At 57.5% G+C, this 57671-nt stretch carries 53 protein-coding genes and 6 pseudogenes (2 of these 59 cut by a window edge); 26 read left to right on the plus strand and 33 right to left on the minus strand.

What is annotated here, in order from left to right; genetic code table 11:
• From AC56QP_RS09800 to AC56QP_RS09810, 3 genes are all read left to right on the plus strand, one after another.
• On the plus strand, positions 1-265 hold the end of the coding sequence (locus AC56QP_RS09800) for a carbohydrate ABC transporter permease (RefSeq protein WP_489859889.1). Its footprint begins 509 nt before the window's first position; 265 of the gene's 774 nt are visible here — the last part of the coding sequence; the start codon falls outside the window, past its left edge; the stop codon is at positions 263-265.
• Positions 266-274: 9 nt separating this feature from the next.
• On the plus strand, positions 275-1426 hold the full coding sequence (locus tag AC56QP_RS09805; protein ID WP_489859888.1) for an ABC transporter ATP-binding protein: 1152 nt from the start codon (positions 275-277) through the stop codon (positions 1424-1426).
• 1105 nt (positions 1427-2531) lie between these two features.
• Entirely contained in the window at positions 2532-3194 is a 663-nt protein-coding gene (locus tag AC56QP_RS09810; protein ID WP_489859887.1) for an HAD family hydrolase, read from the plus strand.
• A 214-nt stretch (positions 3195-3408) separates the two neighbouring features.
• Here the strand turns inward: AC56QP_RS09810 and AC56QP_RS09815 are convergent, their stop codons facing one another.
• The 4 genes from AC56QP_RS09815 to AC56QP_RS09830 are packed head-to-tail and all read right to left on the minus strand — an operon-like array spanning position 3409 to position 6286.
• On the minus strand, positions 3409-3849 hold the full coding sequence (locus AC56QP_RS09815; protein WP_489859886.1) for an RbsD/FucU family protein: 441 nt from the start codon (positions 3847-3849) through the stop codon (positions 3409-3411).
• A 9-nt stretch (positions 3850-3858) separates the two neighbouring features.
• Positions 3859-4443 (minus strand): DUF1349 domain-containing protein, encoded by a 585-nt coding sequence (locus tag AC56QP_RS09820; protein ID WP_489859885.1) that lies wholly within the window; start codon positions 4441-4443, stop codon positions 3859-3861.
• Between the two features lie 17 nt (positions 4444-4460).
• Positions 4461-5270 carry an amidohydrolase family protein gene (locus AC56QP_RS09825; RefSeq protein ID WP_489859884.1) on the minus strand — a complete coding sequence of 270 codons (810 nt, stop codon included), beginning with the start codon at positions 5268-5270 and terminating at the stop codon, positions 4461-4463.
• Positions 5271-5299: 29 nt separating this feature from the next.
• Complete coding sequence (locus AC56QP_RS09830) at positions 5300-6286, minus strand: aldo/keto reductase (RefSeq protein ID WP_489859883.1); 987 nt, start codon at positions 6284-6286, stop codon at positions 5300-5302.
• A gap of 265 nt (positions 6287-6551) precedes the next feature.
• Between AC56QP_RS09830 and AC56QP_RS09835 the strand changes: the two genes are divergently transcribed.
• The 6 genes and pseudogenes from AC56QP_RS09835 to AC56QP_RS09860 form a co-directional block, all read left to right on the plus strand.
• Positions 6552-7586, plus strand: a complete 1035-nt coding sequence (locus AC56QP_RS09835; RefSeq protein WP_489859882.1) for an ABC transporter substrate-binding protein — start codon at positions 6552-6554, stop codon at positions 7584-7586.
• 38 nt (positions 7587-7624) lie between these two features.
• Positions 7625-8698, plus strand: a complete 1074-nt coding sequence (locus AC56QP_RS09840) for an ABC transporter ATP-binding protein (protein ID WP_497100585.1) — start codon at positions 7625-7627, stop codon at positions 8696-8698.
• Positions 8699-9598 carry an ABC transporter permease gene (locus tag AC56QP_RS09845; protein WP_497100584.1) on the plus strand — a complete coding sequence of 300 codons (900 nt, stop codon included), beginning with the start codon at positions 8699-8701 and terminating at the stop codon, positions 9596-9598.
• Complete coding sequence (locus AC56QP_RS09850; protein WP_489859879.1) at positions 9595-10389, plus strand: ABC transporter permease; 795 nt, start codon at positions 9595-9597, stop codon at positions 10387-10389. Before AC56QP_RS09845 ends, AC56QP_RS09850 begins: the two co-directional genes overlap by 4 nt.
• Before the next feature lie 45 nt (positions 10390-10434).
• Positions 10435-10542, plus strand: a pseudogene (locus AC56QP_RS09855) (RodZ family helix-turn-helix domain-containing protein); the annotation flags it as partial.
• Between the two features lie 64 nt (positions 10543-10606).
• A pseudogene (locus AC56QP_RS09860) lies at positions 10607-10965 on the plus strand (3-oxoacyl-[acyl-carrier-protein] synthase III C-terminal domain-containing protein); the annotation flags it as partial.
• A 290-nt stretch (positions 10966-11255) separates the two neighbouring features.
• Here the strand turns inward: AC56QP_RS09860 and AC56QP_RS09865 are convergent.
• Both AC56QP_RS09865 and AC56QP_RS09870 read right to left on the minus strand, forming a co-directional pair.
• The gene (locus tag AC56QP_RS09865; RefSeq protein ID WP_489859878.1) at positions 11256-11654 is read right to left on the minus strand and encodes a hypothetical protein; all 399 of its coding nucleotides are present in this window, start codon (positions 11652-11654) and stop codon (positions 11256-11258) included.
• 744 nt (positions 11655-12398) lie between these two features.
• Entirely contained in the window at positions 12399-12605 is a 207-nt protein-coding gene (locus AC56QP_RS09870) for a hypothetical protein (RefSeq protein WP_489859877.1), read from the minus strand.
• Between the two features lie 1067 nt (positions 12606-13672).
• Here AC56QP_RS09870 and AC56QP_RS09875 point away from each other — a divergent pair.
• From AC56QP_RS09875 to AC56QP_RS09895, 5 genes are all read left to right on the plus strand, one after another.
• Positions 13673-15760 carry a hydantoinase/oxoprolinase family protein gene (locus AC56QP_RS09875; protein WP_497100583.1) on the plus strand — a complete coding sequence of 696 codons (2088 nt, stop codon included), beginning with the start codon at positions 13673-13675 and terminating at the stop codon, positions 15758-15760.
• Positions 15761-15770: 10 nt separating this feature from the next.
• Positions 15771-17594 (plus strand): hydantoinase B/oxoprolinase family protein, encoded by a 1824-nt coding sequence (locus AC56QP_RS09880; RefSeq protein WP_497100582.1) that lies wholly within the window; start codon positions 15771-15773, stop codon positions 17592-17594.
• A 58-nt stretch (positions 17595-17652) separates the two neighbouring features.
• Positions 17653-18318: an SDR family NAD(P)-dependent oxidoreductase gene (locus tag AC56QP_RS09885; protein WP_497100581.1), complete on the plus strand. Its 666-nt coding sequence runs from the start codon at positions 17653-17655 to the stop codon at positions 18316-18318.
• A gap of 500 nt (positions 18319-18818) precedes the next feature.
• Positions 18819-19460, plus strand: coding sequence for a helix-turn-helix domain-containing protein (locus AC56QP_RS09890; protein ID WP_489859873.1), 642 nt, complete (start codon positions 18819-18821; stop codon positions 19458-19460).
• A gap of 749 nt (positions 19461-20209) precedes the next feature.
• Positions 20210-21046, plus strand: coding sequence for a shikimate dehydrogenase family protein (locus AC56QP_RS09895; RefSeq protein WP_489859872.1), 837 nt, complete (start codon positions 20210-20212; stop codon positions 21044-21046).
• 317 nt (positions 21047-21363) lie between these two features.
• Here AC56QP_RS09895 and AC56QP_RS09900 read toward each other — a convergent pair whose 3' ends face one another.
• Both AC56QP_RS09900 and AC56QP_RS09905 read right to left on the minus strand, forming a co-directional pair.
• Positions 21364-22323 carry a GntR family transcriptional regulator gene (locus AC56QP_RS09900; protein ID WP_489859871.1) on the minus strand — a complete coding sequence of 320 codons (960 nt, stop codon included), beginning with the start codon at positions 22321-22323 and terminating at the stop codon, positions 21364-21366.
• 29 nt (positions 22324-22352) lie between these two features.
• Positions 22353-23882 carry a UxaA family hydrolase gene (locus tag AC56QP_RS09905; protein ID WP_497100580.1) on the minus strand — a complete coding sequence of 510 codons (1530 nt, stop codon included), beginning with the start codon at positions 23880-23882 and terminating at the stop codon, positions 22353-22355.
• Positions 23883-23973: 91 nt separating this feature from the next.
• On the opposite strand from AC56QP_RS09905, the gene AC56QP_RS09910 reads away from it, so the two are divergent.
• From AC56QP_RS09910 to AC56QP_RS09920, 3 genes are all read left to right on the plus strand, one after another.
• Complete coding sequence (locus AC56QP_RS09910; protein ID WP_497100579.1) at positions 23974-24897, plus strand: dihydrodipicolinate synthase family protein; 924 nt, start codon at positions 23974-23976, stop codon at positions 24895-24897.
• A gap of 125 nt (positions 24898-25022) precedes the next feature.
• Positions 25023-26288: a DegT/DnrJ/EryC1/StrS family aminotransferase gene (locus AC56QP_RS09915; RefSeq protein WP_489859870.1), complete on the plus strand. Its 1266-nt coding sequence runs from the start codon at positions 25023-25025 to the stop codon at positions 26286-26288.
• A gap of 72 nt (positions 26289-26360) precedes the next feature.
• A complete protein-coding gene (locus AC56QP_RS09920) occupies positions 26361-26582 on the plus strand; it encodes a hypothetical protein (RefSeq protein ID WP_489859869.1) in 222 nt (73 codons plus the stop codon).
• Positions 26583-26817: 235 nt separating this feature from the next.
• On the opposite strand, the gene AC56QP_RS09925 is transcribed toward AC56QP_RS09920, so the two are convergent.
• Positions 26818-27243 (minus strand): transketolase-like TK C-terminal-containing protein, encoded by a 426-nt coding sequence (locus AC56QP_RS09925; protein ID WP_489859868.1) that lies wholly within the window; start codon positions 27241-27243, stop codon positions 26818-26820.
• A gap of 190 nt (positions 27244-27433) precedes the next feature.
• Between AC56QP_RS09925 and AC56QP_RS09930 the strand changes: the two genes are divergently transcribed.
• Positions 27434-28581 (plus strand): IS3-like element ISMlo4 family transposase gene (locus AC56QP_RS09930; RefSeq protein WP_157866075.1). Its coding sequence is split into 2 segments (ribosomal slippage): positions 27434-27683 and positions 27683-28581, totalling 1149 coding nucleotides; the frame shifts between segments, so codons are not numbered across the junction.
• On the opposite strand, the gene tkt is transcribed toward AC56QP_RS09930, so the two are convergent.
• The 7 genes from tkt to AC56QP_RS09965 all read right to left on the minus strand — a co-directional run bounded on the left by tkt (position 28573) and on the right by AC56QP_RS09965 (position 35430).
• Positions 28573-30102, minus strand: a complete 1530-nt coding sequence (gene tkt, locus AC56QP_RS09935; protein WP_489859867.1) for a transketolase — start codon at positions 30100-30102, stop codon at positions 28573-28575. The genes AC56QP_RS09930 and tkt overlap by 9 nt on opposite strands.
• Before the next feature lie 33 nt (positions 30103-30135).
• Positions 30136-30504: a nucleoside/nucleotide kinase family protein gene (locus tag AC56QP_RS09940; RefSeq protein WP_489859866.1), complete on the minus strand. Its 369-nt coding sequence runs from the start codon at positions 30502-30504 to the stop codon at positions 30136-30138.
• Between the two features lie 318 nt (positions 30505-30822).
• Positions 30823-31479, minus strand: a complete 657-nt coding sequence (gene fsa, locus AC56QP_RS09945; RefSeq protein WP_489859865.1) for a fructose-6-phosphate aldolase — start codon at positions 31477-31479, stop codon at positions 30823-30825.
• Between the two features lie 157 nt (positions 31480-31636).
• Positions 31637-33139, minus strand: coding sequence for an APC family permease (locus AC56QP_RS09950; protein WP_489859864.1), 1503 nt, complete (start codon positions 33137-33139; stop codon positions 31637-31639).
• 738 nt (positions 33140-33877) lie between these two features.
• Positions 33878-34324 (minus strand): LysR substrate-binding domain-containing protein, encoded by a 447-nt coding sequence (locus AC56QP_RS09955; RefSeq protein ID WP_489859863.1) that lies wholly within the window; start codon positions 34322-34324, stop codon positions 33878-33880.
• 205 nt (positions 34325-34529) lie between these two features.
• Positions 34530-34793, minus strand: coding sequence for a LysR family transcriptional regulator (locus tag AC56QP_RS09960; RefSeq protein WP_489859862.1), 264 nt, complete (start codon positions 34791-34793; stop codon positions 34530-34532).
• Between the two features lie 193 nt (positions 34794-34986).
• A complete protein-coding gene (locus AC56QP_RS09965; protein WP_497109034.1) occupies positions 34987-35430 on the minus strand; it encodes a transposase in 444 nt (147 codons plus the stop codon).
• 293 nt (positions 35431-35723) lie between these two features.
• Here AC56QP_RS09965 and AC56QP_RS09970 point away from each other — a divergent pair, with 293 nt between their 5' ends.
• Together AC56QP_RS09970 and AC56QP_RS09975 are read left to right on the plus strand one after the other, a co-directional pair.
• Positions 35724-36821 carry an ABC transporter ATP-binding protein gene (locus AC56QP_RS09970; protein WP_489859860.1) on the plus strand — a complete coding sequence of 366 codons (1098 nt, stop codon included), beginning with the start codon at positions 35724-35726 and terminating at the stop codon, positions 36819-36821.
• A gap of 123 nt (positions 36822-36944) precedes the next feature.
• Positions 36945-37142, plus strand: a complete 198-nt coding sequence (locus tag AC56QP_RS09975; protein ID WP_489859859.1) for a hypothetical protein — start codon at positions 36945-36947, stop codon at positions 37140-37142.
• Positions 37143-37144: 2 nt separating this feature from the next.
• Here the strand turns inward: AC56QP_RS09975 and AC56QP_RS09980 are convergent.
• Positions 37145-37306 (minus strand): annotated as a pseudogene (locus AC56QP_RS09980) (IS21 family transposase); the annotation flags it as partial.
• A 151-nt stretch (positions 37307-37457) separates the two neighbouring features.
• Here AC56QP_RS09980 and AC56QP_RS09985 point away from each other — a divergent pair.
• From AC56QP_RS09985 to AC56QP_RS10000, 4 genes are all read left to right on the plus strand, one after another.
• Positions 37458-37904, plus strand: a complete 447-nt coding sequence (locus AC56QP_RS09985) for a site-specific integrase (RefSeq protein WP_497109035.1) — start codon at positions 37458-37460, stop codon at positions 37902-37904.
• Positions 37901-38074 (plus strand): hypothetical protein, encoded by a 174-nt coding sequence (locus tag AC56QP_RS09990; RefSeq protein ID WP_489859857.1) that lies wholly within the window; start codon positions 37901-37903, stop codon positions 38072-38074. The genes AC56QP_RS09985 and AC56QP_RS09990 overlap by 4 nt, the downstream gene beginning before the upstream one ends.
• Positions 38075-38094: 20 nt before the next feature.
• Entirely contained in the window at positions 38095-38499 is a 405-nt protein-coding gene (locus AC56QP_RS09995) for a site-specific integrase (protein ID WP_489859856.1), read from the plus strand.
• 101 nt (positions 38500-38600) lie between these two features.
• Positions 38601-38909 (plus strand): tyrosine-type recombinase/integrase, encoded by a 309-nt coding sequence (locus AC56QP_RS10000; protein ID WP_497104070.1) that lies wholly within the window; start codon positions 38601-38603, stop codon positions 38907-38909.
• 111 nt (positions 38910-39020) lie between these two features.
• Here the strand turns inward: AC56QP_RS10000 and AC56QP_RS10005 are convergent.
• From AC56QP_RS10005 to AC56QP_RS10025, 5 genes and pseudogenes are all read right to left on the minus strand, one after another.
• A pseudogene (locus tag AC56QP_RS10005) lies at positions 39021-39239 on the minus strand (IS21 family transposase); the annotation flags it as partial.
• Positions 39231-39341 (minus strand): annotated as a pseudogene (locus tag AC56QP_RS10010) (ATP-binding protein); the annotation flags it as partial. The pseudogenes AC56QP_RS10005 and AC56QP_RS10010, both read right to left, overlap by 9 nt.
• Before the next feature lie 69 nt (positions 39342-39410).
• Complete coding sequence (locus tag AC56QP_RS10015) at positions 39411-40250, minus strand: carbohydrate ABC transporter permease (RefSeq protein WP_497109036.1); 840 nt, start codon at positions 40248-40250, stop codon at positions 39411-39413.
• On the minus strand, positions 40247-41095 hold the full coding sequence (locus tag AC56QP_RS10020) for a carbohydrate ABC transporter permease (protein ID WP_489859854.1): 849 nt from the start codon (positions 41093-41095) through the stop codon (positions 40247-40249). The genes AC56QP_RS10015 and AC56QP_RS10020 overlap by 4 nt, the downstream gene beginning before the upstream one ends.
• A 126-nt stretch (positions 41096-41221) precedes the next feature.
• Positions 41222-42631, minus strand: a complete 1410-nt coding sequence (locus tag AC56QP_RS10025; protein WP_489859853.1) for an extracellular solute-binding protein — start codon at positions 42629-42631, stop codon at positions 41222-41224.
• A 1056-nt stretch (positions 42632-43687) separates the two neighbouring features.
• On the opposite strand from AC56QP_RS10025, the pseudogene tnpA reads away from it, so the two are divergent.
• Together tnpA and AC56QP_RS10035 are read left to right on the plus strand one after the other, a co-directional pair.
• A pseudogene (gene tnpA / locus AC56QP_RS10030) lies at positions 43688-44163 on the plus strand (IS66-like element accessory protein TnpA).
• Between the two features lie 311 nt (positions 44164-44474).
• On the plus strand, positions 44475-45326 hold the full coding sequence (locus tag AC56QP_RS10035; protein ID WP_489859852.1) for a LysR family transcriptional regulator: 852 nt from the start codon (positions 44475-44477) through the stop codon (positions 45324-45326).
• 76 nt (positions 45327-45402) lie between these two features.
• On the opposite strand, the gene AC56QP_RS10040 is transcribed toward AC56QP_RS10035, so the two are convergent.
• The 11 genes from AC56QP_RS10040 to AC56QP_RS10090 all read right to left on the minus strand — a co-directional run.
• Positions 45403-46893, minus strand: coding sequence for a xylulokinase (locus AC56QP_RS10040; RefSeq protein WP_489859851.1), 1491 nt, complete (start codon positions 46891-46893; stop codon positions 45403-45405).
• A gap of 138 nt (positions 46894-47031) precedes the next feature.
• Positions 47032-47529 carry a secondary thiamine-phosphate synthase enzyme YjbQ gene (locus tag AC56QP_RS10045; protein ID WP_497100576.1) on the minus strand — a complete coding sequence of 166 codons (498 nt, stop codon included), beginning with the start codon at positions 47527-47529 and terminating at the stop codon, positions 47032-47034.
• Positions 47530-47545: 16 nt separating this feature from the next.
• Positions 47546-48256, minus strand: coding sequence for a triose-phosphate isomerase (locus tag AC56QP_RS10050; protein ID WP_489859849.1), 711 nt, complete (start codon positions 48254-48256; stop codon positions 47546-47548).
• Positions 48257-48259: 3 nt separating this feature from the next.
• The gene (locus AC56QP_RS10055) at positions 48260-49033 is read right to left on the minus strand and encodes a TIM barrel protein (RefSeq protein WP_489859848.1); all 774 of its coding nucleotides are present in this window, start codon (positions 49031-49033) and stop codon (positions 48260-48262) included.
• Positions 49034-49115: 82 nt separating this feature from the next.
• Entirely contained in the window at positions 49116-49946 is an 831-nt protein-coding gene (locus AC56QP_RS10060; protein WP_489859847.1) for an SDR family oxidoreductase, read from the minus strand.
• 1402 nt (positions 49947-51348) lie between these two features.
• On the minus strand, positions 51349-52101 hold the full coding sequence (locus AC56QP_RS10065; RefSeq protein WP_489859846.1) for an ATP-binding cassette domain-containing protein: 753 nt from the start codon (positions 52099-52101) through the stop codon (positions 51349-51351).
• Positions 52102-52103: 2 nt separating this feature from the next.
• Positions 52104-53291: a sugar ABC transporter permease gene (locus tag AC56QP_RS10070; protein WP_489859845.1), complete on the minus strand. Its 1188-nt coding sequence runs from the start codon at positions 53289-53291 to the stop codon at positions 52104-52106.
• Between the two features lie 54 nt (positions 53292-53345).
• Positions 53346-54425 carry a sugar ABC transporter substrate-binding protein gene (locus AC56QP_RS10075; RefSeq protein WP_489859844.1) on the minus strand — a complete coding sequence of 360 codons (1080 nt, stop codon included), beginning with the start codon at positions 54423-54425 and terminating at the stop codon, positions 53346-53348.
• 47 nt (positions 54426-54472) lie between these two features.
• Positions 54473-54859 (minus strand): RidA family protein, encoded by a 387-nt coding sequence (locus AC56QP_RS10080; protein WP_489859843.1) that lies wholly within the window; start codon positions 54857-54859, stop codon positions 54473-54475.
• Between the two features lies 1 nt (position 54860).
• Positions 54861-56309, minus strand: coding sequence for an NAD(P)/FAD-dependent oxidoreductase (locus AC56QP_RS10085; protein WP_489859842.1), 1449 nt, complete (start codon positions 56307-56309; stop codon positions 54861-54863).
• Positions 56254-57671 carry the 3' portion of a hydantoinase B/oxoprolinase family protein gene (locus tag AC56QP_RS10090; RefSeq protein ID WP_497103992.1) on the minus strand. It continues 349 nt past the right edge of the window, so 1418 of the gene's 1767 nt are visible here — the last part of the coding sequence; the start codon falls outside the window, past its right edge; the stop codon is at positions 56254-56256. The genes AC56QP_RS10085 and AC56QP_RS10090 overlap by 56 nt, the downstream gene beginning before the upstream one ends.

The raw sequence follows: 57671 nt of genomic DNA on the forward strand, positions 1-57671 counted from the left end.
TGTGCCCATCGCCGCGCCTGGGCTTGCGGCCACCGCGATCCTGAATTCGATAAAGATGTGGAACGAGTTGACCATCGCGCTCGCTTTGACTTTCGACCGCGCCCAAACCGTCACCTTGGCCGTCGCGGGTTTTCGTGGCTATGCCTCGATCGACTGGGGCGCAATGTCGGCGGCATCCATCATCGTAATACTGCCCATGGCGCTTTTTGCCATCCTCGCGCAACGCCGCATCGTGCAGGGGTTGAGTCTCGGTGCCGTCAAATAGGCCACACGAATGACCGGCGCCGCTCGGGGCGGCTTGCTCGAATATTACAAGGATTGGAAAATGGCCAACGTCTCGCTTCGCAATATCGACATCGCCTACGGACCTGTGACCATCGTCAAGGCCCTGCAAATGGAGATTGCCGACGGCGAATTCACGGTTCTGGTCGGCCCTTCCGGCTGCGGAAAATCCACGATCCTGCGCCTGATCGCGGGGCTCGAGCCACATTCGGGCGGGGACATATTCATCGATGAAAACAATGTGTCGGCAGCCAATCCCGCCGATCGCAATGTCGCCATGGTGTTCCAGAACTACGCGCTCTACCCCAATATGACGGTCTTCGAGAATATCTCCTTTGGCATGAAGATCCGAAAAATCGATGCCACTGAAATCGATCGCGCCGTACGCGAGGTGGCCAAGATGGTGGGGTTGACGGATCACCTGCACAAGCGCCCCGGCAGGCTTTCCGGTGGCCAGCGCCAACGCGTCGCGCTGGCCCGCGCCATCGTTCGCCATCCCAAGGTTTTTCTGTTCGACGAGCCGCTGTCGAACCTCGACGCGGAATTCCGCGCTTCGATCCGGCTGGAATTGCGTCAGTTGCATCAGAAGCTGGGAGCGACGATGATCTATGTTACGCACGATCAGGTCGAGGCCATGACCATGGGCGACAAGATCGCGGTGCTTGCCCCGATCGCGGTTAAGGGCACCCACAATCTGATGCAATACGACACACCGGAAGTGATTTACAGCAAGCCGACGAACCTGTTCGTTGCGCGCTTCATCGGCTCTCCCAAAATGAATACCTTCGAAGCAGAGAGTTCAGGACAGGCAACCATACGCATCGGAGGCCAGGATATTGCCGTCAAGATAAAGCGACCCCTGCCATCCAAGGTGATTGTCGGCATACGGCCGGAGCACGTGGTTGTCGGTGCGCATGCCGAAGGCCCGACGATCACAGGACGGGTGGCGGTCACCGAAAACCTCGGACACGAGCGTCTGGTGTTCACTGAAACGAAAATTGGCCCCATCATACAGCGCGCTTCGGATCAGACGGTCTGCCCAACAGCCGGCGACGAGCTTGAACTGACATTGCTGCGCCACAGGCTTCACTTTTTCGACGCGGTCACCGAAGAGCGGATCGAGATGGTGTCAGACGCACTATAGACGCGTTATCCGCTGGCGTCGGAAAGGCTGAAGGGCCCTTACAGTATTGGCTCCGGCTCGCACTAAATCGTCGAGGTGGTTTGTTGGCGCATCATGTTCGAGCACGAGACAACCGATCTCGCTGATCTCGGATACGCGGTGCGGCGCTCGCAACTCGAGCTTATCAGTCGTAGCTCGGGCGACAATATAACCGCTAGCCGCTAGCAAAATCCGCTTGAAGGGCGCGTCAGGCGCCCACGCGATGGGCTCCGAAAGTCTCGTTTTCAATGACGATCTTGGCGCCGCCAGCATCGACTGTCGAACGTTCAGCGCTTCGACCGCTTGACGAAGGGCTTCGATGTTGGGCTTCGACGATCGCCCATCGTGGATTTCGAAGCGCCAGCGGCGTTTCAATGAGACCGTGTTGACGCGCTTCAGCCGGAGCGGGGCCGACTCGAGTTCGCGCGCACGAAGAACCCCAGCTCGGCGGCTTCAAGAGCCGTTGGCGACGACATAGACATCGGAATCTACAAGGCCGATCTGCGGGCCTCGGCCTGCCTGATGCGGCCGGGAGCGCCATGCATGAACCTGCTTGTTCACCCCTTTGACTCGACGGTTTCACGTCACACGCTGATTGTTCTCGTCGGGAGGGGGTTCGAGTCCATGTCGTGGGCAGATTTCAAAAAATACAATAAAATCAATTACTTATACAGGTATTTTGGTGGGCCCGGAGGGACATCGTCTATTCAACAAAAACAATCGGTTAGCAGGCGGTTAGCCCAGCCATATCCTTCGTATGTCTCGTATTCGGTGGCGAACCTGGTGGCGAGGACTCCGAATGAGACACCGGGCTTGTCCGACCTTCGGCTGCAGCACCAAATACCGATCAGTTGATCGATATATGGACAAATAAGGGTCGTAAACGAGGACGGGTCAATCATGGAACTCCCGTTCGACCGAATTCCTCGGCTGATTGCGTTTGCGCGGTTCGAAGAAGCGAAGAGACGATTCATAAGTGGCATGAATTAATCCATCTACTGTTCGTCCTTGTTGGCGACAGCCGTCATTGGGTAATCACTAACTGCAAAAACAGTAACAGCAAGAACTAGCCGAGAGGAACCAGAGGGTGACTATACGTGCCATTGCATGGGATATTGATGGTACCCTGATCGACAGCGAGCCTTTGCATCATGAGGCGCTGGTCACCGTCTGCAAGCGTTGGCAGGTCGACCTTTCGGAAATTCCAAATGACCGGTTCTGTGGCGTGCACATGCCAGAAGTATGGCTTTCCCTTTCGCATCGGATGCCGCCAAGGCTCACGGAGCAAACTTGGCATGATGCGATTGTTGACTATTACGCCGATAGGTGTCGCAGCCTTGAGCCAATGCCTGGCGCGATCGAAACGATCGACTGCTTCGCCGCGTGTGGCTTTGCACAGGTCTGCGTTTCAAACTCAGGTCGCAAGATCGTTGATGCCAATATGTTCACTCTTGGCATAAAGGAGCGCATGGCGTTCTCAATAAGTCTAGATGACGTGCGATACGGCAAGCCAGACCCCGAGCCCTATGCCACGGCATGTGCCAAGCTCAATCTCCGACCAACCCAGGTGCTCGCTGTGGAAGATAGTCTTGCAGGATTGCGATCCGCCCGCGCTGCCGGGTTGAAGACCGCTTTTTGTTCTCTCAATGACGCTGCTCACGTTGAGGCCGATTTTGCCGTTACGGACTTGCGGCAGCTGCGGCACATAGTCCTTCGTTGCATCGCCGAAAGAATCTCTCTCGAACACTAAATTGTGGCCAAGTTTCACCGCCTGCGGAAGCCGCGGCCAGAAACCAAGTGCTGGAAGAGATACTCTCTAGCTCAGGCCCGAGCAGCTCTCGCGGAACGGGCCGTAGCTCTAAAATCGACGGTCGCCGCAGAGGATTTCGCCACGTCAACTCGGCTGGCTCCGCGTTTGGCGTGTACGCGCGATCTTGGAGATGGAACCATCCCGGTCGGTTGTCTCAATTGCCCCCGAGGTTGACGGTACCCTTCCGAATAATGACGTTGCCGTAAAAAAGAGTTTCACCTGTCGCGATCACCGCAAATGCCTGCTTGGCCCGTTCGTAAAATGCGAAACGCTCAATACGTTTGAGCGTGAGCTTCTCGCCCGGCAGGTCATCGAGCGCCTTTTGCACCAGCCCGTGTGCTGGGACGATTTTGTCGGACTCGCCGATTACCTCCATGCCGAGCACAGGGTCTGGCTCGTCCCGATCCACCGGCATCACCGAAAGCACCGCCGTCAACATCCGCTTCAAGTCGCTCGCCTCCATGCGGATCAACCGCTGACCCACGGTTTGGGCCGGAAAGCTGCCATCAGCGATGGCGATCTCGTCTCCATGGCCCATGGCGCGCAGCGCGTAGAGTATGTCGGCGTTGAGAATGGGATCGATACCGATAAGCATGAGAGGTCCTCAAGTTAGGTCATGTAGGTCGGTCGTAATAGCCGGCCCAATCGACAATTCGGAAAAGTGAACCGTAAGCCCCGCGCGTTCTGGCGTGCAGGCGGTCGGGCCGACTTGGTAGGATGGCGCCACCGGAAACGGCGCAAGCCGCAGCAACGGCCAAAAGGAGCCGTCGCGGGAAGCCTGAATGCGGGCCGCGCCTTTGTCGATGGTGATGCGGATCCGGAAATCGTTCAACTCCTTGAAAGGCTGGGAGACCGACCAATCGGACTTGCCGTCGGTAATGACAGTCGACAAGAAGAGCTCGCCGTCAGTGAATTCGACACCAGTCTTGATCCATTTCGTCTCGTCGATCCGCACCATGAGACCGGCCTGGTCGTAGAGCGTGCGGAACTCACCACGAATGCGCATGCTGGCGGTGAAGCCACCGTCGCTGGCAAAGCCGAGAAAATGACCATTGTCGCGGGCAAAGCTGTAGTACGTCTCGCGCCAAAAGTCCGTCTTGGCATCAGTTGTCATCGTCAGGCCATTCTGATCAGCCTTCCAGTTCCTGGGCTCATTATGCCACACACCATTGTCGAAATCGGTATTCATGGAGGACCTTGCTCTGTCTAGAGTATGAGTTTGTATGCCGCCACCGCGTTGCGATGATAGAAGCGGGCGGCGATATCTGGGTGTCTATCCGACAGCCGCATGGCAATTGCCCTCACGTCACGATACGTGGCGGCAAGCGTGCAGACCGGCCAGTCAGAGCCGAAGATGAGGCGATCGGCGCCAAAGAGATCGAGCGCGATTTGCATGTAATGGTCGAAATCCTCCAGCTTCCAGGTCAGCCAGTCGGCTTCGGTGACCATGCCCGAAATCTTGCACCACACATTAGGCAGGGCCGCGATCTCTTCAAAGAGACGCTGCCACGCAACCATCGAACCGCTCGCAATCGGAGGCTTGGCAATATGGTCGAGCACGAAACGACCCTGAGGATGGGCCTTTGCCAAGTCGATTGCCGATGGCAACTCACGCGTACGCGACAGCAAGTCGTATGTCAGCCCGGCTCGGACCACCGCCTCCACCCCCCGCCTTACCGCGAGGCTGTTCAACCAGCCGGCATCTGGCTCGTCATGAGCAATGTGACGGATGCCGACAAGACGACTGCCGCCGGGGATGGCTTGCAGATGCTCGATCTGGCCGGCGACATCGTCGGCCAGAAGATCGACCCAGCCGACCACGCCGGCAATAAAATCCTGCGTATCGGCAATGGCCAACAGGTCACCGGTCTCCTCGGCGTCGTGCCGGCACTGGACGACGATCGTCTTGTCGACGCCGGCTTCATCCATCAGCGGCTTCAGATCGTCAGGACCGAAGTCCGACCGCAGGGGCCGCATGGCATCGCCTGCCATCCAGGGATAGTCGCCGGTCGACAATTTCCAGAAATGCTGATGGGCATCGATGATCATGCGGTCGGCGCCTCGGCACGGATGAGGCCCCTGCCCCGCAGGTCCTCCCATAGCGACGCGGGAATAGGCCGCCGAAAGAGCTCATCGTTTTCAAGCATTTCCGCGCGGCTACGGACGCCAGTCAGGACGCTTGCGACGGCCGGATGCGCCAAGGGGAACTGGATCGCCGCGGCCTTGAGCGGTACGCCGTGCTCGAGGCAGACTTTTTCCAGCTCCAGTGCCCGGTCGATCAACGACCTGTCGGCATCCTCGTAGTTGTATTTGGCCCCTGCGCTGGGATTGGCGAGCAAGCCGCTGTTGTAGACGCCACCGATGATCACGGAGATGTTCTTCTTAACGCAGGTGGGGAGGAATTCTGCGATCGCACCTTGCTCCAGAAGCGTGTAACGACCAGCCAGCAGGAAACAATCGAAATTGCCGTTGCGGGCGAATTCCGTCAGCATCTCGGCCTGGTTCATACCCGCACCAACCGCACCGATTCTGCCCTCGGCCCGGAGCTTGTCGAGCGCCTTGTACGCACCGTCGAGCGCTTGCCGATAGTGGCTGTCCGGATCGTGAATGTGCAGCACGTCGATGCGGTCGAGCCCGAGGCGCCTCAGGCTGTCCTCGACAGAGGTCATGACTCCGTCATAGCTAAAATCGAACACTGGCCGCAGCGGCGGGGTCGCCTTGTAGTACTGGTCCTCATCCTCTGGCTCGTCGGGCAGCCGCAGCAGACGGCCCACCTTGGTGCAGAGCACGTAATTGTCACGCGGCTTGGTTTTAAGGAAAGCGCCGAGCCGTTGCTCAGCCATGCCGTTCCCGTATTGAGGGGCAGTGTCGAAGAAGCGGACTCCAAGCTCCCACGCCGCATCCATCGTCTCGTGCGCGGCCTGCTCACTTGTGGCGTTGTAGAGGCCGCCGATCGCCGTTGTTCCGAGCCCGAGCGCAGTGGCCGACAGCTCGGTGCGGCCGACTCGCCGCTTCTCGTATCCTGCTATCATGAGATCGTCCCGTCCTCGCGCCGCTTTAAGTTCGAGCCACTTTCTTAGTCTGTGAATAATTTTCTTCAAAGAAAAATCTCTTGCGTTCCACAAAAAATTTGTATTCCGTGAAACCCGAAACAATACGGAGAGATGGGGACTTGGCAAGGCATCGCCCTTCGGCGAAGGGCGCCGAGACGCATTGGATTTACGTCAGCGCTTTGCGGCAACGCGAGCGGCTTCAAGAGTTAGAGAACGAGACATCGGTACAAAGAAGGGGATCGCAATGAAAAGACGCGAATTTCTCGGTATGGCGGTGGCCACACTCGCAACGCCCGCCATCATTCGTCCAACCCAGGCCGCAGACAAGAATCTGCGCCTTTTGACCTGGGAAGGCTACGCCGACGATCAATGGGTTAAGGCCTTTGAAGCGAAGACAGGCGCGACGGTCAGCGTCAGCTATACCGGCAGCGTTGATGAGATCTTTGCGAAGATGACGGCGTCCGACGGAGCCGATTTCGACGTGGTCGCGATTGAGACCTCGTCGTACAAGCGCCTTACGCAAGAACGACTGATCCAGCCGCTCGATTTTTCCAAGTTGCCCGCGGCGCAGAACCTAGTGCCGGCCTTCAAGGCGGTGCCGGCAATCATTTTCGACGGCAAGACCTATGCAGCCCCATTTGCGTGGGGCTCAATTCCTCTGATCTACAACGCCGATACGTTCAAGACCGCGCCCGACAGCTGGGACGTCCTGTGGGATCCGAGCTATCGCGGCAAGATCATCGTCATGGACGATGCCAACAACGCGATCGTGACGACGGCATTGGTTCTCAAAGTCAAGGATCCGTTCAACCTAACCGATGCGGACTTTGATGCTATCAAAGCAAAGCTGCTCGCCCAGAAGGCGAACGTTACCAGCTACTACGCCGGCTTCGACGATGGCGTGAGCATCTTTGCACAGGGTGGCATCGACCTGATGATGTCCATGGGTGAGCCGCAGCTGCCGATGTTGGAGAAGCAAGGTGTGAACGCCGCCCTGACGATCCCAAAGGAGGGAGCGATCGGCTGGATCGATTGCTGGACCATCAGCAAAGGCGCGCGGGATGTCGACCTCGCTCACGCCTGGATCGATGCCATGCTGCAGAAAGAGGTCGGAACCTATATCAGCGAGAAAACCGGGTACGGCAACACGACAAACGCGGACGCCAATACGAAGATTGGCCTTACCTATTCGGACAAGCTGGTCTTTCTGCAGGCGCCGGAGGATTTCTCACGACGGATCGCGGTCTGGAACGAGATCAAGGCAACACCGGTTCCGTGATGTCAGTCCAGGCCAGTGCCCGCGGCGACGAAGACGAAATGGGACATTCCGACGTCCTCCGCTTGGTCGACGTGACCAAATCCTTTCGCAGCTTCAATGCACTTAAACCAGTCAATCTGAATATCCGGGATGGTGAGTTTCTCACCATCCTGGGTCCTTCCGGATCCGGTAAGACAACCATCCTGCGCATAGTTGGCGGCTTCACACCGCCAACGAGCGGGCGCATTCTTCTGCGCGGCACGGACATCGCCAAAGTCCCGATCTTCAAACGACCCTTCAACACCGTCTTCCAGGACTACGCACTGTTTCCCCATATGACGGTGGCGAAGAACGTCGGCTATGGCCTACGTATCCGACGCATGCCGCGAGCAGAGATCGACCGTCGGGTCAAGGCGGTGCTGGATACAGTCAATCTCACCGACAAAGCGGGCCGCTATCCCTCCGAACTGTCGGGTGGGCAGCGGCAACGCGTGGCACTGGCCCGCGCCATCGTTTGTGAACCGCAGGTGATCCTGCTGGACGAACCCCTGGCGGCACTCGACGCGGAGCTCAGGCGCTCAATGCAGGAATTCCTGAAGAATTTACAGCGGCGCATCAAAACGACCTTCGTCTTCATCACCCATGACCAGGAGGAGGCGATCTCCATGTCGGATCGCATCGCGGTCATGGACCATGGCAAGCTCATCCAGGTCGGCACGCCTCAGGAAATCTATTACAAGCCGAAGACCGAATTCGTGGCCAAATTTTTCGGCGAAAACAATCTGCTCCCCGCGTGCCCAAAGACGGACAGCGGCGTGTCGGTAGTTGAGACCCCGCTTGGTGTCCATGCCGCCTCGACGAGTGATCGTGACATCCTCGCCGCTATCCGACCGGAGAGCTTTGGCCTGCACGAGGAAGGCGCCGACCCCGGTCCCGGCCAGCGCGTCTCCAAAGCCAGGTTGGAGAATGTCACTTTCCTCGGCGCGACCACGCAGTTGTCGCTGTCCTTGCCAGGCGACCATCGAATAAAGGTGCGCATTCCCACGGCGGGCTGGTCATCGAGATTGCGTCCCGGCCACGACGTGGCCCTGCGTTGGGCGGAGGCCGATGTCAGCTTCTTGCCGAGGGGATGAATGATGGCGACAACCGGGATCACGGGCGAAACTCCGGCTTTTGATAGCTGGAGAAAGCGTCCGCCGCTTGGTGTAACCCTGGCTCGGACGCTAGTGTATGGCCTGCCGACCGTGATCATACTGCTGCCATTGCTCTGCTTCCTGGGCTACAGCGTCCTAGAACAGGACAATGGCAAGGTCACCGGCCGCCTGACCCTGGCGAACTACGCGGCCTTCTTTGAAAGCGGCAGCTACCTTTTTGTCTTCCTCGGCACGCTAAAACTGGCGCTCGTCGTGGCAACCGTGGCATTGCTGTTCGGCTACATCATCTCATACGTGATCTGGCGGCTCGAAGGCTCGCAACGCTACCTCCTTCTGCTCCTGAGCGCACTCCCCCTGGTGATGAATTATGTCGTTAAGATTTACGCGGTTCGCAGCATACTGGGCTACAACGGATTTCTGAATTCAATATTGCTGTCGCTGGGCGTCATCGCGCAACCCAGCAAGCTGCTAATATTCAACCAGACCGCAGTGATGATTGCCATGACTGTCATCTACCTGCCCTTCGGCATATTGCCTATTTTCCTTGCGCTCGAACGCATCCCACAATCTTTGATCAGCGCCGCAGCCGACCTAGGAGCCAAGCCGGCACAGATATTCTTAACCGTCGTCCTGCCGCTCAGCCTGCCGGGCTCCATTGCCGGCGCGCTGTTCGTCATGGTCATCTCCGTCGGTGACTACTTGACGCCGCAGATGGTCGGCGGCAGCGACGGCTTCACCTTTGGCCGCGCCATCTGGAGCCAGTTTGGCATGGCTTACAACTGGCCATTCGGCGCGGCATTGGCCGTCATCCTTCTTGTGACCGTCGTCGTTTTGATTGGTCTCGCATCGCTGATAGCGAGATCGGGGAGGATCAAATGACCCGACTGGAGCGGATCACCATTGCCGGACTCTGGCTAATAAGCGCCCTCACTTTTTTTGTGCTCTATGCGCCGGCCCTCATCGTCATTCTCCTCTCCTTCTTTGGCGTCAAGGATCATCGGATCGATTGGGCCAATCCCAGCCTGGAATGGTATGGCAAGTTTGCCGGCAATGCCCAGCTAATGGCGGCGCTCTCGAATTCGCTGCTTGTCGGCGCGATTGCCGTGATTGTCTCGACCACAATCTCTCTGGGCCTCGCCTACTATATGAAGACGGGTGTCCGCAGGGGACAGACCTATGTCGAATTCGTGATCTTTCTACCCTTCGTGCTGCCGGCGATCATCACTGGTATCTCGCTGCTAACAGCCTTCCGCGCGATCGACGTCGATCGCAGCCTGGTCACAGTAACGGCCGGTCACGTGGTTATAATATTGGCCGTTATCTATCGGATGATAATGATACGCTTGGATTCCCTTGAGAGTTCGCAGATAGAAGCGTCACTCGACCTCGGCGCAAATAATCTTGAAACCTTCTTGTACGTAGTGTTTCCGCAACTTAGATCCGCCTTGGTTACAAGCTCGCTGCTCGCGTTTGCATTGTCATTCGACGAAACCTTGGTAACCTTCTTCCTCGTTGGCGGGGAAACAACCCTTCCGATGCGCCTCTGGGCGATGATGCGTACCGGATTCACCCCGGAGATCAACGCGCTCGTGTCCGTTGTGCTATGCGTCACGTTGTTGTTTGCGGCGCTTGGCGCAATGTCGCTGCGCACGAGTATGGAGCAGAAATGACCATAGGCAGGAAAGGCGGCCCGGCCATTGGAACAATGGAAAGACATGAATGACAAAGGCAGGAACCTTGGCAAGCTGTTGCGAGAACGCCGAGCCTATCATGGGTGGACGCTCTCGGACGTGAGTTCGATGACCGGCATCGCAATGTCGACTCTGTCGAAGGTCGAGAACGGGCATGTCTCGCCCAATTTCGACACAATCCTGAAACTGTCGCACGAAGGCCGTGGACACGATGACAGCGTGTTCAAAGGACGCACTCGCCGCGGCCCAGTTGCAGCCGCAGGACATCGATCGGTTCGTGCCGCACTAGGCCAATGCCCGCATTTTTTGATGCGTTCGGCAGGAACCTCGGCATAGCAGATCAAGCAATCGTCAAAGATGATCGCCGACTACGGCAACTCTTCCGTCGCGACGATCCCGCTGTCCCTGTCGCTAGTTCACCAGATGGAGCCGCTTCAGCCAGGCGAGGAGATTCCGCTGGCGGCCGGTGCGGGTCTTAGCGGCGGTGCGCTCGTCGTCGGAATGAGCCGTGCGTCCGGTTGCAGGCGAGAGTGCCAACAACGACGGCTAGGATAACAGACGAATGCGAGAAACAGTCGTCGGCAAACTGCACGGCAACTCCGGCGCCAAAAGAGCGAAACTCCAGCAACTCGCTGAGTTTGCTGAGGTTTTCCGCCAAGACTGGGCTGCGGGAACGCGCGACCCCGACATTCACCGATCGTCGCGGTTTGAGTAAACCTATCGCATGGCTCATACGACCGTGGTGGACCCAGAGGATGTTCTGCTAAATAGGAGCTCACATTCTGCTAAGGGCAGTCCGCCTGCACGGATATTGTCGATCCACGCGACAGTCTGGCCTTAGGTCGCTATTCGCCGTACCGGCGCTCCAACGCGTAGGCAATTCGCTCGCAAAGCAATTCTGAGGTCGCGGCTGTGAGGTGGAGACGAAGGCGAACTCCGTGTGTATCGACTAGGGTAGTGACAATCCCGCGATCAGAGTACTCGGCGAGGTCGAGAACATCGTTGAGGATGAAGTCTGGTATTTCGCGCTTAGAGCGCTCATCCACCGGGTTCTCCTCCCAAAGTGGTGGCTTTCCGGGCAGGCCGAGCCTAATTCGCTGCAATTCGGCGTAGTTCTCGGCAACGGCTTGCGCGTTGAATGAATGCCGACTTACTTTACCATTTTCGACGACCTGGACAATCCATTGGCCGCCGACATTTTTCAATCGCACGTCATTCGGTTCTCCGGCAACCATATCGGTCATCCGTTTTAGCAATCAAGAATGGGGAATGGCAGTGGAAGTCCCAAGCCGCAGTATCGCTCTGTAGACAAACAACTTCCCCCTATGTGAAATTAAAATCTATCTTTTCTCACAGCATGTCGTCGATACATTATGGCATCCCTTCAATTCAGTCAGAATGCCCGACGCTCTAAGCAAACCTATCGTCGTCTTCACCGAAGACGGCATCGACAACCTTCGGCATATCGTCGATGAGCGCAGGGCTCGGAGCCACGCACCGACGAAACCAACTGCAGAAAACCGTCGCCCGAAATCAGGTCACCACGGCCCTGGCCGAATGGTTACCCGGCCGAACCAAATGATGGCTTTGTGAAAGGTTCCAAGAGGGCTTTCGCGAGAAAGGCGCTTCCCGGCCTCTGTGGTGGTACTGCCGAACGTAGAGGCCACAAACTAGAGATGTTTGCGCGGCCGCTCGCGCCGCAGGACCACCCAGTCTCGGGGAAGCCGGACATACCTTGGTTTCGAGATATTCCCCGACCTCAAACACAGCCATCTCGCGCCATACCAGACTGCTTGTAGCCACCATCAGTCGACTTGGCGGCCCGACCGTGATCAACGGGGCGAGCCAATATCAGTGTCGGTCGTTCGACTGCCGCCGCCGCGTAGTTTGTATTCTCTACTTTGCCATCGAAACGCTTCAATCGGTCAAGCATGCCGTCGCTGGAAGTGGTACCCCGACGAGACCCCCCTTGGTGTTTTCTCTGCCTTCTATGGATGCTCCCTCGCGCTGCCAATTTCATTCTGAAATGCGCGATCGTCTCGAAGGATGTCGCTAACCTCGATGTAGGGCATCTCCAGAAAATAACTTAGCAATCTTTGATTTGAGTTGCGGGTCAGCAGCATGAGTTCCCGCAGCACCGAGCGGATGTATTCGGCGTTTTTCCGTTCGGACGGTTTGAGCGGGTGACGCGGCATGCGTATCTTCCGACGGTGACGCTGCGCTTGTAGTTCCGCGTCTTCGCCAGTTGCAAGATCCGCGCTCCACGGCCTAACGCCCAAGGTTCGGACCGCCTCTAAATGAAAGTTCGATTTCAGGGCAGGCTAACCTCTCAATTGCCACTTCCCTCATCTCGAGGGCGACTTTTCTTAATGCACCCCATCATACCCTTCGAAACTATGTTATTTGTTTGCGTCATGGAGCCTGTCATCATCATTCGTCACGCCTCACCAGACATTTCGGTGACTACAGTTTTTTGCCGCCAACGGACACAAGCATCCATTGGCGGCGGTCGCAAAGTACTAGCCGGGGAGGACAGGTAGTGCTGTGCGCCCAACGCTAAAGACTGCGCTCGATCATCTTTGCCCAGAGGGGAACCAAGAAAAGACACGAGCGCTTGTTGTAAGAAGTCTAAGCGCTCCGGCTAATTTCTCCTTATTGTCAGTCATGTTCCCTCTTATGAGTGATTTCAGCCAACAGCGTCGTCGGCCGCAAAATCGGACAAGCTGACGCCCAAGGTTCGAACCAGCAGGCCCCGGGGCGCTGCGCTACTATTGAAAAAATCGCTCCCTCTCATCGCCCGATAACGGAACGTGGAAACACAGTTTCACATTGGAAACATAATGTCAACTCCGAATTTTTGTTGCGGAATTCGCCTGCTTGTTGCGTGATCTAAGTGCTCTATGCGCGATTGCGTGTCCGAAAGATCCGCCGAGTTGCACGCACGGCCCTACGCTGCAAAAGATAAATTCGCGAACTAAAGCAATATCCAACTCATGTAGGGAGGGAGCTACATCCTCAACCGGCTACGGCGATAGCAATCGCCGAAGTCGGCCTCCGTGACAAAATTTTCCCTCTTGCAACTATGTTTCTTTTGTGAAAAATAGGTAAAGGCAGTTGGTCTGCTGGGCCCCAAATCTCCCTGACAAGCACGTCCGAGGGATAGTGCGACGCGCGTTTCGATCGGTCGACGCTCCCTTGCTGGTTCAGCATTGGCGACAGATGAGGTCGATCACGGTGGTGGGCTCGTCCAAGAGGTTCTGAAATGACCCATAGAAACGGAACAAGCGGTTCCATGCGTTTGTCGTGCGACACTGGCGGCACTTTTACGGACCTCGCCGTGGAGATCGGCTCCGAGATACTGATGTTCAAGAGCCTCACGACTCCCGATGATCCCGTGCGGGGCATCTTGAATGCAATCGACCTAGCAGCGAAACATTTCGGAACGGAGACAGCCGCGTTCCTTTGCAAGGTAGATACCTTCCTTCACGCCACTACCCGCTCGCTGAATGCCGTGCTGACGGGCAATGTCGCGCGCACAGCATTCCTGACAACCAGGGGGCACCCTGACGTCCTGGTTATCCGTGAGGGCGGGCGGGCGGATCCCTTCAACTACTCCCTTCCTTTCCCCGATCCCTACATTCCGCGCTCCCTCACTTACGAGGTCGCCGAGCGGATCGACGCGAGCGGCAGGATCGTGGAGCCGCTCGACGAGGCGGCGCTCGTCGCCACCCTTCACCGAATGCGCAACGATGGTGTCGAGGCGATCGGTGTCTGCCTCCTGTGGTCGATCGCAAATTCTGCCCATGAAAGACGCGTTGGCGCGCTGATCCGAGACACTCTCCCCGGCATTCCGTTCACCCTCTCGCACGAACTAAATCCGACGTTGCGCGAGTACCGGCGTGCTTCTGCGGCCTGCATCGACGCGTCCCTGAAGCCGACGATGAACCATTATCTTCAGACGCTGAGCGATCGGCTGGTCGCAGTGGGGTTCAAGGGTCGACTTCTGATGGTCACCTCACAGGGCGGGGTGATGGACGCACAGGCGGTGGCGGCGGCACCGATCCAAGCTCTAAACTCCGGCCCTGCCATGGCGCCGGTCGCGGGCCGGCACTATGCCATGCGCGACTTCCACAGCAACGTCGCGATCGTAGCGGATACCGGAGGCACCAGCTATGACGTGTCCGTGGTGCGCGACGGACGGATCCCGAGGACCAAGGAGAGCTGGATTGGACAGCCATTTCAAGGGCATCTCACCGGCTTCCCGTCGGTGGACGTGACGAGCGTTGGAGCAGGTGGCGGCTCCATCGCCTGGGTAGACGAGGGCAACCTGCTGCACGTCGGTCCTCAGAGCGCGACTGCGATGCCGGGGCCGGTCTGCTACGGCCAGGGCGGAACGCTGCCCACGGTCACCGACTGCGCCGCGATCCTGGGTTACATCGATCCTGCATATTTTCTCGGCGGCACGATGCCGCTCGACGTTCCCGCTGCGCGAGCGGCTCTCAAGAGCCATGTCTCTTCACGCCTAGGGGTCAGCGTGGAGGAAGCCGCACTGGCGGTCATGGCTCTGACGACTGAGAAGATGGTCGGCGCCATTGAGGAAATCGCCGTAAACCAAGGCATCGACACAACGGTGGCGACCCTTATCGGTGGTGGTGGGGCCGGAGGCCTGAACGCTGTCTCGGTCGGGCGCCGGCTGAACTGTCGATCAGTGATAGTTCCTGAAAGCGGTGCGACGCTGAGCGCCGTGGGCGCCCTGATGTCGGATCTCTATGGCGAGTTCACGGAAGTCGCCTACATGACGAGCGCTCGCTTCGATTCGTTGACAGCAAAGAAGGTGGTCCGTAGCCTTCGGGCGAAATGCGAGGCCTTCATCGCCGAATACGGCGAAGGTTCGCTGCGCAGCTCAATCGAAATCGCCGTGGAAGCGCGTTATCCCAAGCAGGTCTGGGAGATCGAAATTCCTGTCAACAATGAGAATTTCGACGACCCGATCTCCGTCGCGGAGCTCGTGCAAGGCTTCCACACCGAGCACAAGACCCTCTTCCAGATCAGCGACGACGCGTCGGGAATTGAAATCATCGCCTGGCGTGCATTCGTGCGATGCGTGCTGAAGGAAACTGAGAGCAGGGCCGAGGTGGCTACGACCCCATCAATGGAAGAGACGCGGCGGCCGGTATATCTCTCCGGAAAGGGTTGGACCGACGTGCCTGTTCGAAAAGTTGGTGAGATGCCCAGTGGCCACGCCCTCACCGGTCCGGCCGTGATCGAATCGCCGTTCACCACCGTCGTGATTGATTCCGGCGCCGTCGTTACTCGGACCGCCGGCGGCGGCCTCGTCGTTCAATTCTGAGGAGAGTTCCATGAGCGGGTCCGTTTCTGACGGCGGAATTGAAATGGCGATCTTGGCGAGCCGCATCGACAGCATCGCCCGCAAGATGGCTAATACGCTATTCCGAACGGCCCGTTCGGGAGTTCTCAACAGCGGCCATGACTTTTCGTGCGTCGTGCTCACCGCGGACTGCCGGTTGGTTGCGGGCGCGGTCAGCCTACCCTCGCATGTGATGTCCGGGCCAGACGAGATGGCCCGCTACATTGCTTCGATGCATCCCGGCATGGAACGCGGCGACGCATTCCTTCACAACTCGCCGTACCACGGCAACTCGCACGCCGCCGACCATTGCCTTTTCGTACCCGTCATCGACGACGACGGCGTGCATCATTACAGCGTGCTCGCTAAGGCCCATCAGGCAGATTGCGGCAACTCGAAGCCCACCACCTATATCGGCGACGCGGTAGACCTCTACGAAGAAGGTGCCTTGATCTTTCCTGCGGTGCAGGTACAGCGCGCCTACAAGGACATTGGTGACATCATCCGCATGTGCCGCGCACGCATTCGCGTGCCCGATATCTGGTGGGGCGACTATCTCGCGACGCTCGGGGCCGTGCGGATCGGCGAGCGCGAATTGCTCGCCCTCGGCCGGGATGTCGGCTGGGATCGTCTGGCTCGTCATGTGGAGAACTGGTTCGACTATTCGGAGCGCCGCATCGACGCGGCCATCCGCCGCCTGCCAAACGGCAGCGCGACGACAATCAGCAGTCATGACCCCTTCCCCGGTGCCCCTGACGGTATTCCGGTCAAGGCTCACGTCACGGTCGATGCACAGAATGCCCGCATAGCCATCGATCTGCGCGATAACCCCGACTGTCTGCCCTGCGGCCTCAACCTGACGGAGGCCACGGCTCGCAGCGGAGCACTGCTCGGTGTCTTTAACGCGCTAGGCGACCACACTATTCCCTCCAACTTCGGATCCTTCCGCCGCATCGAGATCGCTCTTCGCGAGAACTGTGCTGTCGGTATTCCAATCCATCCGTTCAGCTGTTCGGTCGCCACGACGAACCTCGCTGACCGTGTGGTAAGCGCCACTCAGAGCGCGCTCGCGACAATCGCAGCAGGCTACGGCATGGCAGAGGCAGGACCGATCTATCCAGCTGCCGGCGGTGTAATTTCAGGCCGCGACTCGCGACTTGACGGCGAGGCCTACGTCAACCAGGTCCACCTCGGAATCTCCGGCGGACCGGCGACACCGCATCAGGACGGATGGCTGACGCTCATCCATGCCGGAAATGCCGGCATGTGCCGCCACGACGCGATCGAAGTGGACGAACTTTCATATCCGATGCGGATTTTCGAGCGACGCATATTGCCAGATACCGGCGGTGCCGGGACGTTCCGCGGAGCGCCTTCCATCAGGGTCGAGTTCGGCCCAGCCCACGATGCGCCAATGCGGGTGTTCTACAATGCAGACGGCATGACCAACGTTGCCAAGGGCGTCCGCGGCGGTCATGACGGCGGGGCAGCCACGGTTTTGAAGCGCACTGCCGATGGCAGCCTTGAGGTGCAACCGGCTTGCACGGGTGTCTGGCTCGCCAAGGGCGAAAGCATCCTCTCGGTCTCGTCCGGCGGCGGTGGTTATGGCGATCCCGCCGAACGCACAGAAGCGTCGGTGGTTGGCGATCTTAGAGAAGGGTACGTTTCCCAGGAACAGGCCACGAGCGTCTACGGTGTAGTTTTCGACGATTTTGGCAATGTCAATATCGACGCCACGCGCTCTGTGCGGCTGGCTCGGAAACGGGACACGAGAGCGGACGTCGGGGGTCCTTCCGTTGCAGCTCGGGCTTTTTGACAATCAAGGTGACCTAACAGCAGGGCTTAACTAAGCACAGCGGTATTGGAGAATCGATATGGGCAATGATTCCCCCAGGAAAATCCTGGTAGCAGGCGCTTCCCGTGGCATCGGACTGGGTCTCGCGAGGGCTCTTTCCTTTTGCGGCCATGAAGTAATTGCCACAAGCCGCAATGGCGACAGGAACAACAAAATCAATGTTTGGCTGCCGCTGGACATAAATGACAAGACTTCTCGTATGAACCTCGTTGCCGATAAGCGCTTGGCTGCACTAGAGCACGTTGTGATTTCTGCAGGGGTTATGCCGAAAGACATTGATGAGACTCTCGATCGCGACCAGGTTTCCAACCTCTTTTTTACAAACGCCATCTCACCCGTTGCGTTTGTGGAGGATGTGTTGCGCGAGCATAGCCGATCGGTACGCGGAGTAACGATGCTTGGATCTAGAATGGGATCAGTGAGCCTTAATGAGATTGGAGACCATTGGCTCTATCGATCCAGCAAGTCCGCATTGACGTCGGCTGCCCGGAGCCTGTCCATTCGCCACCCCAACCTGATCGTCACGGTCGTTCATCCGGGCTGGGTGCGGACCGAGATGGGGGGCGAGGATGCGGACATAGACGTCGACACATCCGTTCGTGGTCTGATGTCGCTGATCTTGTCCGATCGCGAGGAGCCAAGCTTCCTGTATTGCAACTACCTAGGCGAGACCATTCCCTATTGACGGGATCTTTTGCGATCCAACATTCCCAACAAGGCCCAGCACTTTTTGGCTAGCCTATACGTACGATCAGCAAAGTGACTTGCCCGTAGCGGGCGGCACTGGTTCAGACTGCTATTTTGATCGCGAAAGTTGCCAGCAGCGGGATTGGCAGAGGGCACACCAACCGGCTGCTTTTCTTTGCGCATTGGAGATTCCCGTCGCGTGACCAATCGCGCTCCAATCGTACTCCCTTCAGAGTTTGAGGTCGGATGACTTCTGCTTCGGCGGCATCCGCGCTACGCTGCATAGCTCAGGCAACGGGCTCTTACGCGTGTACTGCGTAAGAGCTCCCGCCACATGGCTTTGATGTTTCCTTCAATTTCATGTATGAAACGTCATATCAAGAATTGTACGGCTTGGCGATGAGGTCGGCGGGCCACGGGCGAACGATAGGTGAGCGTGGAATGGATGACGAACGAAAGACCACCGGAATGAGCAGCTCCGCTAGGCGAGCGCCCCCAATGATCGGTCAAGTTCTTCGAGAACGTCGGGGCTACCATGGCTGGACTTTGGCCGACGTCGCTGAGAAGACGGGTATCTCCAAATCGACCCTGTCGAAAATAGAGAACGATCTAATTTCACCATCCTATCAAACGATTATTCAGCTTTGCGCTGGTCTTGACATCGAGATCGGTGACCTCTTGGCCCCTAGTTCCAACGGCCAGGAGCCCAAGCATTTGATGGGGCGTCGCAGCATCAGTCGTCAGCACGAGGGTCTGGTGATGCAAGATAATAACTACAAGTATGTGTATCTTTGTACCGATATCGCACATAAGCGCATTATCCCTATGGTCATCGACGTAAAGGCCGACTCGCTGGAACGTATCGACGGACTTTGGAATCATGTCGGCGAGGAGTTCGTCTACGTTCTCGAGGGGGCCGTTACCCTGTACACGTCACTCTACGAAGAGACTGTGCTGGAAGCAGGCGACGGTGCCTACTTCGACAGCACCATGGGACACGCGTATATCGCCACCGGCGGCAAGCCCACCCGGCTGCTTGTCATGTGTTCGAGTGCGACCCCAAACTTGGCCCAGACTCTCCGGGAGATACTGAAGCAGCGCCTCAATGCGACTGACAAAGACGACCCTACCCCGGAATGAGAGTTTACGGGATTTTCTCTTCGGAAACTCTTGACAACTTCAAGCGCCGAAGACATGATTCCTTGCAAGGCGTGGCAAGGGATCACGAAGAAATATGACCAACTTTGGCGCCTGCTCCAAGGACGAAGATAGTTGATCTTCGATGGTTGCCGGGACCGGACATGCCCTGTTCGCCGCCTGAAGGTCAACAAATGGCTCCGGGGGAGACTATGCTCTTTCGTGCTGATTGGTCGGACGAGTTCTACAAGCCGCTGCTGGAAGGCATTGGCTACGAGCGATCTCCCCCAGCGCCTGCCGCGGAGGCGATTGAGTTTCTATACAAAAAGGGTGCGGCACATTGGGGTAAACGGTCGTGGCATCGGCGCGATGCATGACAATACGCCGCATTGGGCCGCACTCGGCTGTAGCATGTATGCGACCGAAAAACTTACCAACCTTGGCAAGTCGCCCACACCCGGCGCAATATTCGTATTCCCGCCTAACAATTTCAAGGTTGGGACCGGTGGCACGGGGGCGATCGCCCCAATCGCGCAAGCTGTCGCCAGTTTCCGTGGGAAATAGAGACGCGGCAGAAGCCTCGAGAGTCCCAGCGAGAGGGGCGGTTTTGATTACAGGTTACATCAAGACAATGAGAAAGAAACAGAACCGATCCAGTGAGTTGATGTTCCTCTTTTTCGGGAGCCGCTTCGCCACTTGAGTGGGGGGCTGCTGACCCTTCCCGCTACGCCAATTCCAGGGAAACTATAGTGATGCCGACTAAGGTAGCCGTAGTGCCTCACAACCAGGCGCCACAGATTTTCGAGATAACCGGTCGAACGCGGGTGTTGGGTATTCTTGCTCATCCGACGGAGCATGTGAAAGCTCCCCCTGAAATCAATCGAATCGCGCGTGAACGAGGCCGAGACGCTGTGATGATCCCGATGAACATCACACCTGAGGACCTGCCTGCCCTCATCGCTAGTTTGCGAAAACTGAGAAGTTTCGACGGGGCAATTGTGACCGTCCCGCACAAGCAGGCGATTCTCGCATTTTGTGATGAACTTACGCCGCATGCGAAAGCCGTTGGGGCGGCCAATGTTCTTCGCAGGGAGGCGGACGGCCGCCTGGTCGGCGGCCAACTGGACGGCGTCGGATTCGTCGAGGGCCTGCGGAGCCAGGGAATACCTGTTGCCGGCAGATCGATCTACCTTGCCGGAGCCGGAGGTGCGGCGAGCGCCATCGCTTTCGCGGCAGCGGAAGCGGAAGCGACCCGTATCACGCTCGCCAATCGAAGCATCGAAAAGATCCTTGACCTCAAGGAACGACTGTCCGTCGCGTATCCTGACGTCGCGGTCGCGCTCGGCACCGCGGATCCCAGCGGCCATGACGTAGTCATCAATGGGACGACCTTGGGCATGAAACCGAGTGATGCTCTGCCGCTCGATGTGACTCTACTTCGACCGGACATGGTCGTGGCCGAGGTCATCATGGAACCGGAGGTGACCCCGCTGCTGGCAGCCGCAGGAAGCGTGGGATGCAAAGTGCATCTCGGTATGCATATGCTGAACTGTCAGCTGCAACTCATGGCTGACTTCATGCAGCTTTGAAGGGGTTGATCTGGCCTAGAGAAGAACATCGCGATCTCATAAGCCGCTAGTGATAATAAATGTCAAATCGATTCAAATTTCTGATTTCATCAGCAACGCAAAGCGCGATCCGTCGGCGTCTACCGGAAGAGCGGCGAGCATAGGACAGAAAGAGGTATGTTGCCTGGTTAATGCCGTGCTTGTCACTCCAACGGACAGCAATCGCATGAATTTTACCCTGATGGCGCAACCATTGCCGTACAGCGTTAAATCTTGAGCTCAACATTGGCGGTTCCAATGCAATCTATGTGCTCGCCGATTCGACTCGATTGCCGCGATTAGTCCAGGACATAGGAGATTTCTGAGACAACGCAGATATCGAGGTAGGCTTGCAAGCGTTCTTTCGCTTTGCGACTCGAGGTCAGAAGATGCTCTACAAGAGCCTTTTCAGCCATCTTGGCTTTGCCCGCGGCGGTTGCGTCCATGATCTCCAAATGCTCCCCCATGAAGGCATCGATCGGCATCGCGCCTCGAACTGCGCGCTGAATGTGCTTACCAGCGACAAGCACGCACCGCGTCCGCTTAAGAGCCTCGAGTACTTCAGTGTTCGCGCTGTATCGGAGCAAGTCGATGTGAAGATCCTCCTCAAGGGAGTCGAGCTCGGCCGGTTCGATTTCGGGAAAGTTGCCTATCGTCTTGATAAGCCGATCGTGCATCATTCCGAGAACGTCTTGCGGGACGCGCCCCATTGCGCTTTTCAGTGCGGCAGGCTCCAGCAGCATACGCAGCTCATAGAGGTCATGAAATCGAGCTTCGTCCAGCGGATTGATCCACCAGCGCGACTTTTCATCATTTGTGACGATGCCGGTCTTCGCCGCATGATTAAGGATATCCCCGGCTACCGTGCGCCCCACCCTGTAATGCCGGGCGAGGGCCAATTCATTGATGCGGGCCGCTCCGAAAACCGCCCTCAGAATGATCGTTCTCTCGAAATCATAATAGAAACTCTGCCAGGCAAAGGTTTTTGGGTTCGCACCGGACTCCTCTTCCAACCCCAGCATCCTTGGCGTGATCTTGACCCGGAGAGGTTCACCGCTACGGCCCGCCAAAACCCCGCGCCCCTCGAAGCGGCGCACCGCCCCCTCCGCTTCGAGCCTCGCCAGGGCCTGTTTCACCGGCGCGCGGCTCGAATCGAAGATTGCCGCAATCGGCCCTTCCAGCAGGACTGCGCCTTCCGAAAGGCTCTTGTCTTCAATCGCCTTGCGCAGCGCGGCCGCAATGACTTCGTAGGCGGGCATTCGATGCGTCATGCGTTCCTTTCAAAGTCTCAGGTCACCGCCCCTATCTGCCAAGGCACAAATTCGTTGTCACCATAATTGTAACCTTCGCTCAAGGTGCGTTCGCCCGATGCGATCGCGACTATCTTCTCGAAGATCCGTGCACCTGCAGCTTCGATGCTGTCGCTTCCGTCGACGATCCCACCGCAATTGATGTCCATGTCCTCGCTCATCCGCTCATACATCTCGCTGTTCGTCGCGACCTTTATGCACGGCGCCGGCTTGAAGCCTGAAACAGAGCCGCGCCCGGTGGTGAAGACGATTAGATTGCAGCCGCCGGCGACCTGCCCCGTGACGGCCACCGGGTCGTAGCCGGGTGTATCCATAAAAACGAAACCGGACGTCGTGATCTGCTCCGCATACTCGTAAACTTCCATCAGCGGCATGGAACCGCCTTTTGCGACCGCGCCGAGTGATTTTTCCAGAATGGTCGTCAGTCCCCCCTCCTTGTTGCCGTGCGAGGGATTGTTGTTGAGTTCGGCGTCGTTCTTCTTGGTGTAATTCCACCACCATTGGATGCGCGCCATGAGCTTTTCAGCAATTGCAGGCGTGACGGCGCGGCGGGTCAGAAGATGTTCCGCCCCGTAGATTTCCGGAGTTTCGCTGAGCACCGCCGTCCCGCCATGCTTGACCACTAGGTCTGCAGCAAAGCCGAGAGCCGGATTGGCAGTAATCCCGGAATACCCGTCGGACCCGCCGCATTGCAACGCCACCTTCAGCCCCGACAGCGGCTGCGTCGTGCGTTTCACCGCGTTGACTTCGGGCAACAGCTCCTGAATGATCGAGATGGCCTCCTCGATGGTCCTGCGTGTGCCTCCCAGCTTCTGGATGGTCATCGTGCGCAGTCGCGGCCCTTCCTCGAGCTCGAAAGCTTTCACGAGGTGGCTGATCTGGTTCGTCTCGCACCCAAGCCCGATCATCAGGACCGCCGCGAAGTTCGGGTTTTTGGCATAGCCGCTGAGAACCCGCCGCAGATACAGATAGCCCTCGGTATTCGTCGGGATCGCGCAGCCCGTGCCATGGGTAAGCGCTACAACGCCGTCGATATTGGAATAGTTGCCGAAGCCGTTCGTCTTGAAATAATCTGCAACGGCGCGAGAAACGGTCGCGGAACAATTCACCGACGTGATGATACCGATGTAGTTGCGCGTACCGACAAGACCGGACGGGCGTGCATAGCCTTGGAAAGTAAGCCGCTCGTTCTCCGGCAAGAGTGGCGTAGGCCCCCCATCGGCGGCAAAGTCATGCGATACGGCTTTGTCGAGCATGGCGAGGTTCTGCAGGTGGACATGCTCGCCGGCGAGAATGTCACAGCTGGCGCAGCCGATCACTTGCCCATACTTCAGGACGGCCTCCCCTTGAACGATAGGTCGGACCGCGATTTTGTGGCCGCTGGGAATAGCATTCAGGGCAACGACATCCCAAACGTGTTCGCCTTCCGCGATAGGGCGCGTCGCAACAACGACATTGTCCGCATGATGGAGCCGGATCACGCCCGAACCAGGTTGAACCATCGACATCCCAAGTCTCCGAAATGACTATTGCGTGCAACAATCATTCATGATAGGCCTGCGGAAGTCAAGAGTGGACTTAGGGAGTGCAGTTCTCGCGATGGTCAATCATCGACGCTATACCGGTCTTTTTCCAGTGGCTCCCACACCCTTCACCGGGAATGGAGATGTCGATTTCGACGGGCAGCGCCGCGTGCTTGATTGCATGATCGATCAGGGGGTCGATGGCATATGCATCCTGGCCAACTACTCCGAGCAGTTTTTGTTGTCGGACGAAGAGCGCCGGCATCTAACGGAACTGAGCCTCGAACATATCGCCGACCGGGTCCCGGTGATGGTCACATGCAGCCATTTCAGCACGCAGATCGCCGCAGGCCGCGCCAGGCATGCTTCCGAACACGGCGCCAAACTCATCATGCTAATGCCGCCATATCACGGCGCGGGCATCAAGCTGGATGAAATCTCGATTCGCGAACATTTCGCACGTGTCGCCGATGCCGCCGGCATTTCGGTCATGATTCAGGATGCGCCGCTGAGCGGGGTTACGCTTTCGGCCGATTTTATGGCCCGGATCGCGCAGGAGTTACCGCTGGTGCGCTATTTCAAGATCGAAGTCGCCGGCACGGCGGCTAAATTGCGCAAACTTCTAGAACGCGGCGGCGACGCGATCGAAGGGCCGTTCGACGGCGAGGAAGCCATAACGCTGATGGCCGATCTCGACGCCGGTGCCACTGGGGTGATGTCGAGCGCCTTGCTGCCAGATCTTATCCGCCCAGTGCTCGAGCACCACAAGGCCGGCCGCCGCGCGGAAGCGGCGAAAGCCTACGAGCATATTTTGCCGCTTATCAACTACGAGAATCGGCAGTGCGGACTGCGGGCGGCCAAGACAGTGATGATGGAAGGAAAGGTAATCAAATCCGACCATGTCCGCCATCCGCTCGAACCGCTGCATCGGGCGACACGAGCGGGCCTGCTTGAACTCGCGCAAGGTATGAACCCGCTTGCGCTGTCCTGGGGCAAGTAAGGCCCGCAGTCAGCCGGTTGGGGAATGATTGACGGGCGCAGCGGCGGAAAGCCGACTTGCCTCCGCGTGTTGGGGCGCATGGACAGGGCGCTCTCGAATTGGCATTCGTGTCGGAGGTAGCTGTAATGAACGAACTGGCGATTAACGGAGGCCCCCGCGCAATCGAGGGCGTATTGCCCAGCTTTCGCGATGCCTCGGGCCGCACGCTGGGCGAAGAAGAGGCAAATGCTCTCCTGGAAGTCATAAAGTCGGGCCGGCTCTCCTTCCTTACTGGCCCGAAGACCGGTGAGTTCGAACGCGCTTTCGCCGCGAAGTACGGCGTCAGGCATGCAGTGGCGGTGGCAAACGGCACTGCCGCCTTGCATTCAGCGGTTACCTATCTCAATCCAGAACCCGGCGACGAGATCATCCTGTCGCCCGTTACCGACGTGGGCACCGTCATCCCCGTGATTGCTCAACTTGCCATCCCCGTATTCGCCGATGTCGATCCGCTAACGCAAAACATAGATCCGGCGTCGATCGAGAAAAACATCTCGGCACGCACCCGCGCTATCATCGTAACGCATGTCTACGGACATCCTGCCGATATGGACGCCATCATGGCGATCGCAAAAAGACACGACCTCTTCGTCATAGAGGACTGCGCGCAAGCTCATCTTGCCTGGTACAAGGGAAAACTGTGCGGCACCATAGGCGATGTCGCGTGCTTCAGCTTTCAGCAGTCCAAGCACATGACCACCGGCGACGGCGGCATGGTGATCAGCAACGATAACGGACGTTTCGGTCGCATGCTGCGGCACTGCAGCGACAAAGGCTGGCCTCGTGAACGCGGCGGCCGCGATCATCTCTTCCTGGCGACGAACTATCATATGACGGAATTGCAGGCGGCAGTCGGTCTCGAGCAGTTGAAGAAGCTCGACCAGTTCGTCACGGCGCGCGTAAGCGCGGCCGACCGGCTGACCGAGTTGTTGGTCGATGTCGACGTGACGCCGATTCTGCCGCTGTCCGATACGGTCGGCGTCTACTTCTTCTATTGTTTCCGCCTCGATCCGTCGAAACTGTCGGCGCCGATTCCGGAGGTGATGAGGGCCCTGGTCGCCGAGGGCATAGATGGCTTTATCGGATATCCGGGGCAAGTCCCGCTCTACAGCTATCCGGTCATTCGCGAGCACAATACCTTCGGCCAGTCAGGACTTCCTTTTACCCTCGAGGGCGCCCGAAAGATCGACTATGGAAGCAACCTGTGCCCCGAGGCCGAGCGCGCCTGCCGCGAAACGGTATGCATGTGGTGGACCGACAGAATGGAGGATAGTCACCTCCGACAGATTGCGGCAGCGGTTCGCAAGGTCGTGTCCGCCTATTCAATCTCGTTAGAGAGGTGGGCCGAATGAGTATTGGAGCGACTGTGGATGAAACATTCTCTCCAGGTGTGATGGGGGATCATCTCAACGTCAGGGTTTGCAATGAACAAGGTCGTTCCAGAGATGATGGTAAGCGACAAACTCAAAGTGCACGCTACCGCCTCGCGGGCGAAGGATAAAGCCAAGCAGGCTGCGGGCCAGCTCGGTATCCCGAAGGCGTACGACAGCTATGAAGATATGCTTGATAGCCAGACCAATCTCCCGAGGGCATGCGATCTTGCGATCTTGAAAACCGGCTGCGGGATCTATCGCGACGAGAAATGAAGCCGCGCTGGCCCAAGCTCGGCTTCAAGTCAACGACAACTGCCGAAATTATCCTCTCGGGCATCGAGATGGCTCATATGATGCGCAAACGACAGGCGACGTTTGCCTACGATCCGGACGCCCTCCATTGCCAAGCAGTTCGAAATCCCTCGCCGCATGAGCGCCGCGTGACGCTCAACCTGCCTTTGCGACCTCAGCTGGAGTTTGCGACGGAACCTACGAGAAGGCTTCGGAATTACGGATTCACGCGTACAGCATTTTCCTGGCTCGCGATCGCCCGTCGGACTGCAATAATAATTCCTTCGACGGTGATCCCATAGTGCGCGTAAAGCGTCTCCGCCGGGGCAGACTCCCCGAATGTGTCTAAGCCAACGACCTCACCCTCGAGCCCAACATACTTTCTCCAATAGTCCGTAACCCCCGCCTCGACGGCGACGCGGACAATACCGGATGGCAGCACCTCGGCCTTGAAGGCGTCGCTCTGCTTATCGAAGATAAGCGTCGAAGGCATGGACACGACGCGCGTGTGAATGCCTTGGTCACCAAGTCGTTCAGAAGCTTCGACAGCGATTTGAACCTCTGAGCCAGTTGCGATGATTATGGCTTGCAAAAGCCCGGCCTCCTTTCGCAGGATATAGCCACCTCGCCTGATCGCCGTCACCTGTGCGTCCGAGCGTCGCTGAAAAGCAAGATTTTGCCGGCTGAGCGCCAGGATCGTCGGTGTTTCGGTTCGCTCCAGAGCAATCTGCCACGCGACGACAGTTTCAACCGAGTCGCAAGGACGCCAAACTGGCCTGCTGCCGGTTTCGTGGACACCGAGATAAGGTGTTTAACGGAACTGGAGAGTGGGAATGCAGAGAAGGAAGTTCAGCCGCGAGTTCAAGCTTGAGGCGGTGAGATTGATCGAGGATCGGGGCGTTGCGGTGGCCCAGGCTGCCCGCGACCTCGATGTCCACGAGAATGTGCTGCGCAAATGGGTGCGCGAGCTATCGGCCGATCCGCAGCGTGCGTTTCCCGGTCATGGGCAGATGAAGCCGGAGCAGCAGGAGATTGACCGGCTGCGTAAGGAAGTCGCGAAGCTGAAGGCGGAGCGCGACATCCTAAAAAAGGCCGCAGCCTACTTCGCGAGGGAAGTGACATGAGGTTCGCTTTCATCGCGAGGCACCGGAACATCTGGCCGGTGGCATGGCTGTGCAGTGCGCTGGATGTGTCCCGCTCGGGCTTCCATGCCTGGCTCAACCGCAGCCCTAGCGTTCGCTCCCAGCATGACGAGATCCTCGTTTCCAGGATCGACCGAAGCTTCAAGAGCAGCGACCGCACCTACGGCGCGCGTCGGGTCTGGCACGACGTTCTGGCAGAGGGGCTTTCCTGCGGACTGCATCGCATCGAACGCCTCATGCGGGAGAACGGCCTCCGGGCACGTCCACGCCGGCGCGGACTGCCGAAGGATACCGGCGAGCGAGCCGCCGTGTCGGACAACCTCCTCGATCGCGCCTTCGAGGCATCGGCCCCGAACCAGAAGTGGGTCGCCGACTTCACCTATATCTGGACTGCGGAAGGATGGATCTACGTTGCCGCCGTCGTCGATCTGTTCTCCCGCCGTGTCGTCGGCTGGGCGATGAAGGCCGAGATGACCGCGCAGCTCGTCACCGACGCTCTCATCATGGCGATCTGGAGGAGAGGCAAGCCCGACAGCCTGCTGCACCACTCCGACCAGGGATCGCAATATACGAGCGAGCAGTTCCAGCGACTGATGGCCGACCACGGCATCACCTGCTCGATGAGCCGGTCGGGCAACGTCTGGGACAACGCTGCGATGGAGAGCTTTTTCTCGTCGCTCAAGACCGAGCGGACAGCCCGCAAGGTCTACAGGACGAGAGATGATGCGAGGGCGGATGTGTTCGATTACATCGAGCGCTTCTATAACCCTCGGCGAAGGCACTCGACGCTGGGCTATCTGAGCCCCGTGGAGTTCGAGGAACAAGCTATGTTAGCTTAACCTCGTGTCCGAAAAACCGGCAGCAGGCCAAACATCCATGTTGGGTATCAGCCGCAGCGAGGCTAGATGTTCGACCGGCTGATGTGTTGGCCCGTCTTGGCCCAGTCCGATGGAGTCATGGGTGAAGACGTAGATCGCGCCAAGCTTCATCAGGGAGGCCATGCGCAAGGCATTTCGCGCGTAGTCGGAAAAAGTCAGGAACGTCCCACCGAATGGACGCAAGCCACCATGGGTCAGTATCCCGTTGATGATCGCGGCCATTCCGAACTCGCGCACGCCGAAGTTTACATAGTTACCACCGGAGGATGCCGTGACGGGATTGGCACCCTTCCACATCGTCAAATTGGAGCTTGCAAGGTCGGCCGAACCGCCAATCAGTTCGGGCACCAGATCGGCGAACTGCTGGATTGCGTTCTGGCTCGCCTTGCGGGAGGCTATAGTCTCCCCTTTCCGTATCGTCTCAGCGACAATCGCATCCGCCTTGGTGTGAAACTCTTTAGGCAGACGATGTTCCATCCGCCGTTCAAACTCTGCAGCTAGATGCGGATGGTCGACGCGATAAATTTCGAAACGACGACACCAATCGGCCTCTATAGCGCGGCCTGTTTGCAATGCGCTCCATGAGTCATAGACTTCGCTCGGAATTTCGAAGGGGCCGTGTGGCCAGCCGATGGCGAGCCGTGTACGAGCAATCTCTTCCACTCCGAGTGGAGCGCCATGGGAATCATGGCTTCCCGACTTTGTCGGAGCCCCTTTGCCGATCGTGGTTTTGCAGCAGATGAGGGTCGGGCGAAAGGCTTCCAGCTTTGCTATGCTGATCGCTCGGTCGACCGCGTCGATGTCATGCCCGTCGACCGAAGGGATGACGTGCCAACCATAGGCCTCGAAGCGCTTGGGCGTGTCGTCCGTGAACCAACCTTCGACGTGGCCGTCGATGGATATGCCGTTATCATCGTAAATCGCTATCAGTTTGCCGAGGCCTAGAGTTCCCGCGAGCGAGCAGGCCTCATGCGAAATGCCTTCCATGAGGCAGCCGTCACCCAGAAACACAAATGTGTGGTGGTCGACAATCTGGTGCCCAGACCGGTTGAACGCCGCAGCCAACGTTTTTTCGGCTATTGCCATGCCGACCGCGTTGGCAAGTCCCTGTCCGAGCGGACCGGTGGTGGTCTCGACCCCCGGCGCATAGCCATACTCCGGATGACCTGGTGTCTTGCTCCCCAACTGGCGAAACTGTCTCAGATCGTCGATCGATATGTCGTAACCGGTCAGATGAAGCAGACTGTAGAGCAGCATCGAGCCGTGGCCGTTGCTGAGCACGAACCGGTCGCGATCAGGCCATGTAGGTTTAGCCGGGTTGTGACGTAGATGTCTGGACCACAGTGCGACCGCAATCTCAGCCATTCCCATCGGCATTCCAGGATGGCCGGAAATGGAGTTCTGCACTGCATCCATCGACAGCGCGCGAATCGCGTTGGCCAGGACAATGGGCGAGACGGGCGTATTTGGACGGTCAGACACGTTTGGATTCCTTGGCGAAGCGGCTCTTAGCCTTCAATTGATGGGGAACTGCAGGAAGGTGGCGGGCGTCTCTATGGGGCGATCGGCGCGGTTATTTCGTTTTGTTCGTGAAAGAAAGACAATGTCGGAAGGCCTGCTCGCTTCCAGCACCACGTCAACGTTGGGCATGTCGTTCGATCCCACCCAACTTCGAGCGGCTTCGTCCGAATACCCAAGTTCGATCCATCGTTTCAGGAGACGACGCTCCAGTTCGGCACGGTGCACCGAAATGAAGAGCGAAAAATCGAGATACTGCGCCAGTGCGGACCACGGCGGCCTGTCGAGCAGCAGGTAGTTTCCCTCTACGAGAATGTATTTCTGCGTGGTCCCGATTATCGCCGCTCCTGCTCGCGCTACATCCATCTGGCGGTCGAAGGCGGGGATGACGACCGCGGGGGCTCCGTGGCCTGGAGCCTTCGCAATGTCGTTTCAAGACCCCAACAATCGAATGTGTCTTCGGCCCCTTTGCGGTGACGCTGGCCGATCTGTTCGAGAAGGGCGTTGTCATAAGGAAAGCCGCCCACCTAACGATTGTGGATTCGCCCGCTGGAAGGGAGTGGGCAAGCCTCCTTGATAAAGCGGATTTGTCGGCTCCGGGGGCCGGCGATTGCAACCATAACCGTTGTGCGCGTGCAGCACGATCGACGATTGCCCTCGCTATTTGGTCGATGTTCCACATGCTCAGCCGATCTTCTGGCCGGTCTTGGCCCAGTCGGCGAGGAAAGCCTCGAGGCCCTTGTCGGTCAGCGGGTGCTTGACTAGCGCCTTCAGCGTCGCCGGCGGCGCGGTGATGACATGCGCGCCGATGAGCGCCGCCTGCTTGACGTGGTTCACCGTGCGCACCGAAGCGGTCAGAATCTCGGTCGGGTAATCGTAGTTGTCGTAGATCTGCTTGATCTCGGCGATCAGCTCCATGCCGTCCGAACCGGTGTCGTCGATTCGGCCGACGAAGGGCGAGATGAAGGAGGCGCCGGCCTTGGCCGCCAGCAGCGCCTGGTTGGCCGAAAAGCACAGCGTCACATTGACCATACGGTTCATCTCGGTGCGGATGGTCTTGCAGGCTCTCAGCCCGTCCAGCGTCAGCGGCACCTTGATGCAGACATTGGGCGCGATCTTGGCCAGCACCTGGGCCTCCGCCATCATGTCCTTGAATTCGGTGGCGACGACTTCGGCCGAGACCGGGCCGTCGACGATGTCGCAGATCTGCTTGGTGACGTCGGCGATCTTGCCGCCGGATTTCAGGATCAGCGACGGATTGGTGGTGACGCCGTCAAGCAACCCCAGATCGTGCAGCTCACGGATTTCCTTGGTATCGGCAGTGTCGACAAAAAATTTCATTTTCATCCTCTCTCTGCTCTACTGCAATGCACGGACGGACGGACGGACGGACGATCGTGGCGGCCTGTCCAATGGGCGCAACACAAATAGGTCAACGAAAGAATCCGAGCCTCCAAAGCGGAGGCGCGGCCCCAGTGTTACAACGAGGCTTCGTGCTTTATGGTTTTCTCGGAGCAAGGTCCGGTGGGCCTGCCCTTCCGGTGGCAAGATCGCCGCGCAGTTTCAGGATCCACCACGTGGCACCGATCGCTAGCATGAACATCGTCATGAAGGCTCCTGGGTGGCTTTCGTCAGGAATCGAAAACGTCGAAATGACAACGAGAGTCCAGAGAACACCCACACCAATCGTCGGAACAAGCCATTCTCCCAGGCCGAATGCGTCAACCGGCGCCGACGGGATGCGGTCACCACGATGGGCAAGATAGGTACCAACAAGGGTCAGGAAATAGGTTAGATAGTAAGTCAGACCAACCATTGAGTAGATCGCGGCCACAAACCCGCCGTTGGCAAGATTCATCATAGTTGCGATGACGGTAACCAGGATAATCGCGACTACAGGGGTTCCCGTCCGCTTGCTGACGCCCATCAACAGCTTGGAACCGGGCAGCATGTTATCACGTGACAAAGCATAGATCATCCGCGTGGCAACCGCCATGTTGGCGATCAAGCAGGCGAAAATCGAGGCAAATGCTACGAACAGCATGAGAAGGGCGGCAAGGTTTCCAAAACGCAGCCGAACGATGCCGATGACCGGGTTTTCGGGGTGCGCCAGAAAATCCGCGACGGACCCGGGAATAGCTAGGGCAAGCAAGGCGAAAAGACCAACCCCGAAAATGCTAGATACGGCAACTGCCCGGATCATGGCCTGTGCAGCAGCGCGGCGCGGATCCAGGGTCTCTTCTGCCAGATCAGCGGCGCCCTCCCATCCCAGCAACACGTTGACTGGGAGCAACATCGCTAGCGCAAACGTTGTCAGCGACAACGGCTCTCCGCTGGCCGGCGTGGTGTCAACCAACAAGCCAAAGCCATGCCCATCGCCAAAGAAGAAGAAGACACCGACAATAAGTCCGACCATCAGGAGCACCGTTCCGACCAACTCCACGACCGCCCCGATGTCGTTCATTTTGGTGGCAATCTTGATGCCGAAAATGTTGATCGCGCAGACGACGATTGTCGCGGATATGCTGAGCGCTTGCACCTGCCCCTGCGTCGGGTTTGCCCAAATCTCTGGCGCGAAAACCGAACCGATGGCCGCCGCCGTGCCGGCCGTTCCCGCCATGAACGAGATCATGGCGATCCAGCCCGTGAACCAGCCATAGCTTTTGTTCACGAGGCGGCTTGACCATTGGTATGCATAGCCGGTGACCGGAATGCGTGCGGACAAATGCGAGTAAACCAGCACGATGCAGGAGACAAAAGGAATAACCATAAACCAGAGCAAAACGCCGAACCCACCAACCCGATTGAATGGATCTGCAAACAGGGTGACAACGCCGGTGTTGATCGACACCATTGAGAAGGCCAAACAGAAGGACGTGAACGGACGCATCGTCCGGTGAAGTTTTTGCGTATAGCCAAGCGCCGCGAGATCGGCCTCGTCACTTGAGGTGACGCCTAGCGTAGCGGCCCCTCTGCTAAATGATTCATAGGTTTCAGTCATACTGCTCCCCCTTCTTATGCTTTCTTGCGCCGTCCTGCATCGCGGCGCTGGCACATATGTTAGGTAGGAAGCCCTTCCCCTAGAAATACATTTTTCAACATAATATATTCATGCTGCTTATTGCTGGTTATAAATGAAAATGCGCAATAACCCCAGCGCGGCTGCTATCGGCAAACAGTTTGCGCGAGCTACTGCGGGCAATATCGCATCGGTTGCCGTGGCCGGAGTTCTGCATCCGCTGCCCTAATGTCCACAACCTTTATGGCGTCACCGCCGGGGGAGCACATAAGCTTAAGGCGTCGCTCCGCCGGCCATTCCAGTTTGGCGTCGTATACCCCGCTGCGACCTAGTCAACGAGCGCCCAACATAAAGTCCTGCGCGACCCTGTTCGCCACCGGCCCGCAGCGCGCCAGCGCAAAGAGCTGAACGCTCAATAAGCGACGGTTATGAATGACCAGGTCTGGCAGATCGAGCCTACGGCAGCGCTGTCAGTGGAAGCTGGACGCTCCTTGCATGGAGCTGATTCGTAAGCTTCTCGGATTCGACTGTTGCCGCCTCGAAGACGACTTTGGCTGGCCTGTCTACCCGGTAGTACCCAGATCGACAAGGAGGAAATCGACCCCATTCTCAGCATGACCACGAAGGCCGCCTGATCATACCCTCAGGCCATCTGGGAATTTACACACCAGCTTGACGGACGTGACCCGGGTAGCAGGTCATGGGCGGCCCGGCCCGTGGTCAGGCACTGTCCAAGTTCGGGGGCCGAGCGACGATCCCGTAGACGCCTTTGGACACGCGGTGGACAGGGGAGATGAAGTCCGAAACAAGCTTATTTGGTGCAACGCGATATCCAACGGCAATAATACATTCCTGCATGTCAATAATGGGTCGAAATATGACACCGGGACGCGCGTAGTACCGAGCGGTGCTGTCGGCAGTAATGCTGATGCCTCTGCCAGCAGCTACCGCTTGCAGCTCAGACTCGACGGTCGCGGCCTCGTAGGACACTTTGGCAGGCCTTCCATCTCGATAGTCCATGGCCACCCAATAGTCGCGCCAGACTCCTGGTACCGGCGCCGCCACTATCGGCTCATCCAGAATATCGCTGACCACCACGCTCTCGCGTATAGCGAGACGGTGTCCTGCTGGCAGGCAGGCGACGCATTGTTCTCTGGCTATTTCCACCAGCTCGACATCGTCGACACCGATCGGAGGGCGCACTATCAGTCGACCTTTCTGTCCCGCAGACCAGCGCTCGGGTCTGAAAAGTCAAGCTCCTGCAAGTGGAGGCCCGCTCCCGGCCTAATCCGCTCGAACTCACGTACGATGTCCGGAATGAAGTGCACAGCGGTGCCGATCATGTAGCCCACCCGCAGTTCGTTGTTGAGCGTCAAATGCAGCGCGCTTCATTGTTAAAGGCGTCCAAAGTGGTATGCACTATGTGAGCCCTTGCCAAGAGCCTCTCGCCTGATGTCGTCAGAGCCACACTACGCGTCGTTCGCTCAAATGAGTCAAAGCCAACGGTCGCCTCGAGCTGCATGATGGTCTGCGACAGCGCCGACTGCGACACGTGCAGCCTTTCGGCGGCACGTGCGAAGTTCCGCTCCTCGGCCACCGCGATAAATGCCCGAATATGCCGAAAAAGCGTATTCATAGATCGTGTCCTAACACATGGTGTAAGAGCGCCGACCTCCGGAGAGGTCCGAGCCTGATCAGGCGGTCACAGCGGGCAGCCTAACATTGGGATTGTCGGTGACGCGGGCGAGTGCTCCAAGGCTAATGTAGCGCCGCAGAGGCGGCTGACTTGGCTCTTGGACATGCCGCCCGCGACCATTGCCTTCACAAGGTCATCGACCGCGCGTTGAGATGCCTTGCACATAAGCCTTCAGGATCACCGCCACCAAGGCCTTCTCCGCCGTCCGCCGGGGTTCAAGGAAGCTTGGCAGATAGCCCCCTGGCGTAGCTGGGGATCTCCAGCGCGATCCGCCCCGCACGGGTGTCCCAGTCCCGTTCCCGGCAGCCGTTGCGCTGGACCTCGCGCAGCGGCGAGCGCGCGCCCTTCCCGCGCCGGTGCGCAGTCCCACTTCCACCTCCGTGATCCGGTCGGCCGCATAGGCCAGCATATCGCGCACCAGATCGCTGTCGGCCTGCTTTTCAGCCAGCTCGATCAGCGCCATTCTCTTGTTGGTCATCGTCATCTCCGTCCTTGGTTTCGGGTGTCGCAACCCGAACTTTTTCCAAAGATCGACGATGACCGCCAGCGTCAGCACCGGCCGCGTACTGCGCTCCACCGAGGGGCTCCGCGCGCGGCCTCATACACCACTGTTGGGTCACGGCCTATTCATAAGCGCCATGAAATAATCGTTTAGCAATTCGTCCTTGTTGTCAGTGACCTGCCAGGCGAAAGCTAAAGTGAGCAGCAGAGGAGTTGAGGTAACCATGACCGTCGGTGGGGCAAATGAGGTTATTGAGCGAGGGAAGATGTCACTGATCCATACTTTCTGTTCGCAGCTCCCCTTCCGATCCAGAGCGGTTCGGGTTCACCGCTTCGCCCGATCCAGTTCCTTTAGGTTGGACCAACACCATGTCTAAGGTAAGCCTCAGCGGCGTGTGCAAGCGATTTGGGTCACATGATGTAGTCAGTGACATCAACCTCGAAATCGGCGACGAGGAGTTCGTCGTCTTCGTTGGCCCATCAGGCTGCGGGAAGTCCACTTTGCTGCGCATGATCGCCGGCCTGGAAGACATTTCGCAGGGCGAGATCAGCATTGACGGCACGGTCGTCAATGACCTTCCCCCGTCGAAACGGCAGATTTCGATGGTCTTCCAGAACTATGCGCTCTACCCGCACAAGACCGTCCGCGAAAACATCGGCTTCGCACTTCGGCTCGCCAAGGTCGACAAGCAGACGATCCGCGATAAGGTCGAAGATGTCGCTCGCGTTCTTGAACTTGAAGCCCTTCTGGAGCGAAAGCCAAGACAACTCTCAGGCGGGCAGCGGCAACGCGTGGCAATCGGACGCGCCATCGTGCGCGAGCCGAGGCTCTTTCTGTTTGACGAGCCCCTGTCAAACCTTGACGCCGCGTTGCGCGGTCAAATGCGCATCGAGATTGCGCGTCTTCACCAGACGTTGAAGACGACCATGATCTTCGTGACCCACGACCAGGTCGAAGCGATGACGCTTGCCGACAAGATCGTTGTCTTGAACAAGGGCCGGATCGAGCAGGTGGGAAGTCCGATGGAGCTGTATTTGCATCCATCGAACCGCTTCGTAGCCAGCTTTATTGGCTCCCCGAAGATGAATTTCATCAAGGCCCGGGTCGATTCCGTGGCGGATGGCAGCGCCCACCTGCTGGCCGCTGCCGGGACCGCTTTGACCTGCCCGATCGGCACGGAACACGGTCTGTCGCGCAAGGACGAAGTGACGATCGGCATCCGCCCGGAAGATTTGTCACTCGGCGAGCAGGGCCTGACCTTTCGTGGTGTGGCGCAGGTGGTCGAGCATCTCGGTGCCGAAACACATGCGATCGTCGAAATGCCGCAGAACGAAGTGATCACCGCAGTCCTCGACGGCAAGTCGTCGGTCAAGGTCGGAGATGTGCTCTCCCTAAGCGCAGCCACGGATCATCTGCACCTCTTCGATTCAAACGGAAAAGCAATCGCGAGCAGGGGGCGGCCTTGAAACACCAGGCGGACTGAACCGCGCCGGGTTTACGAGAGGCTGATGGACGTTAGGGCCTGACGCAGAACAAACGCTTCATCTGGTCGGTAGGCGGCAGGGTTTGGGATCGAGGCGCTGCAATGTATGGCGTCAGGAGTCGCGGCCGCGCTGCTGCCTGAGTTTTTTGATGCGACGGCGTTGATAGGTGTCGATTTCGCGGAACAAGGGGGAGCGGCGATCGAACAGAAGGTGGGTGATGGAGACGATTTGGACAGCCGTGGTGTCCGAGCCATTGATGTCGAGACAACAGGCAACAAGCTGGTCGCGATAGGCCAGGTTTAACAGCGTGGCGCCTTCTTCTGCGAGGGCAGCCTCGAATCCTTCTCGATGCGATAGGCCGTGGCTATGCTGATCGACGCCTCTGTCCCCTCGACGGCTGTCGAATTGGTCTGACGGAACTTCATGTAGAGCCTCATCTGGTGATCGGTTATGTGGCGGCCGGGCACAAAGTGATTCCTCCAAATCGGAGAAACCACCGGCATACCCGGTCGACCGAGATCACCAGATAAACGCCCCCGAAAAGGCAGCGGCGCTGGCGGGTTGAAACTCCAGTCGGGCTGCGCCCTCCCTGCGTTCCAACCCGCCAGCATTCTCGTCTTGATTGACGCAACGCTCGCAGCTTCATTGTCGCGCCGCAGAGCACTCCTGGGCCAGCATCTGCATCAACGCCACACTACGGCGCTCGCAACCAATACTGCAGACGATCAGCCGCTGTTTTGCTTGCGCGGAGGTCGCTCGATCAATCTTGGGACCATCAGCCAGACCTTTCACGCTATGGTCCCGAGCCTAAATCTGCGGATCCCACCCGGCATTTCGCCTCCACGCCTGCACGATCTGAGACACTCGTTTGCCGTTGGCACACTCTCGCGCTGGTACACGCTCGGCTTCGATCCTCAGACGAAGCTTCTTGCGCTCTCGACTTTCATGGGGCACGGCGACATCAGTTCCATTGCGGTGTATCTGACGCCGACCCCGGAGCTTCTCGAACACGCCAACCGACGCTTCCGTGATGCCGCGGCAACGCTCGCAGAGGATCGGTCATGACCCTCTCCCTCGGTACACTGATCCAATCATTTTTTGCTGATCATCTTCCGGTTCAGAAGGGGCTGCGGCTCGGTTCGATCCGCAGTTGTCGTGACACGATCCGCCTGTTCCTGTGCTTCGTGTCCGAGCAGCGTGGCCGCAGAATACTGCACTGGCCCTTGATGACCTGACGTTCGAACGGAGTCTGGCATTGCTGAAGCACCTGGGACAAGAACGCGGCAACTCGGTACGTAGTCGCAATCAACGTCGCGCTGCACTGAACACCTTCTTTGCCTACCTCGCTGTGCGTGCACCCGAGATGCTAGCGGTTTGTCAGCAAGTCGCGGCAATTCCCGTCAAGCGCACATCACTGCCTGATACGCACTTCCTGGAGCGGGAGGAGGTAGCGGCCTTGTTTCGTTCGCTGCCTCGGCAAGGGCATCTCGCGCTGCGCGACCACATACTATTGCTCTTCCTCTACGACACGGGCGCCAGGGCACAGGAAGTTGCGGATCTTCGTATCGAGCACCTCGAACTCAAGCCGCCGGCCAAAGTCCACTTGAGCGTGACCCCATCATGCGGCGGCCTAACGTCGACCGCGAAGAGAAGCGAGTGACCCGCGGGGCGACATGGTCCGGAAAATTATCGGGAGGAGCTTGACCTCAACGATCCCAATCAGAGAAGAGAAGCCTGCTAACGAGGTTCGGGATCTATAAGATTGTCCGACGACACGGCGCATCCTTCGATACACACGGGCCGAAATCCAGACGTGTCAGCCCGCATCTATTCCGGCACACCGCTGCCTGCCACCTACTGGAATCCGGTGTCGAAGTTAATGTGCTACGCACTTGGCTCGGGCACGTGAGTCTCGACACGACAAATCGTTATGCCGAGCTGACGCTGCGCGCCAAAACCGAGGCGCTACGCGCCTGCGAAGTGAGTGGTTCAGGTATTTCAACGGTACCCCGGCCACGTGTTGCCTGGAAGGACGACAAAACCCTCCTCGACTGGCTCAATTCGCTGTAGCGCATTATGTGTCCTCTCGCCCGCGGTCCACCTTCGAAATACCGGCTCAAACCGTTGCCAGCCACATAATGGCGTCGGACACAAAACTACGATTTTGTTCCCGGGAACAAAATCGTAGACGATCGCCTTCGGCACGCCGCCGAAGAAGCTCAGCGCCCGGCACTGGCCCTCGATGCAGTCTGGCAGCTTCTGGCTGAGGCTGGCGTGGGCGAAGATGAAGGTCGACGCTCCCAGCACGGCCACGAAGATCTGGGCCTGGCTGATGACGCCGGTGTCGGGATCGACGACCGATACGGAGTGCGCGGCGTAGTCGGTTTGCATGTAGGCTGGGAAGCGCGCAGCCTTCATGTGATAGGCGATGGAACGCACTTCCCGTTCGGCCAGTTCAGCCTTGAGCAGTTGTGACAGGATCGGCACGGCGGCTGCGAAGGCCAGCGCGGTTCACAATGCGAAGTGCGGTGGGCACGCGCTTACCATCAAACCGTGGGATCAAACACCTAACTACTCGCCAGCTATCGCGCCGCCGGTCATTCCCGCAACCATATAGCGCTGCACGGCGAACGCGAAGATCACTACTGGCAACACCGTCACAGTGCCGACCGCCGCGATCTGGCCCCAGAACGTCCCGATGGGAGTGAGCAAGTTTGGCACCGCCACCGGGATAGTTGCCGTATCCCGTGAGGTAAGGACCAGCGCGAAAAGGAACTCGTTCCAGGAGTTGATCAGGCAGAAGATGCTCGTTGCAGCAAGCCCGCCCCGGGTCAGTGGCAGCACGATGCGCAAGAACGCTCCAAGGTGGCTGCATCCGTCCAATCGAGCGGCTTCGTCGAGCGACGTCGGCACCGCCATGAAGAACCCGCGCATCATCCACACGGTGAAGGGGATCGAGAATGTTAGGTACGCGGCGATGACCGCCGTATAGGTGCCGCTGAGCCCCAATTGATAGGCCAGCAGAAACAGAGGCACCGACAGGACCATCGCCGGCAGCAGCCGCGTGCCAAGCAACATAAGAAGGTAGACACCCTGCAACCGCCCGCTCCGCCGGCTCAGGCTGTAAGCGGCAGGAACGCCCACCACGAGCGCGATTGCAGTGGACGCAAGCGCAACCACGACCGAGTTGATAAGGTTCCTGCTAAATCCCTTATTTTGGAACGCCTCGCGGTAGTTGTCGAGCGTCGGCGTGAAGGTCAGCTTAGGAGTCAAGGAGAAGATGTCCACGCGATTCTTGAACGAGGTGAGCACCAGCCACAGCAACGGTGACAGGTAGGCAAGGATTGCCACTGTGACGATGGCCAGGATCACCGCTTGGCCTATGCCACTGCGAGTTCGCGCTGATGTCATTGACGCATGTCCTTGCGCAGGAGGAAGTGGAACATCACGGCAGCCAAGGCCATGACCACGACAAAGGTAACCAGGCTAAGCGCCGCACCGTAGCTGAGATCCCAATTGGCGAAACTTACACGGTATTGGTACAGGTCGTTCACGACGGTCGATGACCCCGGCCCGCCGCCAGTAAGGATGTAGACCTTGTCGAACTCTCTCACGGCTTCCGTGGTGCGGAACAGGACGGCCACAGCGAGGATCGGGGTGAGCATCGGCAAGATCACGAGCCGATACTTCTGAAGCGTTGTTGCCCCGTCGATTTCGGCTGCCTCCAGCGGCTCGGTCGGAAGCGCCCGCAATCCGGCAACCACCATCAGCGCGACAAACGGGAACCATTCCCACACATCCGCAGCGATAAGAGCTACTAGGGCCGTAGACCCTTGGCTCAGCATACCGCCCGCCGGCCCGATACCCAGCCCGCTAAGGATCCAGGTCAGGTACCCGAATTGGGCGTTGAACGCAAAGTTGAACATCAAGCCGACGATCAGCGGAGCCAGGATCATCGGCAACAGCAATGCCGAAGTGACCAGCCGCTGGAAGACCTTCAGCCGATGCAGCCAGATTCCGACTAGAGTGCCGATTACAGTTTCAAGGACAACCGCCGAAACCACGAAGATGATGGTGGTGAGGATGGCGTTGCCAAAGGCGTCATCTTGAATGATTCGTTCGTAGTTGGCCAGACCGACCCACTGGCCGGTCTTGCCAGGAATGACCAGGCTGTAGCTGTGGAAGCTCAGTTGGATACTGTAGATCACCGGGGCCACAACAACGGTCAGTAGGATCAACAAACTCGGCGTCTGCATCGAGAAGTAGAACCATTGCCCGTGCTTCGGCCGCCGGCGGCTAGGTCGCGCTAGGCGGGGGGGTGTCACCCCCTTTCTGCCGCCTCGTCACGTAGAATTGTGCTATTTCCCATGCCCAAGCCCACCTTATTTGTATGTCACCGGGAGAGCGCCGTTCAACAGCTTGGTGATCTCGTTCTGCGCATCGTCCAAGGCGCCTTGCGAGGACACCTGGCCATTGAGGGCCTGTGACAGGTGGTTGCTCAGCACGTCGTTCATGCCTCCCCATTGTGGGATGCGCGGACGCGCCTTAGACTGTTGCAGGCTAGAGAGCTCCTGGTTCCAGTACGGCAGTTTTGCCTGCAGCTCCGGGTCTTTGAAGACGGACGTCAAAGCCGGCAAGCCGCCAAGTTCGGCGAGCTTGGTCTGAGTGGGCTTTGACAGGGCCCACGCCATGAACAGTTGGGCGGCCTCCTTGTTGGCGGAGTCCGCATTCACTGTCCATGTCCAACTGCCCAAGAGCGCCTCGGGATGATCGCCAACGGCTTTAGTCGGAATGGCGGCGTAGCCAATTTTACCGGCGACCTTTGACTGGGTAGGGTCCTCAATAGCGCCTGGGGTGTCGCCCCAGGTAATGGACTCTGCAGCGATGCCCTGCTCGAGTTGAGTGGTGACCTCGTCCCATGTTGCCGAGGTGTAGCCGGGCGGCGCGTACGCCGTGAGCGACTTCTCGAAGTCGAGCGCCGCCACGTTCGCAGCAGAATTCACGGCCGGATTGCCAGACGAGTCGAATAGGTCGCCACCGAAGGTCCACATGTAGTTCATCCACTCTAGGACGGTGGCGGTGTGCCGCTTGCCCGCGAGCGCCACTCCGTACATGGGCGAGGAGAGTTCCTGACCGGCCAACTTGTCTCCGCTCTTGCGAGTGAAGAACTCCGCGATGTCCTTGTATTGCTGCCATGTTTTAGCGGGGGCGAGGTCATAGCCATACTTCGCTTTGAAGGCCTGCTGCTCGGTCGGGTCTGAAAACAGGTCCTTACGGTAGAACATCATCATCAATCCACTGTTGGACGGCACGCCGTAGCAATGCTCCTTCCACTGGGACGACGCCTTCCAGAGCACAGGAATGATGTCCGCGCTGCGATAGGTGGTGGGCGCACCCTTCGGCGGAGCATTGCAGAAATCATCCTCGATTTGGATATATTTCTGTTCAGCAAAGCTCCCGAGATACTCGTAAGGAATGGAGAGGACGTCGTACGTACCACTCTTTGTCGCGAAATTGAGCACCGCTTTCTGAACCAAAATGTCATAGGGCGCCTGCTCGAGCGTCACCTCGATCCCGGTCTTTTTCTGGAAGTCCGCAAGGAGGTCCTGTAGAACTGTCGAATTTGTCGCCGCCTCAGCGATGATCTGCAAGTGTGTTCCTTTATACGCTTGGCTCCAGCCGTCCGGACCAGTTCCAGTTTCGTCCGCATGGCCGCCCACCGCGAAAAGAAGGGTTCCCAGCATGCCCAGCGACAGCTTAGTTGGTAGATTCTTGCAGTGCTTCCGTCCCATCAGTCTTCTCCATTTCTTTCTTGCAGTCCGATAGTATTCAAAGGCTCGGCGTGTCCGTTCCACTTCGATTAGGATGCTCTCGCAATTCGTCGGGGGGAGCGGGCCGTCCAATCTGCAGGTTCCGGGCCTGTCGTGGAGTAGCAGACGCGCCTTCGGCGTCCGCAGATCATATCCGGGTCGTCGGGTCGAAGGCGCGACCTGTCTGGCCAAATCCCACCCTCTGTCACAACCGATCGACATTGGTCGCGTCCGATGACGATAGCGATCTGTCCGACCGGGTGGCCATTCTTCCGCGCAAGTTTCGCGGCGGACTCGACAGCTATGCTACCGTGGAACCAGAGACTGACCCTGCTGGGATGGCTAGTAGCGTGAGCCGAGTGGCGAGCGTGAGCAAGGTACAGGAAGCACAGTTCGACCGAACGTACGTCATTTGTTGCGCTCGGGAGTCGGCTGCGTGGAGCATGCGAGCCGGATGCACCAATGTCGTTTGGCCACGCTTGGGAGGTCAGATTCAAAAACCGACAGTCTTCAGCGTCCGGGATATTCGGCCCGGACATCCGGACGAAGGTCGAAGTAGGTTCTGCGCGGGCCGTCCAGCCGCGAAGAGGCGCTTCTTTATCCGCTTTGAGCCCGGAGGCGCTGACCTTCTCAGACCCAACCAGGCTTCCATTGGCTTTTCTGTACACCATGTTCGGCAGTCTAGAAGTTGCGCCGATGGTTGAGAATGTGAAACTTGCGATCGATTTATAAGCGGGACGTATGAATGGCCGCCAGTTTCGGGGGCGCCAATGAAGGGTGATCCAGACGGTCCGGGAGGAGTCACCTGCCGGGATTGCGAGAGGATCAGCCAACCGCCGGCGCCATTCCAACCGACCGGGGCTCGGCGGGGCCGAACCTGGTGGCCATGATCGCCTTCGAGAAGTTCGGCCATGACGTTGCCGCCTGGAACTAGTCCAGTTTGATCAGAGATTAAGGTAAGCGCGAATTTCCCCGCACCTTTTGCTGTTGAGTGCTCTGATGCATGAGGTGTCCACCAAAATAGGTTGACACCAAGTGATGGAAGAAGACGAGCAGAAACTGCGGGTGAGGCTTGTCGGTCGGAACGGGCGACGCCGATACGACCCTTGCATCGAAGGACCGTCTTGTCTCGGCCTGCCTTGAGCCTGGCGTGTCGGTATCGAGGCTTGCGCTCGAACATGGGGTCAATGCGAACCTTCTTCGGAAGTGGATAAAGAAGCGCGCGAAGACCCAGTCCCTCCCGCCATCCTCACCACCGGCGTTCATCCCGGTTCAGATTGAAAGTGCTGCCGATCGGGCCTTGCTGCGACAGAGCAGCATGGCTGCGGTGGATTTGCCGGGGACTTGCGATGAGGTGCGTGGGTCGGGCATCGAAAAGGACTGCGCTTTTTTCCTCTCCGGCCAAGGTGAGCGCGTCATTGCCGAACGGCGTGGAGTTGATGCTGGAATGTGGTGATGTGGATGCATTGACGGCGACCATCGGAGCACTGGGTCATGTTCAGACTGGGCGCTGACCTGAAGAGCGCGGTCAGAATGACATATTGTTCTCTTCGAACTGACGCGAGCCGCCGAATTGTGCGGCTGCCCTGCCGGCAAAGTACGCATTCCAAGCCGGATAGGTGCAGCGCTGTAGCAGCCCGTCGACGCCATCCACGGGGGACAGCAGAACTCCGGGGAGGGCCTCAATGTTCACGGTGCGCCTCGGCGTTCGTTCCTGCTAGCGATTAACCACCCAAAGCCATTGACAAAAGGGATGAAATAGCGGAACGATTAATTGGTGACGCTTATGAATATCCAGTTCCGGCATGTACGGTCCTTCATTGTCGTGGCGCAAGAGAAGAGCTTCTCTCGAGCGGCAGAGCGCCTGAATGTATCGCAGCCTGCCCTCTCGCAGACCATCATCCAGCTCGAAGAGAACGCCGGCTTTCCTTTGTTCGAACGTACGACACGCGCCGTGAGCCTCACCGAGCCAGGCGAGAAGCTGCTCGCAAAGGCTTTGGCGCTCAGCCGCTCCATGGACCAGTTCCAAGACGAAGCGCGGCGGCTGCAACTGGCCCTCAAAAGCGAGCTTCGCGTCGGCTTCATGATCGGTACCGCAGTCGAATTCATTCCGGCGATCGTCAGGGAGTTCGAGCGGGTGCGGCCAGACGCGATCTTGCGATTGAAGGAGTATGATTTCTCCGACCCCAGCGCCGGGCTCATTGCCGGTGAGGTCGATTGCGGCATTATCCGCCCGCCGATCGGGGCGGAAGATGTCGACATCGTCGAGATCGCCTATGAGAAATGCGTTGCCTGCCTGCCCACCGGCCATCCGCTCACGGCCAAGCCGACCGTCCTGCTCGCTGACATATTGGACGAACCTCTCATCACTTCGCCTACGCCCGGGATCTGGCGGGAGTATTGGCTGGGGAGCGAGTATCGCGACAGCAGTCGGCCGGCGACGGTCGCGCTCGAAGTGGCGACTGTCGAATCTGAACTGCAGGCCGTTGCGATGGGCCGCGGCATCAGCATTACCGCCGACAGCACTGCGCGCTACTATGCCCGTCCTGGTGTCGTCTTCCGCGACATCACCGATATGCGCGAATGCGTGATTGGCATCGGCCATCGGGGTTCGCCCGACCGGCTCGTCGAAGATTTCATCGCGGTCGTCAAGCGGGTGACAGCCAATCGCACATAGGCGTGACGGGTTAGAGTGGACACCGCAGCTCGTCGCGCCCTCATCCCTTCAGGGTCTTGAGCTTCCCGGGCGCGCACTACCCGTTTGCTGGGAATTCCTTGAAAACAGGCCCCAGCGCATCGTATAAGCGACGAAATAGCTGGTATTGCTTTTCAAACGCTCCATCGTTGGATTCCGGATCGTATACCGTTCCGACTTTAACGCATTGCGACGCAGCCTCTCCATAGCTCGCATACTCACCTACCGTGACAGCTCCAATTATAGCCGCACCTAGACTTGGTGCCTCTTCGTCGGCAGGGATAGCAACCGGCAAGCCGCAAATGTTGGCCTTGATCTGAGACCACAATGAAGATTTAGCACCACCGCCTGTCGAGATGATCTTTCCGACACATATACCGGACGCTCTGAAGTTGTCGATATTCTTACGAAGCAGACAGGCAACCCCATACATAATTGCCAAGGCGAAGTCGTAAGAGTCGTGTGCGATTGTTGCGCCAAAGAATACCCCCGTTGCGTTTCGGTCAAACTCAGGTGGATTAACGCCCGTAAGGTATGGCAGGAACGTCAAGCGGCGGTCGACCTCTTTCTTACTGGCCACCGCGTCTATCTCTTTAAAAGACACGCCAGGTAGAAATTCATTCCTAAACCATTCTAAACTAATACCGCCCGATTCACATACCGGAAGATAAACATAGCTATTATCGAAAGGTCCGCAGTATAATGGGATACGCGACGGTGAAGCAAACGGTTTTTCAACAAGTGTCGCAATAGAAGAGACCGTCCCCGCCGACTCACTGACAATTCCCTGAGTAATATTCCCCGTGCCAATCATGCCCGCGAAATGATCGAGCGTGCCTGAATTGACAGTGCAGCCAGTCGGAAAATCGAGCTTCCTTCGCACACGTGGCAGTATCTCTCCGACAATCGAGCAGGGATCTATCAACCTGGGCAATTGACATATTTCGACACCACAATATCTCAGCGGATCATCCCAATATACCCGTCTTGTCACATCGAAATAGTGAGAAAATGGGTAAATCGAATGCTCCCCAACAAAATGACCAGTCAAGTGGTATATAACGTAATCCTTGAGCAGAAAAAACTTACGCGCCTTCTTGAAACACTCGGGCTCGTTGTGTTTAATCCACAACAACTTCGTCAGCGGCCAAGTCGGGATAATTTCAGGCTGGCCGGTTATGCGATAGCATGTATCTCGGTCAAACAATGCGGACAACTCTTCGCATTCACTTTGAGAGCGCATGTCCAGCCAAGAAATGCCGTTCCGCAAGGGTTTTCCCGACTCATCGGCCACGATGAGCGACTCTGCCTGGCCGGTTAAAACCAATTGTACCGGCTGCTCCCGCCCAAGAATCGGTTGCGCTCTCCTGTAACACGATGCCACGAGATCCAAAATTCGAGCTAGATAATGCTCTGCATCGAACTCGACGATGGTGTTCTTCCGCAGGTAAGAAACCCCCGCGCTTTCCAACGCGACCAGGGTCACGTTATCCGTATACGCACCTACCTTGATATTGGTAGTCCCTAGGTCAACTGTAATAATCGCCATCGTTGCCACCACTCCAAATCGCTTCTCATCCTTCGACTTGCGCTCAAAAAGACTTGGTCCTGCGAAGATTGTGAAGACTGAGGCTGCTGTCTCCGATGGGCGTGACGAGGCCCCTACCGGTTTGCACGGATCTCTCGACTACTCGCCAACGATCTGAACCCGAACGACGCGTTCCCTCTCGCGGGTTTGATCAAGATCTGCGAAATAGATCCGCCCGAAAAGACCCAGGGTCATTTTACCGTCAAGCAGCGGTATTGCCTCCGAACGACCAAGCAAACAGGAACGTATATGCCCATCCGTATTTAGACACCATTCATTCAGTTCCCCCCGCAGCGCCAACGCTTGTTGCGTGTGGAACTCCCCAGGATGCAGATACTGTCCTTCGTACTTGCAATCCGGAATAATCTTTTCGAGACAATTGATGGTGTCCTGAAGAATGAGCGGGATTTTTCCGTAGGTCTCCCCCTCAGAGTCTTCTTGAATAAGCACGCTGCAGCTGGTGTGCTGACTGAATACGACCACCATGCCGTTTTGAATACCGGCCGCAGTGACAATCGTGGTTACTTTGTCCGTGACGTCTTCAAAATGGATACCGTGCCGCGACTTGACTGATATAGTCTCATGAAACACTGCCATAGTGGTTAAGCTCCCTTCAATTTCCGACTCTCTCGCGGTACGCGCGACTCATTTCCCTTATCATTCGTTCGAGCATGTCCTTTGGATCGGCCGCACACATCACAGCACTGGTGGAACCAGTGCCGTCGGCGCCCGCACGAACGATTTGGTAGACATCATTCTCGTCGCTAATCCCTGCTCCGTGCAGCACCTGGATTTCCTTGTCCACCTCACTCACAGCCTGGTTGGTTCTCTCGATCTCCTGAATGTCATCTGCGCTACGCTTCCCGCCCCCGATCAACGCAGGAGACTCTGCCAGAACAATGTTGGGTCTGAGCCTAGCAACAGCAGCACTTTCTTCGACCGATCCAGCGCAAACCAGCGTAGCGAGCCCAACTTCATCCGCTCGACGGATCGTTGCGTGTAGCGAGGAAAGACTTAAGGGTTTCTCAGCGTGGTTCAGCAGAACACCTACTGCACCCGCTTCTCTAAGGGCTTCAGGCAATACCGCGCCTACACCACGACCGATGCAATTCGCATCCATGTGTTGAGCAAATACTTTTAGGTGGGTTGTCTTTTGCGCGATACGATAGATGTCAGTGTACTGCGCCGTGCAGATGATATCGACGCCATAGTCGTCACACAGCTTATCAGCATGCAACGCGAGCTCGATTGCCCTATCACCGTATAAATAGACTTTCGGGCCAAGTTCGAAAAAAGGCCTTCTGAGCGAAAAATCTTCTATCATCGTCTATATCCTACCGAGAATACCGTTCAAAAAATCGGCCGCGGCGGGCAATGTGACTTCTGGGCGTCCCATCGTGCTACATTCCAAATTGATGAATCGGCTATATCCGCACACCTTGAGCGCTCTAAGCCCGCGCTCCCAGTCAATGCTTCCGGATCCTGGCGTACAGCGGTTGTTGTCGCCCAAATGCACATGTCGAATAGCGCCGCTGTCAGCAACGGCCGTTATAGCGTCAGCTATATCGGCCTCCTCGATCGACATGTGAAAGAAATCGGGCAGAATCCCAGTTTCCTTCAAGCCAACCTTGGACGCTACCCGCGCGCAGTCCACAATGCTGTTCAAATAGGGGCTTTCATAGCGGTTGATCCCCTCGAGGAGGACGGCCCCTTCGGTCCCGACCACAGCCTGAGCGATATCCCGGTAGATCGAAACGAAATCATCCTCTTGTTCCGGCGTCATCTGCCGATATATGTCGAACAACGGCAGAGGGTCCTGAGGTCCCAGAAGATATTCGATTTCAGTGATAGCGCCGATTTGCGCGCACACCTCAGCCGCCTGGACATAGAGTGCCTTTGTGGCTGCCCTCTCTCGGGAATCATCACTCATCAGTTTCCCGGCGGCGGGCGACATGAATAGGAACTCACAAGGTGTAACGCCGGCGTTTTCTTCGAGATGAAGTAATTCATCCATCTTCTCATCGTTCCACGAGTCATGATCGGCAAATACGGAGATACCTTTGTAACCCCAGCTCCGCAATAGAGTTGCCTTGTCAGTCAAAGTTCTTCCTGGGACCATCATGTTGGTGCATGAAAGTAACATAGCGATTCCCCTATTTGCTTATGGCCGCTAAGCGTAGATCTTAGAAACACGTATACGCACCGTCGACAATGAAATCGGCCCCAGTTGTAAACGAACTAGTGTCGCCTGCGAGATACACGGCGATCGATTGTAATTCTTCCGGCTTCCCCATGCGGCGAAGTGGCGACAGTTGCTCCCACTGCTCGATCAGAGGTCGTAACGCGGGGGACTTCAACGTCATTTCTGTCGCCATATACCCAGGGCTTATGGTGTTTACTCGCACGTTCCTAGTCGCCCATTCGATGGCCATTGCCTTGGACATCTGGATGACCGCTGCTTTTGATGCTGCATATGACGCTTCGCGCTGGGGAATGTTGACAATATGAGCCGACATAGATGCTGTGCAGACGATTGAACCGCCTCCCTGTTTCAGCATGACCCGCCCGGCAGCCTGCGCGGTCAAGAAGGTACCGTTTAGGTTCACTTCAATGATCTTCTTCCAATCCTCGTACGTGTCGTCCTCTACCGCCACTTCGTTTGAGATTCCCGCGTTGCAGAAAGCAATATCGAGGCGGCCGAACTCTTCGAGAATGCTGTCTATCATCGCATTTACCTGTCGTGGATCTGTAATATCTGTCTTAATGGCAATCAGCCTGCTACCGTTTGCGGCCGATATCTCCGCGCAAGCCTTCTTCGCTTCATCCAGATCAAGATCTACAATGGCGACCTGCGCCCCGGCCTCGGCTAGTGCACTGGCGATTGCTTTGCCAATACCGCGTGCGCCCCCTGTTACGAAAGCGGTCTTTCCGTCCAAACGCATTCTTTCTAGAATACCCACTTTAGAAATCTCCACTTCTGGGCCTAGCGATTTGGCCAATGGGGAAAAAGACATTGCTTGCGACTCCACGTGCTCTTTCGCGCAATCAGGAAAACAGTCAGCGCCATAAGAGATGAAACGCCGAGAACAGAGGTCTCGATTGCGTTCAGTTCAGGCGTGATACCGCGTTTCACAGAGGCGAGCATAAAGATGGGGAGCGTTGGATTCGGCCCGGCCACGAAGAATGCTATGATGAATTCGTCGAAACTCAGAACGAACGATAGAAGTGCCCCGGCCAGCAAAACTCCCAACACAGGCCTCATCGCGACCTAAGCTCTCAAGCTGAGACATGTCGGTCTGGGTAATGTTCATGGCTGTCTCAACCCGTTGGCGGAGTTGGAATTATCCATGTGAAGCCATTGACAACAATGATAAAGAACAGATAGATTAATAAGCATAGGTGATGAATTACCAGCGGGACTATTGCTCCGTGCTGTCTCCGCGGCGGGAGCCCACTGGCTTGCAGAAGCTCGGGTTCGACTGTTGTCGCTCGAACGCGACTTTGGCTGGCCAGACGATCTCGTCCACCCCCTTGGCAGGCACACGACGCATTTCTCACGCGCGATCGTGACAGTTTCGATGTCATCGAGATCGACCGGTGGGTGAACGATGCTGCAATTAACCTTGCCGTCCCGCAAACCTGTCGACGGATCCGAAAATCAAACTCCTGCAGATACAGTAGGCACCCAGCGCGAGACGTTCAGCTCTTCGGCAGCGCGCGCAAAGTCCTCTCATCCGCCACGTCGATGAAGGCGAATATACCAGACCTGGATATTCATAAGCGTTGCCAATTAATCGTTCCGCCAATCGTCATTGTTGTCATTCGGTCCGCATGGATAATCGGAAGGCAAGCCAGTGAGTTGAGCTGGGCCATGAATATCGGCCGTCAGGACGTCTCCCCAGAAATGGGAGTGGGTCTGGCCGAATTTCCAGGCAGCCTGATTCACAGTCCGTTCCTAACTCCCAAGCGACGGCTGTATCCTCTGGCGGGGCTCGAGATCCCCGCCAGAGGAGTCAATGTCCAGATGGAGCACCCATGAGCTTGAGCCTTTGATGGCGTTGCTACGCCTCACATTCACATTGGCGGTGAGTCGCGCCCTAACACGGCCAGGTCCGTGCCCCGCACAAATCTGCCCATCGACATCGCCAAACACGAATTCATCGCCATCCCGACCCCAGCGGCCCCGGGCAAGAGCACGCCGCTTCGACTAATCGCCGGGCGCGACCGACCGAGCATGGGCAGCATGGTATTCGAAGGGGCCGACGTCACCGATCTGCCGCCGCACAAGGGTCGTCATCAATTGGGGACGGGCGACGTGCTTCTTCCAGGCCCAGCGCAGCAAAGAGCTCCGCAAACGAATCCTGGACGGTTGACACCGACAATTTGCCGATGAAGTCATGAGTTTCGCATGACATGTTATGCCACCCGTTCCCCAACGCCAGCCATATGGTGAAGTATCTCAGTCTCTGTTGTATGCTCGGTTTGAAGCTCACATGCGATACTACCGCGCCTCAAAATGTAGATGCGATGTGTTGTCTCCATCAGATCTGATAGTCGGTGGCTCACTAGCATCACCGAAGTCCCGCTCCCAGGCAGCTTACGAATCAGCTCCAGCAAGGGGCGTCCGGCTTTCACTGACAGCGCTGCGGTAGGCTCATCCAAAATAACCAACTTCGGGGATGAGGCCATCGCCCGAGCAATCGCCACCAGTTGGCGTTGCCCTCCTGAAAGCGCCGAGACCGGCTCGGTGAGCGACGGCAATTGCAACTCAAGCTTTTCCAGGATTTGGCTTGCTCTCCGCAACATAGTTGATCGGTCCAACGCATTTATGCCGAATGCCCCGAAGCGACGAATTTCTCGTCCAAGAAAGATATTTTCATATATTTCAAGATTATCGCAGAGCGCGAGATCCTGGTAGACCATTTCGATTCCGAGTTCGCGAGCGCGCTTAGGATTGTACGCCACAAGCTGCGAACCGTTCACAAGCAACTGCCCGGCGCTCGGCTCGACATCCCCCGCCACAGTCCTCATCAAAGTGGATTTTCCTGCGCCATTATCCCCGGCAAAGCCGACAACTTCACCAGGCTTGATATGGAAATTAACGTTCTCCAGAGCGGTCACAGCCCTGTAATGCTTGGCGATCGATCGCGCCTCAATTACGTTCTGCATCTCTAAATCCTCGTCTCGCCCCTGCGGCTCAATGAATCGAGACCCACTGCAAACAGCAGGATGATCCCGGTCGCGACCATTTGGTAGAACGTGTTAACTCCCGCCAAACTCAGTCCATTCGAGATGCTCGCCATGAGCATTGCGCCGGCAATCGCCCCCGGGATGGTACCTTGTCCCCCGAAAAGGTTTGTACCGCCAATAATGGCTGCGCTTATCGCATTCAGAGCTAGAAGCTCGCCGATCCCTGGGGGTGCCGCATCGAGCAACGACGATTGTATGATTGCCGCGACGGCGGTCAGGACGCCCATGAGCATGAACAGCGAGACGATTATGACGGGCACCGCAATACCAACTCGCTTGGCTGCTTCCGGATTTCCTCCGATGGCGTAGACGTAGCGGCCAATATCAGTCTTGCGAGTGAATGTGTGCAAAAGTATCGCCAACGCCAAAAGCAAAACAGTCGGATACGGAAGGCCTCGGTAGCCCGAGAAGACCCACAGCGCGCCCGCCAAAAAGACAATCAGAAAGCCGAGCCTAGCGGCATTGACAACCCGAGTGATTCCCACCCCACCTCTTTGTTGCTTGACTTGGCCAACAATACCCCAAGCCGAGATCGCGCCGATCGCCGCTATGAGGACCGCGGATACGACAGGCGGGACCTCAGAATTTGCAATGGCGTAGAACCCTTCTGAGGCACCAGAAAGAGTTTGGCCGTCGGGAATTATGAACGCAACACCGCGGATCCACGAGAAACCGGCCAACGTAATAATGAAGGATGGGATCCCAAGACTGACACGGACTATTCCGTGCAAGGCTCCCACCGTCGTCCCTATGGCAAGTGCGATGACGATTGTCTCCCACGTGCCTATTTCGTATTTCACTTGGCACTGAAATATCGCAACCATAATCAATGCCATGACTGCGCCAGCAGACAAGTCGATCTCGCGGGCAACCAGCAGCAAAGTCATGCCCATAGCCAGAATGGCCGTGACCGCCATCTGAACGGACAGGGTACTTAGATTTCGTTGCGTTAGGACGAAGCCGTCAGTGAGAAAAAAATGAAACACCACCCACGTCACGATTGTGAATCCAAGAAGGAGCACTAATCGCAAATCTCTCAGATCTGACGCCACGGACGTCTCTTTGGCGTCGCCAGCACGAGCATCCATAATTTCTTGTTTCACAGACATCTTCGTCTCCGCAGCGAGAAGGGAGCCTCGCGCTAAGCGCGAGGCTCATAAAGCCTATCGGAACTTCGCTAGCCCTGCGGGTAGAACTCCATCTGGAAGGCCCTTGAGAACAGTCGGCGCATCGACATATCCCGGGCTGTACTGCGAGAAATATGTCGCCATATTTTCCCTGGTAACGTTGAAGTCCTCTATCGGATACAGAGGTATGCTGAGGTCCCCTGTTTTATACTCGCTTGGAGCTTTTGGCTTTTCACCGCGGGCAAATTGAACCGCAACTTCTCCGGCTGTCCGTCCCATTACGTCAAATCTTGTGAAGCTTGATAGCTTCATGCGGCCCTCTATGATCTGGCGACATCCGTCGCTCGTCGCGTCCTGCCCAGAGACGAAAATTGTGTCCGGCAGACCGAGACGCTCGATGGCAGCGATAGCGCCACCAGCCATCCCGTCATTGTTGCACAGGAAGCCTTGGATGTTGTTGTTGTTAGCGGTCAGCGCGTTTTCGGCCTGCTTGCGCGCAGATTCCGGGTCCCAGCCCGCTTGAAACTCGTGGCTAACGATTTTCAATTTCCCGCTGTCGATGTATGGCTGCAGTATTTCAAAATATCCCTTTGTGACTTCCTCAGCCACGGCGTTTCCGGGCTGCCCCGAGATGATGACCCAATTGCCTGCCAGAACTCCCTCCTTTTCGGCTGCTTTCACGGCCGAGCGTCCAACATTTCCGTTGTCACGCGAGACGAAAGCTGCGACGTCGGAGCTCGGGATCGCAGTGTTGTATGCTATTACCGGAACTCCCTCGCGTTGCGCCCGTCGAGCCATGTTAATGGCGGCCTTTGACTCGACGGCCACGATGGCAAGTGCGTCCACGCCTTGTGAGAGGAGGTTTTCAACGTCACGTAGCTGCTGAGCGACGTCGAAATTTGCCTGGACGACTACCGCCTCAAATCCTCCTTTACGCACGGCATCCTCAAAACTCGGTTTGTCCAAGTTCTTCCACCGGGGCACCGTAAATGTTTCCATGGCAAAGCCGATGCGGCCCGTACGTGCTTGAACAATCGCTGGCGAAGCGATCGCTGAAAGCGCTGCTAGCGTACCGACTGACCGCTTGACGAAACTGCGTCGTGACATTTTATACATAATATACTCCTCTCTTGTTGTGCCTATTGCGATTTCACATCGTCTTTTTATAGTTTGGACGCCAGCACATCGATCTCGATTACCATGTCTGGGTGAGCGAGTGCCGATACATAAACGAGCGTATTGCCTGTGATGACATCGCCAAGCAGTTCGGCGCGGCGTTCCCTGCTGTAAGCAACGTGGGTCGCATCGGTCATAAAGACCGTAATCTTCAATACATCCGCCGGAGAGAGATCTTCGCTGGCAAGCCAGCGACCCACGTTCAGCCACGCTTCTGCGATCTGCTCTTTGTCGTCCTTCAGCATCTCTCCGGCTTGGTTGATCCCGAGTTGTCCGGCAGACGCGAATAGTCGCGCGCCAGGCTCGGTGATGTTCACGTGAACGTATGGGCCAATGGGTGCATGAAGCTGAGGTGGATTATGGCGCCTGATCATCCTATTTTTTCCTCGCTTTGGTGCCAACAACGAGTGTCGCGGGAGCTAATCCCGCGAGAAAATTCGTAGTCGCCCCCACGCGTTTGCCGGCATGCTGAAGCACATCCTTGCGATGCACGGCTCGGAGTACTAGGCGACCGCCAATTTGCCTGAAGGGTTCGGGTGGAAAGCCTCCTGTGGGGCCTCTAATCAAGGCAGACGACGTGAGTTCGGTCCGCTGTTCCAGCGCCAAATCTTTCAAGAAGCGCGCGGCCAGTCGAGTTGGCCCGACTCCGTTGCCGGAGAACCCGCAAGCGTAGATTATGTCCTTGTTATTGTTCAGGTAGCCAAACAGAGGAAGCGCATCTCGAGTGCGATCGACTGGCCCAATCCAGCTTTGCTCAGCCTTCAGATTAGAGAATGCAGAAGAGTATCGATGAAACTCCGCTTCCATCAGCCGAAGCCGGGGAGCTGGACCCGTGAACCGCGACTCATTTACCCCCCGGTAGCCGATCTTGCCTCCACCCTTTCCGAACACGATTCGACCGTCGGGGCGAGCTTGAATGGCACCTACCATCAGCCGAGCGTCATTTACGACGGGGCCATCGGTCCAGCCCATTGCCTCCACGATTTCGGGGACTGGCCTGGTGGTTGCGAGTTCTGATGCAGCTACTAAAATCGAGGATCGAAACTCGCGCATGGCGCCCATCCATGCATTCATGGCAAGGATGAGCTTCTTGGGGCGCACGCAACCATACGGAGTCGTCACTTCAAGGAAACCGCGACGCCGAAACCGGTTCATTGGTGTTCGTTCGAAAATTCGGATGCCACTTTCTGTGGCAGTCCGCCGCAGCGCCAGGGCGAGCTCTGCGGGATGCACAGTTCCAGAGGAAGGATCGAGGACGCCAGCTTTGAATCCGTCAAGGCCCCACCGGGAGGAGATCTGTCTGCCCGTCAACTGTTCAAATTTAGGGAGGTGGCCAGCGTCCAGTGCGAGTTGTGTGCTCCTCCATGCTCCAACATGAGCGTCGCAGGTCGCCGCCCAAAGCCAGCCGCTGCGCCTAAATTCGGCTACTCTGTGCTGACGACAGAACTCTTCGATTTCATCGACCGCTGCCATAGACGCACGGACAAGCGAGCTAGCTTCGTCTGCGCCGCAGAGGGCTGTAAGTGCAGGTAGCCGACCAGCCCAACTCAAGACATATCCGGCATTTCGGCCACTGGCACCAGCGCCGCAGATATCCTTTTCGAGGATAATGATTTCAAGAGATGGGTCCGCCGCTTTGAGAGCGAGCGCCGCCCACAATCCGCAGTATCCCCCTCCGACTATTGCGATGTCACAACTTACATCGCCTCTCAATTGAGGTGCCGCGCTGAGGTCTCTGCCGAGAGCGTCGGCGAGCCAGAAAGAGTTTTTAGCGACGTTCATCGGAATGCGCACCCGATTCACCCAGCTGAAGATCGAGGCCATATGCCTCTAAAGCAGACTGCAGCGACACATAGCCGTCGTGCACGTCTGAGATCACCTTTTGTCGGTCGCGCTTTGTCGGATCACCGTAGCCGCCACCGCCAGGCATGAGCACACGTACGACATCCCCCTCTTTCAACTTGATATTGGAGTACTTGCTCGAGGACGCGCGACCGAATGCCTCGACCGCATTGCGCCAATCTACGCTCGACGTCGTGCGGAACAGCGTGGCACCTGTCATGCCGGCTTGGCCTCCGTCGAGCCCCCAAGCAGGGATACGGTGCCGGTTTGTCATCTGGTTGATTGAAATTGGTCCCAGTGCCACAAGGGTCCGAGACGTAGCCAGACCACCGCGAAATGTGCCAGCGCCGCCCGAGTCTGTCCGTAGCGAATACTCTTCGATCCGCCATGGGAACTTTGTTTCAAAGACTTCGACAGGGGTGATTGCGCAGTTGCCGTTGATTGAATCAAGAGTGCTATTGCCGTCGGCGAACTGTCTGCCACCATAACCGATAACCGAGAGATCAAAACCGGCAAAGGACTCGCCCAATTTCTCGTGATATCCACCGAAAGTCAGGCATCCATGCGTGCAACCCTCAGCCGCCATCACACGGTTAGGGAGTGCCTTGGATAAGGCGCCGAAAATGGCGCACACAACGATCGGATGCGTTTCAGTATTTCCGCCAACCTCGGCACCCGGGTAGTCGACATTCATGATACTGCCAGCCGGTGCGATGATCTTGATAGGCCTATAGCACCCTGAGTTCTTCGGTATTGTCTGGTCAGTTATGTGCAGGAACGCGTTGAAGACCGCAGACCATGCGACCCCCAGGGTTGCATTTATCGGCCCAGTGGCCTGAGGCGAACTGCCTGTGAAGTCGACAACCGCCTGCTCGCCCTGAATATGCACCGCGACAGCAATCTGATATTCTTTGTCGCGATCAATACCGTCGTCTTCAACTATGTCTTTAAACCGATATATTCCATCAGGTATTTTTGCGATCTCGGCCCGGGTTCTTCTCTCAGAATAATTCAGCAGCGATGCTACAATATTATCCAATCGCTCTGAGCCGTATTTCGTATAGAGCTCCTGCACTCGCCTTTCAGCAAGTGCCACGGAACTCAACATAGCCCTCATATCTCCGTAGTAGATGCGGGGCGTACGCACCTGGGCAAGAAGCAGCCGCCACACGTCGGCGTCATCCTGACCACGCTTGACGATCTTTACAGGCGGAACCCGCAGTCCCTCGTGGAATATCTCGGTGGCGTCGCCGGGAAAGCCGCCGGCCGCGATACCGCCCACCTCAACAAAATGTCCGACCGCAACGGCGAAAGCTACGATCCGACCTTCGAAGAAGATAGGTT

Source organism: Mesorhizobium sp. RCAM 05104 (genome assembly GCF_059683645.1).

Coding starts and splice junctions, on each gene's coding strand:
- AC56QP_RS09805 (WP_489859888.1), top strand. CDS start 275: ATGACCGGCGCCGCTCGGGGCGGCTTGCTCGAATATTACAAGGATTGG.
- AC56QP_RS09815 (WP_489859886.1), bottom strand. CDS start 3,849: ATGCTTATCGGTATCGATCCCATTCTCAACGCCGACATACTCTACGCG.
- AC56QP_RS09820 (WP_489859885.1), bottom strand. CDS start 4,443: ATGAATACCGATTTCGACAATGGTGTGTGGCATAATGAGCCCAGGAAC.
- AC56QP_RS09830 (WP_489859883.1), bottom strand. CDS start 6,286: ATGATAGCAGGATACGAGAAGCGGCGAGTCGGCCGCACCGAGCTGTCG.
- AC56QP_RS09835 (WP_489859882.1), top strand. CDS start 6,552: ATGAAAAGACGCGAATTTCTCGGTATGGCGGTGGCCACACTCGCAACG.
- AC56QP_RS09840 (WP_497100585.1), top strand. CDS start 7,625: ATGGGACATTCCGACGTCCTCCGCTTGGTCGACGTGACCAAATCCTTT.
- AC56QP_RS09845 (WP_497100584.1), top strand. CDS start 8,699: ATGATGGCGACAACCGGGATCACGGGCGAAACTCCGGCTTTTGATAGC.
- AC56QP_RS09850 (WP_489859879.1), top strand. CDS start 9,595: ATGACCCGACTGGAGCGGATCACCATTGCCGGACTCTGGCTAATAAGC.
- AC56QP_RS09865 (WP_489859878.1), bottom strand. CDS start 11,654: ATGACCGATATGGTTGCCGGAGAACCGAATGACGTGCGATTGAAAAAT.
- AC56QP_RS09870 (WP_489859877.1), bottom strand. CDS start 12,605: ATGCCGCGTCACCCGCTCAAACCGTCCGAACGGAAAAACGCCGAATAC.
- AC56QP_RS09875 (WP_497100583.1), top strand. CDS start 13,673: ATGACCCATAGAAACGGAACAAGCGGTTCCATGCGTTTGTCGTGCGAC.
- AC56QP_RS09880 (WP_497100582.1), top strand. CDS start 15,771: ATGAGCGGGTCCGTTTCTGACGGCGGAATTGAAATGGCGATCTTGGCG.
- AC56QP_RS09885 (WP_497100581.1), top strand. CDS start 17,653: ATGGGCAATGATTCCCCCAGGAAAATCCTGGTAGCAGGCGCTTCCCGT.
- AC56QP_RS09890 (WP_489859873.1), top strand. CDS start 18,819: ATGATCGGTCAAGTTCTTCGAGAACGTCGGGGCTACCATGGCTGGACT.
- AC56QP_RS09895 (WP_489859872.1), top strand. CDS start 20,210: ATGCCGACTAAGGTAGCCGTAGTGCCTCACAACCAGGCGCCACAGATT.
- AC56QP_RS09900 (WP_489859871.1), bottom strand. CDS start 22,323: ATGCCCGCCTACGAAGTCATTGCGGCCGCGCTGCGCAAGGCGATTGAA.
- AC56QP_RS09905 (WP_497100580.1), bottom strand. CDS start 23,882: ATGTCGATGGTTCAACCTGGTTCGGGCGTGATCCGGCTCCATCATGCG.
- AC56QP_RS09910 (WP_497100579.1), top strand. CDS start 23,974: ATGGTCAATCATCGACGCTATACCGGTCTTTTTCCAGTGGCTCCCACA.
- AC56QP_RS09915 (WP_489859870.1), top strand. CDS start 25,023: ATGAACGAACTGGCGATTAACGGAGGCCCCCGCGCAATCGAGGGCGTA.
- AC56QP_RS09920 (WP_489859869.1), top strand. CDS start 26,361: ATGAACAAGGTCGTTCCAGAGATGATGGTAAGCGACAAACTCAAAGTG.
- AC56QP_RS09940 (WP_489859866.1), bottom strand. CDS start 30,504: ATGGATGTAGCGCGAGCAGGAGCGGCGATAATCGGGACCACGCAGAAA.
- fsa (WP_489859865.1), bottom strand. CDS start 31,479: ATGAAATTTTTTGTCGACACTGCCGATACCAAGGAAATCCGTGAGCTG.
- AC56QP_RS09950 (WP_489859864.1), bottom strand. CDS start 33,139: ATGACTGAAACCTATGAATCATTTAGCAGAGGGGCCGCTACGCTAGGC.
- AC56QP_RS09960 (WP_489859862.1), bottom strand. CDS start 34,793: ATGAATACGCTTTTTCGGCATATTCGGGCATTTATCGCGGTGGCCGAG.
- AC56QP_RS09970 (WP_489859860.1), top strand. CDS start 35,724: ATGTCTAAGGTAAGCCTCAGCGGCGTGTGCAAGCGATTTGGGTCACAT.
- AC56QP_RS09975 (WP_489859859.1), top strand. CDS start 36,945: ATGGCGTCAGGAGTCGCGGCCGCGCTGCTGCCTGAGTTTTTTGATGCG.
- AC56QP_RS09990 (WP_489859857.1), top strand. CDS start 37,901: ATGACCCTCTCCCTCGGTACACTGATCCAATCATTTTTTGCTGATCAT.
- AC56QP_RS10015 (WP_497109036.1), bottom strand. CDS start 40,250: ATGACATCAGCGCGAACTCGCAGTGGCATAGGCCAAGCGGTGATCCTG.
- AC56QP_RS10020 (WP_489859854.1), bottom strand. CDS start 41,095: ATGCAGACGCCGAGTTTGTTGATCCTACTGACCGTTGTTGTGGCCCCG.
- AC56QP_RS10025 (WP_489859853.1), bottom strand. CDS start 42,631: ATGGGACGGAAGCACTGCAAGAATCTACCAACTAAGCTGTCGCTGGGC.
- AC56QP_RS10040 (WP_489859851.1), bottom strand. CDS start 46,893: ATGGCGATTATTACAGTTGACCTAGGGACTACCAATATCAAGGTAGGT.
- AC56QP_RS10045 (WP_497100576.1), bottom strand. CDS start 47,529: ATGGCAGTGTTTCATGAGACTATATCAGTCAAGTCGCGGCACGGTATC.
- AC56QP_RS10050 (WP_489859849.1), bottom strand. CDS start 48,256: ATGATAGAAGATTTTTCGCTCAGAAGGCCTTTTTTCGAACTTGGCCCG.
- AC56QP_RS10060 (WP_489859847.1), bottom strand. CDS start 49,946: ATGTCTTTTTCCCCATTGGCCAAATCGCTAGGCCCAGAAGTGGAGATT.
- AC56QP_RS10065 (WP_489859846.1), bottom strand. CDS start 52,101: ATGCAGAACGTAATTGAGGCGCGATCGATCGCCAAGCATTACAGGGCT.
- AC56QP_RS10070 (WP_489859845.1), bottom strand. CDS start 53,291: ATGTCTGTGAAACAAGAAATTATGGATGCTCGTGCTGGCGACGCCAAA.
- AC56QP_RS10075 (WP_489859844.1), bottom strand. CDS start 54,425: ATGTATAAAATGTCACGACGCAGTTTCGTCAAGCGGTCAGTCGGTACG.
- AC56QP_RS10080 (WP_489859843.1), bottom strand. CDS start 54,859: ATGATCAGGCGCCATAATCCACCTCAGCTTCATGCACCCATTGGCCCA.
- AC56QP_RS10085 (WP_489859842.1), bottom strand. CDS start 56,309: ATGGCCTCGATCTTCAGCTGGGTGAATCGGGTGCGCATTCCGATGAAC.